Source organism: Nocardioides sp. YIM 152588, assembly GCF_040191335.1.
Classification (GTDB): Bacteria; Actinomycetota; Actinomycetes; order Propionibacteriales; family Nocardioidaceae; genus Nocardioides.
Genome location: NZ_JBEGDJ010000035.1, coordinates 1 through 44,081 on the forward strand (window position 1 = coordinate 1; position 44,081 = coordinate 44,081).

General features: G+C 73.2%; 43 protein-coding genes and 2 tRNA genes. 28 read left to right on the forward strand and 17 right to left on the reverse strand.

The window, feature by feature from the left end; all coding sequences use genetic code 11:
* The 3 genes from ABLM29_RS15570 to ABLM29_RS15580 all read left to right on the forward strand — a co-directional run.
* Nucleotides 1-1,711, forward strand: a 1,711-nt coding sequence (locus ABLM29_RS15570) for a branched-chain amino acid ABC transporter ATP-binding protein/permease (RefSeq protein ID WP_349715087.1), incomplete at its 5' end; no start/stop codon positions are given.
* A gap of 9 nt (nt 1,712-1,720) precedes the next feature.
* On the forward strand, nt 1,721-2,347 hold the full coding sequence (locus ABLM29_RS15575) for a neocarzinostatin apoprotein domain-containing protein (protein WP_349715088.1): 627 nt from the start codon (nt 1,721-1,723) through the stop codon (nt 2,345-2,347).
* Nucleotides 2,344-3,633, forward strand: a complete 1,290-nt coding sequence (locus ABLM29_RS15580) for a hypothetical protein (protein WP_349715089.1) — start codon at nt 2,344-2,346, stop codon at nt 3,631-3,633. The genes ABLM29_RS15575 and ABLM29_RS15580 overlap by 4 nt, the downstream gene beginning before the upstream one ends.
* A gap of 106 nt (nt 3,634-3,739) precedes the next feature.
* Here ABLM29_RS15580 and ABLM29_RS15585 read toward each other — a convergent pair whose 3' ends face one another.
* Together ABLM29_RS15585 and ABLM29_RS15590 are read right to left on the reverse strand one after the other, a co-directional pair.
* Nucleotides 3,740-4,582 carry an NAD-dependent epimerase/dehydratase family protein gene (locus ABLM29_RS15585; protein WP_349715090.1) on the reverse strand — a complete coding sequence of 281 codons (843 nt, stop codon included), beginning with the start codon at nt 4,580-4,582 and terminating at the stop codon, nt 3,740-3,742.
* Entirely contained in the window at nt 4,579-5,424 is an 846-nt protein-coding gene (locus tag ABLM29_RS15590) for a hypothetical protein (protein WP_349715091.1), read from the reverse strand. Before ABLM29_RS15590 ends, ABLM29_RS15585 begins: the two co-directional genes overlap by 4 nt.
* A 49-nt stretch (nt 5,425-5,473) precedes the next feature.
* On the opposite strand from ABLM29_RS15590, the gene ABLM29_RS15595 reads away from it, so the two are divergent.
* From ABLM29_RS15595 to ABLM29_RS15665, 15 genes are all read left to right on the forward strand, one after another.
* Nucleotides 5,474-5,794, forward strand: coding sequence for a hypothetical protein (locus tag ABLM29_RS15595; RefSeq protein WP_349715092.1), 321 nt, complete (start codon nt 5,474-5,476; stop codon nt 5,792-5,794).
* Nucleotides 5,791-6,504, forward strand: a complete 714-nt coding sequence (locus ABLM29_RS15600; protein WP_349715094.1) for an alpha/beta fold hydrolase — start codon at nt 5,791-5,793, stop codon at nt 6,502-6,504. The genes ABLM29_RS15595 and ABLM29_RS15600 overlap by 4 nt, the downstream gene beginning before the upstream one ends.
* Nucleotides 6,501-7,052 carry a MaoC family dehydratase gene (locus ABLM29_RS15605; protein WP_349715096.1) on the forward strand — a complete coding sequence of 184 codons (552 nt, stop codon included), beginning with the start codon at nt 6,501-6,503 and terminating at the stop codon, nt 7,050-7,052. Before ABLM29_RS15600 ends, ABLM29_RS15605 begins: the two co-directional genes overlap by 4 nt.
* Before the next feature lie 2 nt (nt 7,053-7,054).
* Nucleotides 7,055-8,086 carry an LLM class flavin-dependent oxidoreductase gene (locus tag ABLM29_RS15610; protein WP_349715098.1) on the forward strand — a complete coding sequence of 344 codons (1,032 nt, stop codon included), beginning with the start codon at nt 7,055-7,057 and terminating at the stop codon, nt 8,084-8,086.
* Nucleotides 8,083-9,288, forward strand: a complete 1,206-nt coding sequence (locus ABLM29_RS15615; protein ID WP_349715099.1) for a CaiB/BaiF CoA transferase family protein — start codon at nt 8,083-8,085, stop codon at nt 9,286-9,288. Before ABLM29_RS15610 ends, ABLM29_RS15615 begins: the two co-directional genes overlap by 4 nt.
* Complete coding sequence (locus tag ABLM29_RS15620) at nt 9,288-10,667, forward strand: MmgE/PrpD family protein (RefSeq protein ID WP_349715147.1); 1,380 nt, start codon at nt 9,288-9,290, stop codon at nt 10,665-10,667. The genes ABLM29_RS15615 and ABLM29_RS15620 overlap by 1 nt, the downstream gene beginning before the upstream one ends.
* 1 nt (nt 10,668) lies before the next feature.
* Nucleotides 10,669-11,664, forward strand: coding sequence for a RidA family protein (locus ABLM29_RS15625; RefSeq protein WP_349715100.1), 996 nt, complete (start codon nt 10,669-10,671; stop codon nt 11,662-11,664).
* The gene (locus ABLM29_RS15630) at nt 11,664-12,170 is read left to right on the forward strand and encodes an FAS1-like dehydratase domain-containing protein (protein WP_349715102.1); all 507 of its coding nucleotides are present in this window, start codon (nt 11,664-11,666) and stop codon (nt 12,168-12,170) included. Before ABLM29_RS15625 ends, ABLM29_RS15630 begins: the two co-directional genes overlap by 1 nt.
* Complete coding sequence (locus tag ABLM29_RS15635; RefSeq protein WP_349715103.1) at nt 12,167-12,649, forward strand: MaoC/PaaZ C-terminal domain-containing protein; 483 nt, start codon at nt 12,167-12,169, stop codon at nt 12,647-12,649. Before ABLM29_RS15630 ends, ABLM29_RS15635 begins: the two co-directional genes overlap by 4 nt.
* Nucleotides 12,646-13,791, forward strand: coding sequence for an acetyl-CoA acetyltransferase (locus ABLM29_RS15640; RefSeq protein ID WP_349715105.1), 1,146 nt, complete (start codon nt 12,646-12,648; stop codon nt 13,789-13,791). The genes ABLM29_RS15635 and ABLM29_RS15640 overlap by 4 nt, the downstream gene beginning before the upstream one ends.
* A complete protein-coding gene (locus tag ABLM29_RS15645; protein ID WP_349715108.1) occupies nt 13,788-14,219 on the forward strand; it encodes a Zn-ribbon domain-containing OB-fold protein in 432 nt (143 codons plus the stop codon). The genes ABLM29_RS15640 and ABLM29_RS15645 overlap by 4 nt, the downstream gene beginning before the upstream one ends.
* Before the next feature lies 1 nt (nt 14,220).
* Complete coding sequence (locus ABLM29_RS15650; protein ID WP_349715109.1) at nt 14,221-15,381, forward strand: acyl-CoA dehydrogenase family protein; 1,161 nt, start codon at nt 14,221-14,223, stop codon at nt 15,379-15,381.
* A complete protein-coding gene (locus ABLM29_RS15655; protein ID WP_349715111.1) occupies nt 15,371-16,258 on the forward strand; it encodes an HpcH/HpaI aldolase/citrate lyase family protein in 888 nt (295 codons plus the stop codon). The genes ABLM29_RS15650 and ABLM29_RS15655 overlap by 11 nt, the downstream gene beginning before the upstream one ends.
* A gap of 119 nt (nt 16,259-16,377) precedes the next feature.
* Complete coding sequence (locus tag ABLM29_RS15660) at nt 16,378-17,613, forward strand: Ig-like domain repeat protein (protein ID WP_349715113.1); 1,236 nt, start codon at nt 16,378-16,380, stop codon at nt 17,611-17,613.
* A 220-nt stretch (nt 17,614-17,833) separates the two neighbouring features.
* Entirely contained in the window at nt 17,834-18,631 is a 798-nt protein-coding gene (locus ABLM29_RS15665; protein WP_349715114.1) for an Ig-like domain repeat protein, read from the forward strand.
* Nucleotides 18,632-18,792: 161 nt separating this feature from the next.
* Here the strand turns inward: ABLM29_RS15665 and ABLM29_RS15670 are convergent, their stop codons facing one another.
* The 7 genes from ABLM29_RS15670 to ABLM29_RS15700 all read right to left on the reverse strand — a co-directional run bounded on the left by ABLM29_RS15670 (nt 18,793) and on the right by ABLM29_RS15700 (nt 26,349).
* Nucleotides 18,793-19,602 carry an SDR family oxidoreductase gene (locus ABLM29_RS15670; protein ID WP_349715116.1) on the reverse strand — a complete coding sequence of 270 codons (810 nt, stop codon included), beginning with the start codon at nt 19,600-19,602 and terminating at the stop codon, nt 18,793-18,795.
* Between the two features lie 11 nt (nt 19,603-19,613).
* Nucleotides 19,614-21,080 (reverse strand): dihydroorotase, encoded by a 1,467-nt coding sequence (locus tag ABLM29_RS15675; protein WP_349715117.1) that lies wholly within the window; start codon nt 21,078-21,080, stop codon nt 19,614-19,616.
* On the reverse strand, nt 21,077-22,555 hold the full coding sequence (locus tag ABLM29_RS15680) for an MmgE/PrpD family protein (protein WP_349715119.1): 1,479 nt from the start codon (nt 22,553-22,555) through the stop codon (nt 21,077-21,079). The genes ABLM29_RS15675 and ABLM29_RS15680 overlap by 4 nt, the downstream gene beginning before the upstream one ends.
* Nucleotides 22,556-22,715: 160 nt before the next feature.
* On the reverse strand, nt 22,716-23,567 hold the full coding sequence (locus tag ABLM29_RS15685) for a cyclase family protein (protein ID WP_349715121.1): 852 nt from the start codon (nt 23,565-23,567) through the stop codon (nt 22,716-22,718).
* Nucleotides 23,568-23,598: 31 nt separating this feature from the next.
* Nucleotides 23,599-24,792 (reverse strand): CaiB/BaiF CoA transferase family protein, encoded by a 1,194-nt coding sequence (locus tag ABLM29_RS15690; RefSeq protein WP_349715122.1) that lies wholly within the window; start codon nt 24,790-24,792, stop codon nt 23,599-23,601.
* Between the two features lie 110 nt (nt 24,793-24,902).
* Nucleotides 24,903-25,376: a nitroreductase family deazaflavin-dependent oxidoreductase gene (locus ABLM29_RS15695; protein WP_349715123.1), complete on the reverse strand. Its 474-nt coding sequence runs from the start codon at nt 25,374-25,376 to the stop codon at nt 24,903-24,905.
* Nucleotides 25,377-25,389: 13 nt separating this feature from the next.
* Nucleotides 25,390-26,349 carry a 3-methyladenine DNA glycosylase gene (locus tag ABLM29_RS15700; protein WP_349715124.1) on the reverse strand — a complete coding sequence of 320 codons (960 nt, stop codon included), beginning with the start codon at nt 26,347-26,349 and terminating at the stop codon, nt 25,390-25,392.
* Between the two features lie 32 nt (nt 26,350-26,381).
* On the opposite strand from ABLM29_RS15700, the gene ABLM29_RS15705 reads away from it, so the two are divergent.
* The 6 genes from ABLM29_RS15705 (at nt 26,382) to ABLM29_RS15730 (ending at nt 30,407) form a co-directional block, all read left to right on the forward strand.
* Nucleotides 26,382-27,194 carry a fumarylacetoacetate hydrolase family protein gene (locus tag ABLM29_RS15705; protein ID WP_349715125.1) on the forward strand — a complete coding sequence of 271 codons (813 nt, stop codon included), beginning with the start codon at nt 26,382-26,384 and terminating at the stop codon, nt 27,192-27,194.
* Nucleotides 27,191-28,684 (forward strand): glutamate--tRNA ligase, encoded by a 1,494-nt coding sequence (gene gltX, locus ABLM29_RS15710; RefSeq protein WP_349715126.1) that lies wholly within the window; start codon nt 27,191-27,193, stop codon nt 28,682-28,684. The genes ABLM29_RS15705 and gltX overlap by 4 nt, the downstream gene beginning before the upstream one ends.
* On the forward strand, nt 28,671-29,645 hold the full coding sequence (locus tag ABLM29_RS15715) for a CPBP family intramembrane glutamic endopeptidase (RefSeq protein WP_349715127.1): 975 nt from the start codon (nt 28,671-28,673) through the stop codon (nt 29,643-29,645). The genes gltX and ABLM29_RS15715 overlap by 14 nt, the downstream gene beginning before the upstream one ends.
* Before the next feature lie 76 nt (nt 29,646-29,721).
* A tRNA-Gln gene (locus ABLM29_RS15720) sits at nt 29,722-29,793 on the forward strand.
* 129 nt (nt 29,794-29,922) lie between these two features.
* Nucleotides 29,923-30,210, forward strand: coding sequence for a hypothetical protein (locus ABLM29_RS15725; RefSeq protein WP_349715129.1), 288 nt, complete (start codon nt 29,923-29,925; stop codon nt 30,208-30,210).
* A 124-nt stretch (nt 30,211-30,334) separates the two neighbouring features.
* Nucleotides 30,335-30,407, forward strand: a tRNA-Glu gene (locus ABLM29_RS15730).
* 119 nt (nt 30,408-30,526) lie between these two features.
* On the opposite strand, the gene ABLM29_RS15735 is transcribed toward ABLM29_RS15730, so the two are convergent.
* Both ABLM29_RS15735 and ABLM29_RS15740 read right to left on the reverse strand, forming a co-directional pair.
* Nucleotides 30,527-30,838: a hypothetical protein gene (locus ABLM29_RS15735; protein ID WP_349715130.1), complete on the reverse strand. Its 312-nt coding sequence runs from the start codon at nt 30,836-30,838 to the stop codon at nt 30,527-30,529.
* The gene (locus ABLM29_RS15740; RefSeq protein ID WP_349715131.1) at nt 30,835-31,146 is read right to left on the reverse strand and encodes an AbrB/MazE/SpoVT family DNA-binding domain-containing protein; all 312 of its coding nucleotides are present in this window, start codon (nt 31,144-31,146) and stop codon (nt 30,835-30,837) included. Before ABLM29_RS15740 ends, ABLM29_RS15735 begins: the two co-directional genes overlap by 4 nt.
* Nucleotides 31,147-31,357: 211 nt before the next feature.
* Between ABLM29_RS15740 and ABLM29_RS15745 the strand changes: the two genes are divergently transcribed.
* The gene (locus tag ABLM29_RS15745; RefSeq protein ID WP_349715132.1) at nt 31,358-32,872 is read left to right on the forward strand and encodes an RCC1 domain-containing protein; all 1,515 of its coding nucleotides are present in this window, start codon (nt 31,358-31,360) and stop codon (nt 32,870-32,872) included.
* 83 nt (nt 32,873-32,955) lie between these two features.
* The gene (locus ABLM29_RS15750) at nt 32,956-34,455 is read left to right on the forward strand and encodes a WS/DGAT/MGAT family O-acyltransferase (RefSeq protein WP_349715133.1); all 1,500 of its coding nucleotides are present in this window, start codon (nt 32,956-32,958) and stop codon (nt 34,453-34,455) included.
* 23 nt (nt 34,456-34,478) lie between these two features.
* Here ABLM29_RS15750 and ABLM29_RS15755 read toward each other — a convergent pair whose 3' ends face one another.
* The 6 genes from ABLM29_RS15755 to ABLM29_RS15780 form a co-directional block, all read right to left on the reverse strand.
* Complete coding sequence (locus tag ABLM29_RS15755; protein WP_349715135.1) at nt 34,479-35,768, reverse strand: sensor histidine kinase; 1,290 nt, start codon at nt 35,766-35,768, stop codon at nt 34,479-34,481.
* Between the two features lie 20 nt (nt 35,769-35,788).
* On the reverse strand, nt 35,789-36,472 hold the full coding sequence (locus tag ABLM29_RS15760) for a response regulator transcription factor (RefSeq protein ID WP_349715136.1): 684 nt from the start codon (nt 36,470-36,472) through the stop codon (nt 35,789-35,791).
* 153 nt (nt 36,473-36,625) lie between these two features.
* On the reverse strand, nt 36,626-38,212 hold the full coding sequence (locus ABLM29_RS15765) for a hypothetical protein (RefSeq protein WP_349715138.1): 1,587 nt from the start codon (nt 38,210-38,212) through the stop codon (nt 36,626-36,628).
* Nucleotides 38,213-38,344: 132 nt separating this feature from the next.
* Complete coding sequence (locus ABLM29_RS15770; RefSeq protein WP_349715139.1) at nt 38,345-39,856, reverse strand: sugar ABC transporter ATP-binding protein; 1,512 nt, start codon at nt 39,854-39,856, stop codon at nt 38,345-38,347.
* Entirely contained in the window at nt 39,846-40,916 is a 1,071-nt protein-coding gene (locus ABLM29_RS15775) for a sugar ABC transporter substrate-binding protein (RefSeq protein ID WP_349715140.1), read from the reverse strand. The genes ABLM29_RS15770 and ABLM29_RS15775 overlap by 11 nt, the downstream gene beginning before the upstream one ends.
* Nucleotides 40,917-40,958: 42 nt before the next feature.
* Entirely contained in the window at nt 40,959-41,942 is a 984-nt protein-coding gene (locus ABLM29_RS15780; RefSeq protein WP_349715141.1) for an ABC transporter permease, read from the reverse strand.
* A gap of 190 nt (nt 41,943-42,132) precedes the next feature.
* Here ABLM29_RS15780 and ABLM29_RS15785 point away from each other — a divergent pair, with 190 nt between their 5' ends.
* Entirely contained in the window at nt 42,133-42,915 is a 783-nt protein-coding gene (locus ABLM29_RS15785; protein WP_349715143.1) for an IclR family transcriptional regulator, read from the forward strand.
* Nucleotides 42,916-43,051: 136 nt separating this feature from the next.
* Nucleotides 43,052-44,081: thiamine pyrophosphate-binding protein (locus tag ABLM29_RS15790; protein ID WP_349715145.1), on the forward strand; the 1,030-nt coding region annotated here is incomplete at its 3' end.

Here is a 44,081-nt window from a genome sequence, read left to right on the forward strand (position 1 = left end):
CGGTGCCGCGGTCTCGGTCCATGCGGTCGCGGCGACCGGCAACTTCGTGGTCGGCGTGGCCGTCGGCGTCGCGGTCGCCGCCGTCAGCTCGGCGCTGGTCGGCATCCCGGCGATGCGGCTGCGCGGGCTCGCTCTCGCGGTCTGCACGCTGGCCCTGGCGCTGGCCACGACCAGCTGGCTGCTGCGCCTGGACGTGATGCTCGGGTTCGGTGTGCAGCCGGCGAAGCCGACCTGGTGGGGCTACCCGCTGGAGCTCGCCGTCGACTACTACCTGTTCGCCGTGCTGATGCTGATCGCCGCGATGTGGGTGGTCGGCAACCTGCGCCACAGCGGCCTCGGCCGCGCCTGGCAGGCGCTGCGCGACAACGAGGACGCGGCGCGGGCGTTCACGGTGCGCAGCCGGATGCGCACGATGCAGGTCTTCGCCCTCTCCGGCGCGATCGCCGGACTCGGCGGCGCCGTGATCGGCCACGGGCAGACGCAGCTGACGGTCAACTCGTTCCCGGCGGACGCCAGCATCGACGTGGTCGCGATCGCGGTCGTCGGCGGCCTGGTGCTCACCGGCGGTCCGGTGCTCGGCGCGCTGGTGATCGTCGGCATCCCGGCCCTGTGGTCGCTCAACCTGTTCGGCGAGGCGGCGCTGGCGATCGGCTGGCTGGCGGTCGTGGTGCTGCTCCCCGACGGCCTGGGCGGCGTGGTCACCCGGATCCGCGACTGGTGGGCCGACGGCGTCGCCCGCCGCGCCGGGATCGACCCGGTGCTGGCCCGGATCGGCACGGACGCACCGGCGGTGTCGCCGCTCGCGGGCGGCATCCGCCTCGAGGGCCTCGGTGACGCCCGGGCCGCGGCCGCGGCGGACGCCCCGAGCCGCCCGGCGGGGCCGATCCTCTCGGTGCGCGGCGTGGGCCGCCGGTTCGGCGGCGTGGTCGCCGTCGACGGGGTGGACCTGACCGCGGACGAGGGCGAGATCGTCGGCATCATCGGCCCCAACGGGGCGGGCAAGACGACGCTGTTCGAGATCATCGCCGGCTTCACCGCGCCCGACCGCGGCCAGGTCTGGTACGACGGCGGCGACGTCACCCGGGCCACCCCGGAGCGCCGGGCCTCGATCGGCCTGGTGCGCTCCTTCCAGGACGCGGCGCTGTTCCCGACGCTGACGGTCACCGAGACGCTGATGCTGGCCCAGGAGCGCGTCGCACCGTCGGGGCTGTGGAGCTCGATGATCGGCGCGCGGGCGGCCGAGCGGCGCAAGGCGGAGCTGGCCGAGGAGCTGATCGAGCGGATGGCGCTGGCGCCGTTCGCCCGGCGCACCATCGCCGAGCTGTCCACCGGCACCCGGCGCGTGGTCGAGCTGGCCAGCCTGCTGGCGCTGGAGCCGCGGGTGCTGCTGCTGGACGAGCCGTCGGCCGGCATCGCGCAGAGCGAGAGCGAGCCGCTGGGCGAGCTGCTGCTCGGCATCCGGCGCGAGCTCGGCACCGCGATGGTCGTGATCGAGCACGACCTGCCCCTGCTGTCCCACCTCTGCGACCGGATGGTCGCCATGAACCTCGGCCGCGTGGTCGCGGCCGGGACGCCTGACGAGGTCCGCGACCACCCCGAGGTCATCCGGTCCTACCTGGGCTCCGACGAGGCCGCCATCGGGCGGTCCGGAGTGGTGCCCGCCCTCAGCGCGGTGGCGCTGACCGACCCCGGGCTGCGGCCCACCTCCTGAGGAGACAACGTGAGAAACGCATCGACCCTGGCCAAGGCGGCCCTGAGCGCGGTCGCGCTGCTGGTCGTGACCGTGGTGGCGGCGCCGCCGAGCTTCGCGGCGCCCTCGCTCAACGTCAGCGCCAGCAGCGGCCTCTCCGACGGCCAGACGATCAACATCAGCGGTGGCGGCTTCACCGCGAACATGGGCCAGATCGCCGTCGGGCAGTGCATCGAGGGCTACTCCGGCCCGTCGGACTGCAACCTGCAGGGCGGCGCGACCTTCCGCAATGCCGACGGCAGCGGCTCCATCGGGTCGTTCTCGATCACGGTCAAGCAGAAGTTCGGCTCGACGGACTGCACCGTCCAGAAGTGCGTGATCGCCGCGGCGCCGCTGCCCACCGCCGAGGACGCGGCGACGATCGCGGCGAACCGGGTGATCATCCCGATCACCTTCGGCGCCCCGGCGCCGGCGGTGGCCCCGGCCGCGGACACCGACGACACCAGCGAGACCGACGACACGACCGCCGCGGACGACGAGCTGCCCAAGACCGGCGTCACCGACAACCTGCCGATGCTGATGGGCGGCGCGCTGGCGTTCCTGCTCGTCGGCGGCGTGCTCCGGTTCGGCGCCCGTCGCCCGGACGGCGCCCGATGAGCGCCGGCTGGCGGCGCCCCGCGGCGGCGGTCCTCGGGGCGGCGGCCGCCGTGCTCGCGGTGGCGCCGGTGCCCATGCTGACCGGCCCCGCCGCGGCGACCACGACGACGGTGAACGTCACGCTGGCCTGCACCACGCTCGGCAACGCCTTCGACTGGGAGGCGGAGGTCGGCGCGACCGCCGTCGGCGACGGCAGCCAGGTCTCGCTCACCCTCGCGTTCAGCGACCTGCCGGGCATCGCCCCGGTGGCGCTCAACAACCTGAAGATGGACGGCACCGTCGGCGTGGAGGTCGACGGCGCCGCGACCACGCTGACCGGCAGCGGGAACTCCACCGCCGCCGCCCGGGCGCCGATCCCGGTCCCGCCGGTGACCGGATCGGTCGCCTCGACCGCGACGACGGAGGTGCAGGTCGTCGTCGGGCACGTGGAGTTCACCGTCGCGGGCATCCTGACGGCCTGCGACCCGAAGACCACGGGCGCCCTCGGCGCGATCCCGGTGGACGCCGGGACGGTGCCGACCACGACGGCCCCCACGACGGCGCCGACCACCGCGCCCACGACGGCGCCCACGACCGCGACCACCTCCGCCACGCCGAGCACGACCGCGCCCACGACGACGGCCACGGCCGACCCGTCGAAGGACGCGGTCCCGGCGTCGGGCAAGGTCGCCTTCGCCTGCGTCCTGGAGCCGCTCGGCACCGAGTTCGACTACGAGCCGACGATCAAGGTCTACGGCGCCCGCGCCGCCTCCGACGACGACGAGGTGTCGCTGTGGGCGGAGATGACGGACATCCCGGGCCTCGCCCCGGTGGTCATCGAGAACAACGCGATGGAGGTGACGCTCAACGCCGTGGTCGGGGGCGAGAAGGTCACGCTCACCGGCTCCTCGACCGTCAACGCCGCCGTCAAGGCGAAGGTGCCGGTGCCGACGCTGCGCGACTCCATGACCTCGGACGAGGAGGAGATGGACGTCGAGATCACCGGCTTCAGCTTCGACTTCGCCCCGATCTCCGGCCTGGACATCCAGGCGCCCTGCGAGCCGAGCGGCAACGCCAAGATCGGCGCGCTGGTGGTCGGCATCGGCGACATCGCCGACGACACCGACGACGACACGGACGACGACACGGGCACGACCGGCGGCACCGACACCACCACCACGACCGGCGCCTCGCTGCCCGGCACCGGTGCCGGCGCCCCGCTGACCGCGATCGGGCTCTGGGCCGGGGCGCTGGCGCTGTTCGGCGCGGCGGTCTTCCTGATGCTGCCCGGGCGCCGGCAGGCCTGACGGGCCACACGAAGCGCGAGTCGGCAGAAACTCTCTGCCGACTCGGAGGTGGGGTGGCGCGAGTCGGCAGCAACTGACAGTCAGTTTCTGCCGGCTCGCGCCTTCGTCAGCCCTGGAAGGAGCGCTCCGCCCGGAAACCGGTGGCCGCGAGCGCGGCGACGGAGATCGGCGCCGCCGGGGCGACGATCTCCCCGCGGTAGGCGAGCGGCGGCAGTCCTTGGTCGGCGCTGATGGCGTCGAAGAGCTCGGCATTGCGCGGCCCGAGCTCCTCGTGGGTCAGGTTGAAGGTCCCGTGCAGCCGGTGCTCCAGCGCGTGCACGATGGCGGCGGCGGCGTCGTCGACGTGCAGCCGGTAGAGCAGCGCGTCGCCGGAGAACGGGACCGACCCGCCCAGGTACTGGTGGGCCATCGCCACCTTCTGCTCGATCGGCGGGTCGTCGGCCCCGAAGATGTCGCCGCACCGGAGCACGACCGCGCGGTCGCCCGCGGCGGCGTAGGTCTTCTCCATCAGCAGGAAGTTGGCGGGGCTCGGGTCCGCCGACGAGGTCACCGGAGCGTCCTCGGTGATCTCGGGCAGGTGGTCGGCCGCGTCGCCGTAGACCGAGAGCGAGGAGAGGGCGACCAGGCGGACGTCCGGCCCGGTCGCCGCGACGACGTTCTCGGCGGTGCGCACCAGCACGTCGTGGTACGTCGCCGCGCGGCCCTCCGGGGTCATCGACCCCTGCGCGGAGGGCCCGGCGGTGACCACGACGGCGTCGACTCCGTGGACCGCGGCCCGGACCGTGTCGTCGTCCGACCCGCGCACGACGACCGCGTCGCCGAACCGCTCGCGCAGGGTGGCGACCTTCTCCTGGCTGGTGGCGGTCACGCGCACGGTGTGACCCAGGCCGGTGAGCCGCTCGGCGACCGCCGTGCCGACCAATCCGGCGCCGATGACGAGGACCCTCATGCGAGGCCCTCCGCGCCCAGGGAGTCGCGCAGCGCGGCGATCTGGCCCAGCCCGGCGCGGGTGGCGACGAGCTCGTCGACCCGCTCGGCGCCGAGGAACTTCTTCGACAGCTCGTTCATCGGGTCCTTGGTGTAGCCGTAGGTGCGGACCAGGTGGTCGCGCTCGCGCAGCGCCGCGCGCTCCCCGACCGGCACGGGGGTCGCCTCGCGCACCCATCCGAGCCAGGTGTCGACCCGGTTGAGCACCGCGGTGCGGAGGGTCTCGACGATGTCCGCGGAGCGCTCGGCGGCCATGTAGGAGTTGGCGACGGGGGAGTTGAAGGCGCGCATGTAGGTGCCGTGGCTGACCGACCAGGTGAACCGGTCGTCGCCGCGCAGAGCCAGCCACTCCGCGTTGATCGGCTCGTAGTAGCGCTCCAGGTAGTCGACGTCGGTCATCGGGTCGCGCCGGGGGACCAGGTCGGAGAAGTGGAAGATCTGCGGCACCGTGCCGAAGACGAGGACGAGGTGCGGCACGTCGATGTGGGGGCCGAGCCAGACCTGGAGGTTCATGTCGAGGATCGAGGCCTTGCGGTTGCCGATCCAGGAGTGGACGAGCCACTCGACGCCTTCGTCGGGATCCCCGACGAACGGGCTCAGGGATCCCTCGTAGCTGCCGTCGTCGGTCTTCCAGTACTCCAGGCCCGCACCCGAGGCGTGGGGGGTGACGGCCAGCTCGGCGGTGATCCGGTCCTTGGCCTCGGTCAGGATCCCCCAGAGCGCCGCCCAGAGCTCGGAGTTGTCGACGTCGGGCGCCTCGGCCAGGAACTCGTGGATGGTCTTGATCTGCGTGCTGCTGCTCATACTCCGGAGCGTATAGATATATGATCTATTCTGGTAGGAGGTAAGTCAGATGATCGTCGTCGTCAGCCAGGCGTGGACCAAGCCCTCGGAGGAGCACGCCCGGGGCTACATCGCCCTCAACCGCGAGTTCGGCCGGTTCTTCCGCGCCCACCCCGGCTACCGTGGCCGCCGGCTGGTGCGCGGGGTGGAGAACCGGTGGCACTTCACCCATCTGCGCTACTTCGACACCGTCGAGGCCTACGAGGAGTGCACCCGCGCCGAGGGATACGTCGAGCACACCGTCGCGATGTACGAGCACCTCGAGCCCTACGACTCCTACCCGCGCGAGTACCTCGAGGTCGTCATCGACGAGCCGGACCCGCGCCAGTGACCACCTTCGTCCTCGTGCACGGCGCCTTCCGCGGCGGCTGGGCGTGGCGGTCGGTCCGCCCGCACCTGGTCGCGGCCGGGCACGACGTGCACGCCCCGAGCCTGATCGGCGCCGGCGAGCACGCCGCTCTGGTCGACGCGGTGACCGGCCTCGAGGTCTGGGTCGACCAGATCACCCGCCTCGTCGAGCTCGAGGACCTGTACGACGTCGCGCTGGTCGGGCACAGCCAGGGCGGCCTGGTCACCACGTCGGTCGCGGCCCGGATCCCCGAGCGCGTCGCGCACCTGGTCCATCTCGACGCCGCCGTTCCCGCCCCCGGCGAGCGTGCCGTCGACCTCAACCCGGGCGGCGCGCCCGACCCGTTGCCCGCCCGCGACGCGGTGATCGCCGCCCCGGCGGCGTCGCCCGACCTCGACCCCGCGTTCGCCGCGTGGCACGCCGCCCGCGTCACCCCGACGCCGGCGTCGGTGGCGCTCGACCCGGTGCCGGCGGTCCCGGCCGGGGTCGAGGAGCACTTCGCCTTCTTCGCCGACACCCCCGCGTACTACCCGTGCGCCGCGGTGCGCGCCCGGCTCGACGCGGAGGAACGCGGCTACCGCGTCCTCGACGCCGACCACGACGCCCCGCAGACCGCACCCGCGCAGGTCGCGCAGTTGTTGATCGAGTTCACGACGTCCCACGAGGCGTCCATGGAAAGGAGTCCACGATGACGGTGAAGAAGGGCTGGGAGGGCCGTTTCTTCGAGGACTTCGAGGTCGGTGACATCTACCAGCACCCGCTGGGTCGCACGGTCACCGAGGACGACAACATCACGTTCTCGCTGATGACGATGAACACCAACCAGATGCACTTCAACAGCGAGTACGCCGCCCGCTCGGAGTTCGGGAAGCCGCTGGTCGTCTCGACGCTGACCGTGGCGATCGCGGTCGGCCAGAGCGTCACCGACCTCACCCAGAACGCCTTCGCGAACCTGGGCTGGGACGAGATCCGGATGACCCACCCGGTCTTCGCCGGGGACACGCTCTACAGCGAGTCGCTGGTGCTGGAGAAGCGCGAGTCCGACAGCCGCCCGCACGCCGGCATCGTCACGGTGAAGACGCGCACGCTCAACCAGCACGGCGACGAGGTCTGCTCGTTCAAGCGGACCTTCTACGTCTACAAGGCTGGCGCCGAGCAGCTCGAGGGGATCTTCCCCGAGGGCAAGCGGCCCCTCGAGGCCGGAACGCCCCTCGCGGCCGCCGCAGAGTCGCGGGCCTGAGCATGCGGATCACCTTCGCCCCGTGGGGGGAGACCCTCGCCGAGATGGCCGACGCCGCGGCCCGCGCCGAGCGCGCCGGGGCGGAGGTGGTCTGGGCGCCGGAGCTGCACCGCAGCGCCACGGTGAGCGCCGCGGCGCTCGCGCAGGCGACCAGCAGCGCGCAGGTCGGCACCGCCATCGCGCTCGCCTTCACCCGCAGCCCGATGGTCACCGCGCTGGAGGCGCTCGACCTCGACGAGATGTCGGGAGGCCGGTTCCTGCTCGGCCTCGGCACCGGCGTCCAGCGGCTCAACGAGGACTGGCACCACGCCCGCTGGGGCAAGCCGGTCACGCACCTGGCCGAGACCGTGCGCAACGTCCGTGCCTTCTGGTCCGACGCGTGCGCCGGCGACGAGATCGACCTCGACGGCGACCACGAGCCCATGCGGATCCGCGGCTACGAGCGGCCCTACCCGATGGTCCGCGAGAGCATCCCGATCTACCTGGCCGCGATGGGTCCCGCGATGACCCGCCTGGCCGGCCGGATCGCCGACGGCTGGATCAGCCACGAGCTCTGCTCCCCGTCCTTCCTGAAGTCGCGGGTCCTGCCCGAGGTCGAGACCGGCCTGGAGGCCGCGGGCCGCGAGCGCGGGGAGATCGAGCTGGTCGTCTCAGCGTGCTGCTCCGTCGACCCCGACCCGGCCGCCGCCGTCGACCGCGTCCGCGGCCACGTCGGCTTCTACGCCAGCGTCCGCACCTACGCCGACTTCTTCGAGTTCCACGGACTCGGCGAGGCCCAGCAGCGGGTCGTCGGGGCCTTCCGCTCCGGGGCCGGCGCCGAGCACCTGGCGGGTGCCGTCACCCCGGAGATGGTCGACGCGATCACGCTCAACGGCGACCGCGACCGCGTCGCCGAGCAGCTGTCGGCGTACGCGGGGCTGGCGGACGCCGTCAAGCTCTCCGCCCCCACCCACGGGCTCACCCCGGCGCAGGTCCGCGCCGGCCAGGACGAGGTCATCGGCCTGATCCACACGCTGACAGGAGGAGCGCAGTGAAGCCGCTCGAGGACGTCCGCATCATCTCGCTGGAGCAGTACGGCGCCGGCCCGTTCGGCAGCGTGCACCTGGCCGACCTCGGCGCCGAGGTGATCAAGATCGAGGACCCGCGGGTCGGCGGCGACGTGGGCCGCTACGTGCCGCCGTACTTCGAGGAGGAGGACTCGCTCTTCTTCGAGACGTTCAACCGGAACAAGCGCTCGCTCTCCCTCGACCTCTCCACGCCCGCCGGGCGGGAGGTCTTCGAGGAGCTGGTCAAGGTCTCCGACGTCGTCTACTCCAACCTGCGCGGCGACGTGCCGGCCAAGATCGGCATCACCTACGACCAGCTCAAGCACCTCAACCCGGCGATCGTCTGCTGCTCGCTGACCGGCTTCGGGATGACCGGGCCGCGCCAGAAGGAGCCCGGCTACGACTACGTGCTGCAGGGCCTGGCCGGCTGGATGGACCTCACCGGCGAGCCCGACGGCCCGCCGACCAAGTCCGGCCTCTCGCTGGTCGACTTCTCCGGCGGCTACGTCGCCGCGCTGTCCCTGCTCGCCGGGCTGCACGCCGCCCGCCGCGACGGGGTCGGCATGGACTGCGACGTGAGCCTCTACGACACCGCGATGGGGATGCTCACCTACCCGGCGACCTGGCACCTCAACGCCGGCTACACCCCGACCCGCACCCGCCACTCCGCGCACCCGTCGCTGGTGCCGTTCCAGGCGTTCGAGGCCAAGGACGGCTGGTTCGTCGTCGGCTGCGCGAAGGAGAAGTTCTGGGCGCGGCTCGCCGCGGTGGTCGGCCACCCCGAGTGGGCCGAGGCCGGCTCGCCCTACGGCGACTTCTCCGGCCGCCAGCTGCGCCAGGCCGAGCTGGTCGCGCAGCTGGAGGAGATCTTCCGGCAGCGCACCGTCGCGGAGTGGCTCGGCGAGCTCTACCCGGCGTCGGTGCCGTGCGGGCCGATCAACGACGTGCCCGCCGCGCTGCGCGAGGAGCACACGATCGCCCGCAACCTGGTGGTGGAGACCGAGCACCCGCGCTACGGCACGGTGAAGCAGGTCGCCTCGCCGGTGCGCGTCGGCGCCGAGCCCCCGGCGTACCGGCGGGCACCGCAGCGCAACGAGGACTTCGGCTGGGTGATGGACGACGTGCTCGACCTCGACGCCGAGCGGGTCGCCCGGCTGACCGCGGACGGCGCCTTCGGGGCCGCCCCGTGATGGTCGCGCCCGAGCTCGCGCGGTGGGCCACGGGCGAGGTCCGGGTGCCGGCGGCGGTCCGCGAAGCCGCGCTGCGCCACCTCCTCGACGGCCTCGGCACAGCGGTCGGCGCCGCCCGCTCCGGCGCCGCGGCCCCCGCGGTGGCGGTGGCCCGGGGCCTGGGCGGCCCCGCCGAGGCCACCATCCTCGGTGGCCGCGAACGGGTCGGCGCGCCCGCCGCGGCGCTGGCCAACGGGACGCTCGTGCACGCGCTGGACTTCGACGACACCCACGCCGGCGGGCTCGTGCACGCCACGTCGGTGGTCCTGCCGGCCGCGCTGGCGGTGGGCGAGCAGGTCGGCGTGAGCGGCGGCGAGGTGGTCGACGCCGCCGTGGTCGGCTACGAGGTCGCGTGCCGCGTGGCCGCCGCCGCGCCGCACGGCTTCCACGCCCGGGGCGTGCACGCCACCATGGCCGCCGGGGTCTTCTCGTCGGCCGCGGTCGCGGCCCGGCTGCTGCGCCTCGACGCCGCGACCGCCACCCACGCGCTCGGCATCGCCGGTAGCCAGGCGGGCGGCCTGCTCGCGTTCCTGGCCACCGGCGCCAGCACCAAGCAGCTCCACCCGGGCTTCGCCTCGCAGGCGGGGATCACCGCCGCCCGGCTCGCCGCGGCCGGCGCCACCGGCCCGGAGACGGTGCTCGACGGCCCGCACGGGCTCTACGACGCGCTGACCACCGGGACGGTCGACCGCGCCGTCCTCCTGGACGGGCTCGGGGGCACGGACGCGGGCGACTGGGAGACCACCCGGATCGGGATCAAGCCCTGGCCGACCTGCCAGCTCGCCCACGCCAGCATGGCCGCGGCCGCCGCCGCGCTCGCGACGGCCGGGGCGAAGGCCGACGACGTGGTCGCCGTCCACGCCCTGGTCCACCCCGACTCGGCGTCGGTCGTCTGCCCGACCGACCGGGACCCCGCCCGGCCGGCGAGTCCCTACGCGGCGAAGTTCAGCCTGCCCTGGAGCGTCGCCGCGCTGCTGTGCGACGGCACCGTCGGCGTCGACACCTACCGCGACGACCAGCTCGCCCGCCCCGAGGTCGTCGACCTGGCGGCCGCGACCACGTGGGAGCCCACCGCCGGGGCGGGGCCGGCGGCCGACGCGGCCGGCGAGGTGACGCTCACCCTGGCCGACGGCCGCCGCGTCACCGGACGCGTCGAGCGCAGCCCCGGTGGCGGCACCGCGCCGCTGAGCGACGCCGACCTCCTGGCGAAGTTCGCCGGCAACGCCGGGCCGGCCTCGGTGCCCCTGGTCACCGCCCTGCGTGCGCTGCCCGACGCCCCCGACCTGACCGACCTGATCACCTGCGCGGCCGACGCGGCCGCCGTACCGATGGAGGCCTGAGATGACCACGAACGCCATGGTGCAGGAGGCTCGCGCCGCCTACGCGCGGGCCCTGGCCGGGCTGGAGGCCGCCGGCCTCGGACCCGAGCACGTCACCCGGGTCACCGAGAATGTGACCGTCGCCGGCCTGGGGGAGTACGCCGACGCCGCCGGCGTGCGCGCCGAGCTGCTCGGCCCGGCCACCACCGTCACGACGGTCGTGGTCGAGGGGCTGATCGGCAGCGACGCGCCGCTGGAGGTCGAGCTGCACACCGACGGCGGGGGTGACGGGGCGGTCCACCTGCCGACCGTGATCCCGGTCGACGAGCACGGCGACGTCGTCGCGCCGGGCGACTTCGTGGCGCAGTACCGGTACTGCCTGGAGCGGGCCGGCGCGCTGCTGGAGCGCGCGGGGCTGAGCCTGGGCCACGCGGTCACCACCTACGACTACTCCACGCCCGACACCCGCGCGGTCTACCGCAAGACCCACCACGTCCGGAAGGAGCTGCTGGGCCAGAACGAGGGCAACGTCTTCCCCGGCGCGGGCGGCATCCTGATGTCGCGGCTGCACCGGCCGGGCCAGCTCGTCGCGATCGACGTGACCGCGTCGCGGCACCCGCTGGAGCTGGTCAACCCGGGCTGGTCGCGCTACGACACGCTCACCTACGCGCCGGGCGTGAAGGCCGGCCGGACGCTCTACATGTCCGGCTTCGCGGCGCTGGACATGGAGACGCAGGCCGCCCTCCACGACGGCGACCTCGGCGCGCAGGCGGAGGCGACGTACGGCGCGATCCTGCACCTGCTCCGGCACGCCGGCCTCGGCCCCGAGCACCTGACCCGCACCGTCGAGTACTGCGTGGCCCCGGCCGCCGCGGACTTCAAGGAGGTCGTCGACGTGCGCGAGCGGCTCCTCGGTGGCGCCCCGACCGTCAACGCGTCGCTGTGCGACTGCCTGCTGCGCCCCGAGTTCCTGCTCGAGGTCTTCCCGACGGCGCTCTACCCGGAGGCGGGGGCCTGATGGGGAACTCGCTGCTGACCGAGGAGGTGCTGGCCCTGCGCGGGCGCAGCGTCACCTACACCGCGCCCGAGGAGATGGGCGCGGCCGCGGGCCGCTACTTCGGCCTCGCGACCGGGGACGACAACCCGCTCTACTCCGACCCGGAGTTCGCACGCGCCCAGGGGCTCCGGGGGGTCACCGCGCCCCTCACGCTGATCTGCGAGACCAACCAGTACGCCGGGCTGCCGATGGACCACGAGGGCTACCCGGGCCACACCTGGCGCCTCGACCTACCGGGCACCCGGCAGGTCCGTGGCGGCAACTCCTACACGTTCCACCGCCGGATCCGGCCCGAGGACCGGGTCGTGGCGACGTGGTCGATCGACGACGTCCAGGGCAAGGTCACCGGGTCGGGCAACGAGATGGTGATCATCACCTCCACCGCCCGGTACGCGACCGACGAGGGCGAGCCGCTGGCGCAGAACACCGAGACCATCATCTTCGTCGGGCTGGAGAAGCGCGCATGAGCCTGCTCGACCCCTACGTCGACCTGCACGCCTCGATCGCCGTCGGCGACCCCGTCCCTTCGCTCGAGCGGACCATCACGCTGGCCGACATGGTCGCCTACGCGGGCGCCACCTGGGACTGGCACCGGCTCCACTACGACACCGCCTACGTCGAGGAGAAGAAGCTGCCCGGCCCGATCGTCGACGGCCAGGTCTACGGCGCACTCCTGGTGGAGATGCTCCAGGACTGGCTGGGGCCGCAGTCGTTCGTGCACACCCTCGACTTCACCTTCCGCAACCTGGTCTTCGCCGGCGAGACGCTGCGCTGCTCCGGGGAGGTGACCGAGGTGGTCCGCGACCCCGACGGAGCCGACCGGATCGCGGTCGCGATGCGGGTGGTGGTGGTCGGTGCGGACGGGGCCGACGGCCGCGCGGCGGCGTCGCCGTGCTCGGCGAGCGTGCTGCTGGGCCGCGCCGACGGCCCGGGGGCGGACGCATGAGCGGGGTCGCGATCGTCGGCGCCGCGGAGTGCGACCTCGGCGTCACCGGGAGGTCGATCCTGGGCCTGCAGACCCAGGCGATCACCCGGGCCCTGGCCGACGCCGGCCTGACGCTGGCGGACGTCGACGGCATCGCCACCACGGGTGTCTCCCGGTTCTCCGCCACCCAGGTGGCCGACTACCTCGGCATCGAGCCCACCTGGACCGACTCCACGTTCGCCGGCGGCAGCGCCTTCGAGATGTTCGTGGCCCGCGCCGCCCAGGCGATCGAGGCCCGGCAGGCGTCGGTGGTGGTCATCTCCTTCGCCTCCAACCAGCGCTCGGCGGCCTCCCGCCGCCTCGGCGGCGTCTTCGAGCCGTGGGTGCCCGAGGCCCAGTTCGAGGAGCCCTACGACCCGCTCTACCCGCTCTCGTACTACGCGATGGCCGCGCAGACCTACCTGCACCGCTACGGCCGCACCCACGCCGAGCTGGCCGAGGTCGCGATCGCGGCCCGCGAGTGGGCGCTGCTCAACCCGGCCGCGTTCCGGTACGGCAAGGGCTCGCTCTCGGTCGACGACGTGGTCGGCGCGACGCCGATCTCGACGCCGCTGACCGCCGCCGACTGCTGCCTGGTCACCGACGGCGGCGGCGCGGTCGTGCTCACCTCCGCCGAGCGGGCGCGGGACCTGGCCAAGGCGCCCGTGTCGGTCCTCGGGTACGGCGAGCGGACCACCAACACCTCCTTCGCCTCCGTCGACGACCCCACCGTCACCGGTGCCGTCGGCTCGGCCGCCGACGCCTTCGAGCGGGCCGGGATCACCGTCGACGACATCGACGTCGCCCAGGTCTACGACTCGTTCACGATCACCGTCGCGCTGACGCTCGAGGCGCTCGGCTTCTGCAAGCCCGGCGAGGCGCTGGACCTGGTCGCCGGCGGCACCATCCGCCCCGGCGGGTCGCTGCCGCTCAACACCTCCGGCGGCGGGCTCTCCTACTGCCACCCCGGCCAGTTCGGGGTGCTGCTGCTCGTCGAGGCCGTCCGCCAGCTCCGCGGGGAGGCGGGGGACCGGCAGGTTCCCGGCGCCGAGGTCGCCGTCGCGCACGGCACCGGCGGCATCCTCTCCACCCACGCCACGGTCGTCCTGGGGAGGGCCCGATGAGCACCTTCACGCCCGGCCCGGTGCCGCCGGCCGACGAGGTCACCGCCGGCTGGTGGGAGGCGACGGGGGAGCACCGGCTCACCGTCCAGGCGTGCGGCTGCGGCCACGCCCAGCACCCGCCCCGCGCGCTCTGCACCGCCTGCGGCGCCACCGACCGGCTGGACCTCGCGCCGGCCGCGGGCGTCGCCGTCGTGGACACCTTCACCGTGGTCCACCGGGCGCCCCGACCCGACCTGCCCACGCCGTACGTCGTCGCGCGGGTGCGGCTGCCCGAGGGCCCGGTGCTGCTGACCCGGCTCGAGGGCGCCGACCCCGGCTCCTGGCGGATCGGCGACCCGGTCGCCGTCGCCTGGCAGGACCTCGACGACGGCCGCGCCCTGCCCTACTTCGTCCCGACCACGCCCGACCAGCACACCCGAGAGGCCTGAGATGGACTTCCAGCTCACCGACGAGCAGCGCGAGTTCAAGGCGCTGCTGCGCACCTTCGTCGACAAGGAGATCGTGCCGGTCGCCCGCGAGTGGGAGCAGACCGGCCGCTACCCGACGGAGATCGTGGCCGGGATGGCCGACATGGGCCTGTTCGGGATCACCGTGCCCGAGGAGTACGGCGGCCTCGACCTCGACCCGGTGGCCTTCGCGCTGGTCTTCGAGGAGATCGCCCGCGGCTGGATGGGCATCGCCGGCATCCTCGGCAGCCACTCGCTGGCCTGCCGGCTGATCGCGATGCACGGCACCGAGTCGCAGAAGGAGCGCTACCTGCCCGGGCTGGCCACCGGCGAGCGCCGCACCGGGATCGGCCTGACCGAGCCCGACGCCGGCACCGACCTGCAGGGCATCCGCACCACCGCCCGGCTCGACGGCGACCACTACGTGGTCAACGGCGCCAAGATGTGGATCACCAACGCCCGGTACGCCGACCCGCTGCCGGTGCTGGTCAAGACCGACCCGTCGGCCTCGCCCGCGCACCGCGGCATGAGCGTCCTGCTGATCGAGGCCGGGACCCCCGGCTACGAGGTCACCAAGGACATCCCGAAGCTCGGCTACAAGGGCACCGAGTCCTGCGAGATCCACCTGGATGAAGTCCGGGTCCATCGCGACCAGCTCGTCGGGGGCGTCGAGGGCAAGGGCATGCAGCAGGTCCTCTCCGCGCTGGAGTGGGGCCGGGTCAACATCGCGGCCCGCTCGGTCGGCATCGCCCAGCGCGCCCACGACGAGGCGCTCGCCTACGCCCAGCAGCGGCACGCCTTCGGCAAGCCGATCGCGGACTTCCAGGCGATCCAGCTGAAGCTGGGCGAGCTCGGCACCCAGGTCCAGGCGGCGCGGCTGATGGCCTACTGGGCCGCCGACGCGGTCCGCGCGGGGCGGGCGGACGGCGCCACCGGGATGGCCAAGATCTTCTGCTCCGAGGTCGCGCTCAACGCCGCGATCGACTCGATGAAGGTGCACGGCGGCTACGGCTACTCCACCGAGTTCGAGGTCGAGCGCCTCTACCGCGACGCCATCCTGATGAGCATCGGCGAGGGCACGAACGACGTCCTGCGCACCGTCGTGGCGAAGTCGCTGATCAAGGGGGAGACCCGTGTCGGCTGAGACGACCGGGTCGGCCGGGACCGGGCCGCGCCTGGCGCGATCGGCGCTCTACGTCCCCGGCGACGCCCCCGAGAAGCTGGTGAAGGCCCTGGGACGCGGGGCAGACGAGGTGATCGTCGACCTCGAGGACGCGGTCGCCCCGCACCGCAAGGACCTGGCGCGCAAGATCGTGGCCGAGTGGCTCGGCGAGGTGAAGCGCACCGACGTCGCGGTCACGGTCCGGGTCAACTCCGGCGAGCTCGGCCTGGTCGACGTCGCCGCGATCGCGGGCGCGCCGGCGCTGGCCGGCGTGGTGCTCGCCAAGGCGGAGTCGGCCGCCGACGTGCTGGCCGTGGACCGGGTGCTGGCCGCCTCGGGATCGACGGCCGGCGTCGTACCGCTGCTGGAGAGCGCGGGCTCGATCCTGCGGGCGGCCGAGATCGCCGCCGCGCCGCGGGTGCACCGGCTGCAGGTGGGGGAGGCCGACCTGCGCGCCGACCTCGGTGTCACCCTCGGCCCGGACGAGCGCGAGCTGCTGCACGTCCGCTCCCAGGTCGTGCTGGTCTCGGCGGCGGCCCGGATCGCCCCGCCGATCGCGCCGGTCTCCACCGACTTCCGCGACCTCGACGCCCTGCGCGCCTCCACCGAGGCGCTGGCCCGGCTCGGCTTCGTCGGCCGCGCCTGCATCCATCCCGCCCAGGTCGCCGTGATCAACGAGGTCTTCACGCCGAGCGAGGAGGCCCTGGCCGAGGCCGAGGACGTGCTCGCCGCGCTGGCGGCGGCCGGCTCCGGCGTCGCCGTCGACGCCCGCGGCCGGATGATCGACGAGGCCGTCGCCCGGCACGCCCGCGCGGTGCTGGCGCGGGCCCCGGGCCGAGCCGCGCCGGGCGGCTCGTGAGGTCGTCGGAATTTACTTCGGGCGGATCAGAATAGGCCGAACAGTAGATCCTAGATCCTATATTCTCCACGCAGAGGCCGAGGCCCACCGCAGACAGGGCGGCCGACCGAGGAGGAATCATGCAGTTCCGTTCGATCAGGGGTCGCGGCGCCGCCGCCCTCGCCAGCGGGGCGCTCGCCGCCTCGGCGCTGGCCATCCCGACCGTCCTGGCCGCGCCGGCCCAGGCGACCCTTGCCGAGGACGTCGAGTTCTCGTGCATGTTCGGCTCGTCGCCGTTCAGCTCGACCCTGGACGTCGACGTCACGGCGCTCTGGGACAAGGCGACCGGCCGCGCCGAGCTGTCGGTCGACGTCGGCTCGATGGCCAACCCCGCGCCCGCCTTCGTGTCGATCCCGAACGCGGCCCACGAGGCCACCATCGCGGTGACCGTCGACGGTGCCGCGTCGCCGATCAGCCTGACCGGCTCGTCGGTCGCGAACTTCCAGGGTCAGGTCCCGATCGACGTGCCGGTGATGACCGGCCTGGTGGGCGCGAAGGCCGAGTCGCTGAGCGTCGTGATCGGCGACCTCGACGTGACCGTCGGCTCGTCGGAGTTCTCCTGCTCGCCGGTGGAGACCCCCTCCGCGATGGTGGTGCCGATCGAGTTCCCCGAGGGTGCCGACCTCAACTACGTGTGCTCCTTCGGCTCCAACCGGTTCGCCTACATGACCGACGTGGACCTCGCCGCCCAGCGCAGCTCCGGCGGCGACGTCACCGTCTCGGCGGCGCTGGAGGACATGCCGAACACGGCGCCGGCGTTCATCGTGCTGGAGGACCAGGCGATCACGGCGACGCTGGAGGCGGGTGCCGAGGGTGCGTCCATGGACATGACCGGCGGGCACACCGCCGACTTCACCGGCGGGGTGCCCGTCGTGATCCCGGCGCTGTCGGCCACGTCCGCCACCGCCGCGGACGACCTGTCGGTCACGCTCGGCGACTTCGCCCTCTCGGTCGGCGGGACGACCAACATCGGGTGCACCATCGCCGAGGCGGCCCTCGTGGACGTCTCGGTCAAGGCCCCGCCGGCGGTGAAGACCACCAGCAAGACCACCGCCAAGTACGCCAAGAAGAAGGCGACCATCACGACCACGGTCAAGTCGTCCGCCGGCACGCCCAAGGGCAAGGTCAGCTACGTCGTCAAGAAGGGCAAGAAGAAGGTCGCGGCGGCCAAGGTCGCGCTCAAGGCGGGCAAGGCGAAGCTGGTCGTCAAGAAGGCGAAGCTCAAGAAGACGGGCAAGTACACCGTCGTCGCCACCTACCTGGGCAACGCTTCCTTCAAGAAGTCGACCTCGAAGGCCACCTTCGTGGTGAAGTGAGCCACGGCTTCCCGTCCCGCCCGTGGGGGAGCGGGGCGGGGAGCTGTGATGGGACCGAGGCCCCGGTGCGTGCAACGTGCCGGGGCCTCGGGGTTCCTCGGGCCGCCCAGCCGCCGCCGGATTTTTCAGGGTCGTAACGCTTGGGACTTTAGTCCCGATTCATATTCTATATCCTAGATGTGCTCGTATCCGCGGGGGGCCGCACATCGAGGAGACACACGTGAAGTTCGCACTGCCCACACCTGCCCGCACCCGTGCCGGACTGGCCGGTGCCGCCGCGGCCGGCGTCCTGGTCGCCCCGCTCGCGGTCCTCCCGCCCGGTCAGGCCGCCTCGGCCGACGTACCGTTCACCTGCGCCTTCGGCGCGAGCGAGTTCGGCTACGACGCCGCCACCGTGCTCACCGCCGCCCGCAACGCCCCCGGCGAGGTGGTCCTGTCCGCCCGGATGGACGACATGCCGAACACCGCGCCGGAGTTCCTCGACTTCCAGGACGTGACCTTCGTCGGCACCGTCGTCGCCAGCGTCGACGGCGAGGCCGCCACGCTGACCGGCAGCCGGAAGGGTGACTTCAAGGGCGGCGTCGACGTGCCGATGCCCCGGATGGCCGGCACGGCGACCGACGACGCCCGAACGGTCTCGGTCGAGATCGAGAGCCTCTCGATGGAGGTCGTCGACCTGGCGACGATCGGCTGCACCGCGGACGAGACGGTCACGCTCAGCGTGCCGGTGGCGGCGAAGACGACCAGCAAGACCAAGGCCACCTACAAGAAGAAGGCGACGATCGTCACCACGGTGAAGGCCGTCGTGGGGAAGCCCAAGGGCAAGGTCACCGTGGTCGTCAAGAAGGGCAAGAAGAAGGTCGCCTCCGAGAAGGTCGCGCTCAAGAAGGGCAAGGCCACGCTGGTCCTTCCGAAGAAGGCGGTCAAGAAGAAGGGCAAGTACGCGGTGAAGGCGACCTACCCGGGCGCCAAGTTCTTCAAGAAGTCGACCTCGAAGGCCACCTTCAAGGTCTCGTAGCCCGTCCGTCCCGCCCGACATGGAGGGGGCGGGGCCGGCGCAGGCATCGAGCGCGAGTCGGCACGAACTGACACGCATGGAGCGCGAGTCGGCAGAAACTTTCTGCCGACTCGCGCTCAGCTGTCTGGACCAGCGCGTCAGTTTGTGCCGACTCGCGCCCGTCAGAGGCCGTAGCGGGCCAGGACGTCGTGCTTCTCGGCGTAGCCGGGCGTCAGGAAGCGCCGGGTGATCCGGCCCGAGGTGAGCCACGCGATCGCGTCGCCGTTCTTCGTGCTGGCGAGCATCCGCTCGACCAGCACCGGCGCCACGTCGTCGACGTGGTCGCTGAGGATGTTCAGGATCCGGCGCTGGCCGCTGACCTGCTCGGGCGCGGTCGCCGCCTCGCGCAGCCAGCCCTCGGTGATGAGGATGCCGGGGCGCACCTGGCCGACGGTGACGCCGGTCCCGACGACCTCCTTGGCCAGCGCCCGCGTGAAGTGGTCCAGCCCGCGCTTGGTGGCGCCGTACACGCCCATGTTCGGGCGGACCTTGCCGTCGCTGCCGCCGCCGAGCATGTTGAAGATCCGGCCGTGGCCCTGCGCGGTCATGCCGCGCACCGCGACCTGGCTGCCGTAGATCGTGCCCAGCATGTTGGTGCAGACCATGGCCCGGACCGAGCCGACCGGGGTCTCGGCGATGGTCGCGGTGGTGTGCGCGACCCCGGCGTTGTTGACCCAGACGTCCACGCCGCCCAGCTCCGCGGCGGCCGCGGCCCACAGCCCGTCGACGGCCACGGCGTCGGTGACGTCGGTGGCCCGGCCGCGGACCTCGCCGCCCGGCAGGCCGGCCAGGGCCGCGACCGCCGCCTCGACCCGGGCGGCGTCGCGACCGGCCACCACGACGTGGTGTCCCAGCGTGTGGAACTCCCGGGCCAGGGCGAACCCGATGCCCTGGGTGCTGCCGGTGACGACGACGCGCTGCGGGGTGGTCATCGCTCGCGGGCTCACTGCGGTCGGGGCAGGTAGCGGCCGGTCGGCGCGCCGGTCGAGACGACGCCGTCGGCCATGATCCTCAGTCCCCGGAGGAAGGTGTCGGTCACCTTCGCCGTCAGCTTCGCGCCCTCGAACGGGGTGTACTCCTGGGTCGACTCCGACTCCTCGGCGCGGACGGTCCAGGCGTGGTCGACGTCGACCAGCGCGACGTCGGCGTCCAGGCCCACCCGGATCGCGCCCTTGCTGCCGCCGAGGCCGTAGCGCGCGGCCGGGTTGGTCGCGGTCAGCGCCGCGATCCGCCCGAACGAGAGGCCGCGCCTGCTGCCCTCGCTGACCATGCCGGCCAGCAGGTACTCGGCGCCGCCGAAGCCGGACTTGGCCAGGAAGACGTCCTCGCGGTCCTCGCCGAACTTCATCTCGTCCTTGCAGCACGCGTGGTCGCTGACCACCCAGTCGATCTTCCCGTCCAGCACGAAGGACCACAGCGCCTCCACGTCCTCGCGCGGGCGCAGCGGCGGGTTCACCTTGCCGCCGACGCCGTGCGCGGTGTCGCAGTCGGCGAGCAGGTGGCCGACGGTGACCTCGCGGCGGAAGTCGATGTGCGGGAAGGCGGCCGCCATCGTCAGTGCCGCCTCGACCGCCTTGCGGGAGGTGAGGTGGAGCAGGTTGATCGTCGGCAGCTGCGTCTCGTGCGCCAGGTAGGAGGCGATCGTGACGGCCAGGCCTTCCGAGTGCGGCGGCCGCGAGGCCGAGTACGCCGGCAGGCCGGTCAGCGTGCCGTCCTCCTCGACCATCTTCGTGTAGGCCGCCATGATCTCGGCGGTCTCGCAGTGCAGGGACAGCGAGATCCGGTCGGCCAGCTCCGGGTTCTCCTCGCGGGCGCGCTGGATCCCGCGCATGACGAACTCGAAGTGCGCGTAGTCGTACCGCTCGCCCTCGGGGGTCATCAGGAACGAGGACTGGTCGGCGCTGCGCCCGTGCAGGCCGTGGCTGCCGTAGAACATGAAGACCTTGAACGAGGTCACCCCGTGCTCGGTGACCAGCGACGGGATCTCCGCGATGTGCTGCTTGCTCATCGGCGCCAGGTGGAAGGCGTAGTCGACGAGCGCCCGGCCCTCGGTCAGCTCCAGCACCTCGGGGAAGAAGTCGGCGTAGGGGCCGCCCTTGTTGAGGTAGTACTGCCCGGTGCGCATGTAGGTCAGCGCGGTGGTGACGCCGCCCTGCGCGCACGCGCGGCTCTCGCTGGCCGCGTCCTCGGGCAGCGGGTTGTAGATGCCCCAGTGCTGGTGGCCGTCGACCACGCCGGGGAAGGCGACCTTGCCGCCGGCGTCGACGACCTCGGCGGCCGACGCCGGGTCGAGGCCGGGCTCCAGGGCCACGAACCGGCCGTCCTTGATGCCGATGTCGACCGGCTGCGGCTCGTCGTGGCCGTCCAGGACCACCGAGACGTTGGTGATGATCAGGTCGAGGTCGCTCACGGGTGCATCTCCTGCTCGTGGGTGGGCTGGTCGGTCGGCTGGGTGAAGCGGGCGAGGGGCGTCATCACCGAGGCGGCGGGCGTCGCCGCGCCGAGGTCGAGGACCGCGTCGCGCAGCGCGACCGCGATCGGGTCGGCGAGGCGGCCGGCGACGTTGTCGCGGAACTTGCGGCCCAGCTCCTCGGCGCTGAGCGGCCGGGCGGGCCCGCCGCGGTTGGTGAGCACCTCCTCGACCATCGTCCGGCCGTCGGTGGTGGCCACGGTGACGACCGCCGGGAACTGGTGCGGGTAGATCGCGTCGCAGCGCGGGTCGCCGACGACGCTCACCTTCGCCATCAGCGCCCGGCGCACCGGGTCGGTGGCCAGGGCGTCGGTGTAGTCGTCGAGCCCGACCGCGAGCCCGCCGCCACCGATCAGGCCGGCCGCGAAGGCGTACGGCCCGCTGAACTGGGCCTGGTACCCGGTCTCCGGCGCCTGCTTGACCGCCAGCGGCTCGCCGACGGTGCGGACGGTCGAGGAGGCGACGCCGACCGTGACGGCGGCGACCATGTCGGGCGTGAGCCCGCGGGCGGCCAGCGCGCGCCCGGCATCGACGGTGGTGTGGGTGAAGTGGTTGGCCGGGTAGGGCTTGAAGAAGATCCCCGGCACGGCCCAGTCCGCCCCCAGCCCGTCGGTGATCTCGGCGGGGAAGAACCGGCCGTGCAGCCACGCCTCGAAGAAGCCGAACCGGCCCTCCAGGACGCTCGGCGGCCCGGTGAACCCACGCCGCACCAGCTGGGCCGCGGTGACCGCGGACTGGGCGGCGATGCCGCAGTGCAGGCGCTTGACGGTGCCGCCGGTGCGGTTGGCCTCGATGATCCCCGAGGCCATCGACGCGGTCAGTCCGAGCGCGTGCAGGACGCCGGCGGCGTCCGCGCCGTAGAGGAGCGAGGTGGCGACCGCGCCGCCCATCGCGCCGGTGATCGAGGTGGCGTGCTGGCCGTGCTCGAAGAAGACCGAGTTGCCCAGCTCGGCGTCGTAGCCCGCCATGCCGAGCCGGACCGCGACCTCGAGACCGACCGCGACCGCGCGGACCAGCTGCTCGCCGTCGGCGCCCACGTGCTCGGCGGTCGCCAGCGCCGCCGGCACCACCGAGGCCGACGGGTGCAGCACGGACGGCAGGTGGGTGTCGTCGTAGTCGAGCGAGTGCGCCAGCACGCCGTTGGCGAGCGCCGCCTGCGCCGCGGTGACCCGCGTCGGCACGCCGACGATCGTCGCCTGGGCGTGGCCGCCCTGGTCGAGCACGTGGTCGACGATCATCGCGCTGGTCTCCAGGCGGTGGGCGGCGACGCAGAGCCCCAGCACGTCCAGGACCCGCTCGCGGACGCTGCCGGCCACCTCCGCCGGTACGCCGTCGCGGTAGGCGTCGACCGCGAAGTCGGCCAGCGCGGCGCCGAGGGTCGGGGCGGCGGTGCCCATCGGGGTCGTGACGGTCATCGAGTCACCTCGGTGGTTGAGGTGCGAGCGAAGCGAGCCCTGCCGGTGGTTGAGGTGCGAGCGAAGCGAGCCCTGCCGGTGGTTGAGGTGCGAGCGAAGCGAGCCCTGCCGGTGGTTGAGGTGCGAGCGAAGCGAGCCTCGAAACCACCACGCACGACGGTCATCGGCCGACCACCGCCAGCGGGCGCACGGGGGAGCCGGTGGCGCCGTAGAACTTCAGCGGCGACAGCAGCAGGAGGAACTCGTGGACGCCCGCGGCGGCCAGCGCCTCGAGGTCCATCGCCTCGACGATGTAGATGCCGCGCTCGACCAGCAGCACGCGGTGCGCGGGCAGCAGGCCGTGGCCCGCGCCGGGCGCCAGCCGCTCGTAGGCGATGGTGTCGGCGCCGGTGGCGTGGATGCCGTGGTCGGCCAGCCAGGTCGCGCCGGCCTCGCCGACGCCGGGGACGCCGGTGCTCAGGCCGCGGTAGGTGTCGCCGTCGCCGGCGTCGAAGTGCTGGCCCCAGCCGGAGCGGACCAGGGCCACGTCGCCCGGCCGGAGCTCGGTGCCCTGGCGCTCGGCGGTGGCGGTCAGGTCCGCGACGGTGATCTCCTGGCCGGCCTCCAGCCGGCCCACGCCCAGCGTCGCGGGCACGTCGAGGAGCACGCCGCGGCGCACCATCGGCTCGATCGTGTGCGCGCCGAGCTCGGCGTACCGGCCGCCCTCGAGCGCGGCGTCGGCGTCCAGGCCGCCGTACAGCCTGCCGTCCTGGGAGACGTGCGACAGCGCGTCGATGTGGGTGCCGACGTGGGTGCCCATGCTGATCATGTCGTTGGCGGCCGAGCCGCCGTCGGCGCGGACCATGTCGCCGTGGCGCCGCGGCAGCGCGTGCCAGTACGCCGGGTGGTTGGGCGACTGCGGCATCCCGACGGTCAGGGTGCGGCCGAGGTCGAAGACCGTCAGGCCCTGCGCGACGGCGTCGAGCAGCGCCGCGGTGGTGCTGGTGGCGGGGGAGAGGTCGAGGTCGGTCATCCGGCTTCCTGGTCGGCGGGGCGGGGTCGGTTCAGGCGATCGCGCCGTCGGCGCGGAGCTGGGCGATGTCGTCGGGGTCGATGCCGAGCGCGGCGAGGACGCCGTCGGTGTCGGCGCCGCGGTCGCGACCCGGGAACCGGATCGCGCCGGGCGTCTCGGACATCCGCCACATCACGTTGTGCTGCAGCACGGGGCCGAGGTCGTCGTCGGCCACCTCGACCAGCAGCTCGGCCTCACGCACGTGCGGGTCCTCGACGATGTCGCGGGCGTCGTAGATCGGGGCGATCGCCGCGCCGGCCTCGGTGAACGCGTCGACGACCTTCTCCCGCGTGCGGGCCTCGATCCAGCCGCCGACCATCGCGTCGAGCTCGTCGGCGTGCTCGGCCCGGCTGTGCCCGGCGGCGAACCACGGCTCGTCGATCACCTCGGGGTGGCCGACCAGGCGCATCACGCGCTCGGCGATCGCCTGGGCGCTGGTGGAGATCGCCACCCAGTGGCCGTCGGCGGTGCGGTAGGCGTTGCGCGGGGCGTTGTTGGTGGAGCGGTTGCCGTGGCGGGTGCCGACCGCGCCGGTCTGCTGGTAGACGCTGGGCCCGGGGCCGACCGCGGTCATGATCGGGCTGAGCAGGTCGAGGTCGATCACCTGCCCGCGGCCGGTCCGCTCGCGGGAGTAGAGGGCCATCGAGACCGCTGAGGAGGCCGCGATGCCCGCGATGGAGTCGGCCAGCCCGAAGGCCGGCAGCGTCGGCGGTCCGTCGGGCTGGCCGGTCAGGTGGGCGAAGCCGCTCATCGACTCCGCGAGGGTGCCGAACCCGGCGCGCGACGCGTAGGGGCCGGTCTGGCCGAAGCCGGTGACGCGGACCAGGATCAGCCGCGGGTTGAGCGCGTGCAGCACGTCGGGGCCGAGGCCCCACCGCTCGAGGGTGCCGGGGCGGAAGTTCTCGACGACCACGTCGGCCTGGGCGGCGAGCGCCTTGAAGATGTCGGCGCCGTCGGGGTGGGAGAGGCTGAGCCCGATCGTGTGCTTGTTGCGGGCGATCTCCTTCCACCAGATCGGCACGCCGTCCTTGCTGGGGCCGTGCCCGCGCATCCCGTCCCCGGCGGTCGGGTGCTCGACCTTGATCACCTCGGCGCCGAAGTCGCCGAGGACCTGGCAGGCGAGCGGCCCGGCGAGGATCGTCGACGCGTCGATCACGCGAATGCCGGTCAGCGGGCCCTGGGTCATCGTCGTCCTATCGGTCGGCCGGTCAGGCAGAACGACTGGATCATATATCATCTACGGGTCGTCGGAGGCGGATGTCACCCCGGCCGTCGGGCCCGGATCGGGTGGGGTGCTCAGCCCTCCGCGGCGGGCGACAGGGTCAGCTCCACCATCGGCAGCGAGGTCACGGGCTCGCCGGTGACCCGCTCGATCGCGGCCCTGAGCCGGCGCCACGCCGTCGGGTGGGCCGCCTGGTAGCCGGCGAGGACGGCGCGGGACTCCTCCTCGTCGAGCAGCCGGGCGTGCGCGGGGACCTCGACCTGCCGCCCGAGGCTCACCCGGCACGTCGGGTCCGCGGACAGGTTCCGGTACCACTGGGAGCCCTCCCCGAACCCGCTGGCCACGACGATGGTCGTCGCCGACGGGCGGGCGACGACCTCGAGGCAGACGTACCGCGGCAGCCCCGAGGTGCGGCCCCGGTGCTCCAGCATCAGCACGCGGTCTCCCATCAGCCGGCCCAGGCGGTGGCGGTAGAGCCAGATCGGCGCCCTCGCCACGCTCCGCGTGCTCAGCGCCCAGGCGCCCACCCGGCTGGTCAGGGAGTCCATGCCCGCCAGTCTCCTAGGCGGCGACGGGTACGGCCAACAGCCGCTCGCACTCCGCGATCAGCCGCGCCCGCAGCGGCGCGGCGCGCTCGGTGAACGCGCGCTGCGCGTCGACGTACTCGCGCTTGCCTTCCGGCGTCTCGATCCGGATCGGGTCGAAGCCCAGTGCCGCGATGTCGTACGGCGCCGCCCGCATGTCCATCACCCGGATCTCCCAGGCCAGCTCGAAGCAGTCGGCGACCAGGTCGGAGGAGACCAGCGGGGAGAGCCGGAAGGCGTGCTTGTAGAGATCCATCCCGGCGTGCAGGCAGCCGGGCTGCTCGAACGCGTCGCGGTCGTCGCGGCCGGGGGAGAGGGCGTTGAGCGGCCGTGCGGGGGCGGTGAAGAAGCGGTAGGCGTCGAAGTGGGAGCAGGCGATCCGGTGCCCCTCGACGACCTCGTCGGTGCCGGCCGAGCCCAGGCGCAGCGGCCACGCGTTGTGCCGCAGCTCGTCCTGGGTCTGCCGGTAGACCATCGCCCACTCGTGGAGGCCGAAGCAGCCCAGGTGCGCGGGGCGGGCCGCGGTGGCCCGCAACAGCCGGTGCAGGGTGGTGAGCAGGACCTGCTGCGAGGCGAGGTGCGCCTCTGAGACCGCGGCGGTGGTTTCGAGGCTCGGCGCCGGGGCGCCTCGCACCTCAACCACCGGGCCGTCGGTGGTTGAGGTGCGAGCGAAGCGAGCCTCGAAACCACTCGCGCTCAGCACCTCGTAGCCCTTCAGCCCGGCGTGCTCCTCGGCGCCGGCCAGCGCCACGCCGTACCCCGGGTGCCAGCGGCGCAGCTGCGCCGGGCGGTAGGAGTAGTAGGTGAAGAGGAAGTCGAAGACCGGGTGCTTGGTCCGCGCCTCGCGGCGGGCGAGGTGGGGCGCGGTGTAGCGGTCGATGCGCTCCGCGTGTGACGCGGCCCGCTCCCGCCACTGAGCCCGCTCCAGCACCTCCACAGCGCCCCAGGGTAGGCCGATAGGCTCGCCGGGTGCGCATCGCCAGATTCACCACAGGGGAAGAGCCCGGCTTCGGGATCGTGACCGGGGACCTCGACGAGTTCGGCCAGCTGGGCGACGACGCCCGGATCGTGGCGCTGGCGGGCGACCCGCTCTACGTCGGCATCAAGCTGCTCGAGCAGGAGTACCGCCTCGACCAGGTGCGGCTGCTGGCCCCGGTGCTGCCCCGCAGCAAGGTGGTGGGCATCGGCCGCAACTACGCCGCGCACGCCGCCGAGATGGGCAACGAGGTACCCGAGGAGCCGCTCTTCTTCCTCAAGCCCAACACCAGCGTGGTCGGCCCGGGTGACGCCATCTACTACCCGCGGCAGTCGCAGAACGTGCACTACGAGGGAGAGCTGGCGGTGGTGATCGGCCGGATCTGCCGCGACGTTCCGGCGGAGAACGCGACCGACGTCATCTACGGCTACACGATCGCCAACGACGTCACGGCGCGCGACCTGCAGCGCTCCGACGTGCAGTTCACCCGGGCCAAGGGGTTCGACTCCTTCTGCCCGCTCGGGCCCTGGATCGAGACCGACCTGGACCCGAACGACTTCTCCGAGGGGCGCAAGGTCCAGACCTACCTCAACGGCGACCTGGTGCAGGACGGCACCACCGCCGACATGGTTCACGACATCCCGTCCCTGATCGCCCACGTCTCCAGCGTCATGACGCTGCTGCCGGGCGACGTGATCCTCACCGGCACCCCCGAGGGTGTCGGACCCATGAACATCGACGACGAGGTCGAGGTCACCGTCGAAGGCCTCGGCTCCCTCACGAACAAGGTGGAAGCACGAGCATGAGCACCAGCACCAGCACTCCCGGCGACACCCGCCCGGTCCGGGTCCGGATGGCCCCCTCGCCGACCGGCAGCCCGCACGTCGGCCTCGTCCGCACCGCCCTGTTCAACTGGGCCTTCGCGCGCCACCACGGCGGCACCTTCGTCTTCCGGATCGAGGACACCGACAAGGAGCGCAGCACCGACGAGTCGCTCTCCTCGATCATCGACCTGATGCGCTGGCTCGGGCTGGACTGGGACGAGGGCCCGGAGGTCGGCGGCCCGCACGCGCCGTACCAGCAGAGCGAGCGCTCCGACCTGTACGCCGACGCGCTGGCCCGGCTCAAGGAGAGCAGCCACACCTACGAGTGCTACTGCACCAACGAGGAGGCCGCGGCCCGCCGCAAGGCCGCCGGATCCAAGGTGCAGGGGTACGACGGCTTCTGCCGCGAGCTGAGCGCCGAGCAGGTCGCGGCGTTCGAGGCCGAGGGCCGCAAGCCGGTCGTCCGGTTCCGGATGCCCGACGGGTCGATCACCTGGAACGACCTGGTCCGCGGCGAGGTCACCTTCGAGACCGAGTTCGTGCCGGACTACGCGCTCTGCCGCGCCAACGGCGACCCGCTCTACACGCTGGTCAACCCGGTCGACGACGCGCTGATGGAGATCACGCACGTGCTGCGCGGCGAGGACCTGCTCTCCTCCACCCCGCGCCAGATCGCCCTCTACGAGGCCCTCAAGGAGGTCGGGATCACCGACTCGACCCCCGAGTTCGGCCACCTGCCCTACGTGATGGGCGAGGGCAACAAGAAGCTCTCCAAGCGCGACCCCGAGGCGCACGCGCTGGCCTACCGCGAGCAGGGCTTCCTGCCCGAGGGCCTGCTCAACTACCTGGCCCTGCTGGGCTGGGCGATCGCCGCGGACCGCGACGTGTTCAGCCTGGAGGAGATGGTCGCCGCCTTCGAGATCGGCGACGTCAACCCGAACCCGGCGCGGTTCGACCTGAAGAAGGCCGACGCGATCAACACCGCGCAGATGCGGCTGCTCTCGGTGGAGGAGATCACCCACCGGGCGCTGCCGTTCCTCAAGCGCGACGGCGTCGTCTCCGACCCCGTCAGCGACGCCGACGCCCAGCTGCTGGAGCTGGCGATGCCGCTGGTGGCCGAGCGCGTCAACAAGCTGGCCGAGGTCAGCACGATGCTCGGGTTCCTCTTTGTCGACGAGGACGAGTTCGCCCTCGACGAGGCCGACGCCGCCAAGCTGCTCGACGAGAAGGGCCGCGAGGTCGTCGCCGCCGCGGTCGCCGCGCTCGAAGGGCTGGAGTCGTGGTCCACCGCCGCGATCCAGGAGGCGCTGCAGCAGGCGCTGGTCGAGGACCTCGGCCTCAAGCCGCGGGTCGCCTTCGGCCCGGTCCGCGTCGCCGCCACCGGCCGCCGCGTCTCGCCGCCGCTCTTCGAGTCCCTCGAGCTGCTGGGCCGCGAGCGCAGCCTCGGCCGGCTGCGCCGTGCCGTCGGCTGATCCCCGGCCGGGCGGCCTGCGCTACCACCAGCTGCTGGAGCGCGGGGCCCGCGGGATCTGGCGCACCCCCGTCGGGGTGGTCGTGCTGGTGGTGCTGGTCTTCGGTGGCCAGTTCCTCCTCGTCAACGTCGTCGCGGTCGCCCTCGTGCTGGGCGGCGTCGACGTGGACCGGATCACCGACCTGCTCATGGGCGACCCGGCCACGCCGCTGTTCCTGGCGGTGGTCAACGCCGGCTGGGCGATGGCGATCCCGTCGGTGTGGCTCGTCGTCTGGCTCATCCACCGGCGCCGGCCCGGGTGGGCGGCATCCGTGGCCGGGCGGATCCGGTGGGGATGGCTGGGCGCCTGCTTCGCGGCCGCCGTCGTGGCGCTCGTCGCCACCATCGTGGTCTCGGCGCTGCTGCCGGCGCAGGGCGACGCCTCGATCGAGACCACCGGCGCCCTGAACGACTGGACCGCGCAGACCCGGGACTTCGTGCTGGTCGTGGTGCTGCTCACCCCGCTGCAGGCGGCGGGGGAGGAGTACGCGTTCCGCGGCTACCTCACCCAGGCGGTGGGCCGTCTCGGCGACCGGTGGGGCGACCGGGTCGGGATCACGCTGGCCGTCGTCGTACCGGCCCTCCTGTTCGCGCTGGCCCACGGGCTCGGCCAGGACCTGCCGATCTTCTTCGACCGGTTCGCCTTCGGCGTCGTCGCCGGCGTGCTGACGATCCTCACCGGCGGCCTCGAGGCGGGCATCGCGATGCACGTGCTCAACAACTTCCTGGCGTTCGCGGTGGCGCTCGCGTTCGGGGACATGACCGAGGCGCTGACGCCGACCGACGGCTCGTGGTGGGGCATCCCGGTCACGCTCACCCAGGCGCTGACCTACCTGGCCGGGTGCCTCTTCCTGGCCCGGCTGATGGGGGTGCGGGACCGCGATGGCGGGGCCGTTTTGGAGGCCCAGCGCGCCCGCGTGTAGTGTTTCCCGTCGTTGGCCAGGCCACCGGAAACGGGGGTCGGGCCCGCTCGCCGGAGAGCAATCTCCAGTGGGTTGATGGTCTATGGTGTAATTGGCAGCACGACTGGTTCTGGTCCAGTTAGTCTAGGTTCGAGTCCTAGTAGACCAGCTGAAGAAGAAGCCGGGCAGACGCCCGGCTTCCTCTGTTTTTCGGCCGCTCCGGGCGGGCGCTTCGCGCCGGTCCGGGTTACCCCACATGGGTGGCGACGCCGGGCCGGCGCGCTGCCAGCCTGCGGTGATGGTCACCGCGCCCCTGGAGCATCCGCACCCCGGCTCCGGTACGACGCGCGCCACCGTCGAGGTCGGCGCGATGGCGCTGGCCGTGGTCGTCGGGGCGATCTGCGTCGAGCGCTGCGGGCTCTTCTTCGGCTCGTTCTTCGCGGTCACCGCCGCACTCGCCGCCGTGCTGCTGCGCCGCGGCACGGACGGGATGGTGGCGCTGGTCAACGCGCTGCCCCTGCTGGTGGTCGCCTGGGGCCTCCTCGGCGCCGGCCTCCTCGTGGCCGTCGACCTCGGGCTCCGGTGACGTCTGGGCGGATGGGGGACGCACGTCACAGCCGCGGAGTTCACCCCGATTTGGCCCTCCCGCGGCGGGTCCCCTAATGTTCTACATGTCGCCGCGAGGGAAACCGAGCGGAGGACGCAGATAAGCCCCCGTTGTGTAGCGGCCTAGCACGCCGCCCTCTCAAGGCGGTAGCGCCGGTTCGAATCCGGTCGGGGGTACATCACCTGGAACGGGCCTGATCAGCGGAAACGCTGATCGGGCCCGTTTCTGCTTTTCCGGGCTTGTCCGTGCAGCAGTCCGGTCTTCTCCGGCGAGTCGCCGGACGAGTCCGTTCGGGCTACGGCCTCGTGAACACGTCGTGGTCGCCGACGCGGCGCCACCGGCATCGCAGCTCGCCGTCGATGGTGACGAGCTCGAAGGTGGCGGGGCCGTCGGAGCTGGCGAAGGACCAGGTCATCTCGAGCACACCGTCGGCGCCCTGGACGGACTTCACGCGCAGCGCTGCGGGCCAGGGAGTGGCAGGGTCGGCGGCGTAGGCATTGCAGGCGGGTGCGAGCCTCTCGCGGACGACCTGCTTGAACGTGGCGAGTTGTTCGCGCTTGAGGCGCCGGATGTCGCTGTCGAATGCCGACGTCGTCTCGAACTTCACTCGGCAGCGACGTCGTCGACGTGGGCCAGGAAGTCGTCGACATCGTCATGGGCTTCGACCTCGCCGGCGGCGACGTGGGCGTCGACCTCGCGCTCGCGCTCCTGCCAGTGCTGGGTCCAGAACCAGGCCTGATCGGCGGGGACGGGGAGGGCGGCGCGGAGCTCGAGGACGCCGTCCTCGCGCTCGGTGATCTCGAGCTGCGCGCCTGGCTCATCGAGGTGCATCCGCTCCCGTAGCTCGGCGGGCAGGGCGACGACGCCTCGCCGCTGGAGGCTCACACAGCCGTGGAACCGCTGCTTCGTGCCCATGGCTCCATAGTGCCGCGCCTTGCGGTTTCGCCGTAATGCCGCAATGTTGCGAACCGACGAAGCGGCACGCACTGGCCGGCCGCTGAGGGCTTCGAGAACCGGGCCAGGGGCCAGGAAGTGTGTCGCGTCAGCGGACACACCATCTGGCGTATGGCCCCGTCTGGCCCAGGTTGAGACGCTGAGGGACCAGCCGCCGACCGAGGTCGATCCCGTGAACGTTCCCCCGCGCCGCATCTCCCGCCGCCACCTCACCGCCATCCTGGTCCCGCTGCTGGTCGCCCTGGTGACCGCGGGCGGCCCGCTCCCGCTGCCGGCCGCACCGGCCGGAGCCTCGCCCGGTACCGCCGCCGCCCCCCGCGCCGCCGCTCCGGGCGCCGTCGTCGCGAGGCGCGCGGTCGCACGGCCCGTGGTCACCTCGGTCAAGACCTCCCAGGGGCCCGTGTCCGGCGGGGTCAAGGTCACGATCCGGGGCAAGCGGTTCAAGCGGGTCACGGCGGTCCTGTTCGGCGGCAACAAGGCAAGCAAGGTCAAGGTGCTCGGCCGGACGAAGCTGACCGCGATCAGCCCCCGCCACGCGCCGGGCAAGGTCCAGGTCAAGGTCCGGGTCCGTGGCGGCACGACCAGCAGGAGCCGCCCCTCGGCGGCGTACAGGTACGTCTACGCCAAGCCGGCCCTGGCCGGCGCGGCCCACTCCATCGCCCTGCGCCGCGACGGGACCGTCCTCACCTGGGGCAGCGACCTCTACGACCAGCTCGGCACCACCGCCGACAACGACGACGTGCTGAGTCCGGAGAAGCGCGGCTCGCTCCGCGGCGCCCGGGCGATCGCGGCGGGTTTCGGCCGCACCCTGGTCGTGCACTGGGACGGCCGGGTCCAGGCCCTGGGCTGGGACGTCGACGGCGCCCTCGGCAACGACGACCCCACCCCGGCGGGGAAGCCCCGCTGGGTCAGGGGGATGACCAGCGCCCGGGCCGTCGCCAGCGGGTACGCCTTCTCGATGGCCCTGCGTAAGGACGGCACCGTCTGGACCTGGGGGAACAACGACTTCGGCCAGCTGGGCGACGGCACCGAGGCGGAGCGGCACCGCGCTGGCATCGTGCCCGGCCTGACCGAGGTCGTCGCGATCTCGGCGGGCAACTCCTTCGCGATGGCCCTGCGCAAGGACGGCACCGTCTGGACCTGGGGCGACGGGATCAACGGTCAACTCGGCGACGGCACCGCCGGCGTGGGCACCGAGCGGCACGAGCCCGCCCGGGTGGACGGGCTGGCCGACGTGGTGGCGATCTCGGCCGGACAGAGCGTCGCGCTCGCGGTGCTGGAGGACGGCACGCTCTGGTCCTGGGGCGGCATCCCGCACGGGCAGATCTCCCCGGCCCTGACCCCGGTGCGGATCCCGGGCGTCGAGGACGTGGTGGCGGTCAGCGCGGGGGAGAGCTTCTGGACCGCGGTGCTGGAGGACGGCTCGGTGTGGGGCTGGGGCGACGACACCTTCGGCCAGCGTGGCGACGGCGAGGGGACCTACTCCGACCCGCCGACCGCCGCCCTGGTCATCCCCGCCGCCAGCCGGGTCCTCTCCACCGGGGCGATGCGGGCGCACGTGCTGGGGATGGACCGGGACGGCGTCACCTGGGCGTGGGGGGCCAACTACGACGGTCGGCTCGGCCTCGGACACGACGACGCGCACGGCTTCGTGCCCGAGGCGATCCCCGGGCTCGCCCTGCGCTGACCTGGGGCTCCCGGCTCGGGGGCCCGATGGCCGCCTTGTGGACCCGACCCGCCGGTAGCATCCGCGGCCCCCAGACTCGGTGCATGCGCCAGCTGAGTGCCTTCGACAGCCAGTTCCTGCAGATCGAGTCCGCCACCACGCTGGGCCACATCGGCACGCTGATCACGCTCGATCCCCGGGAGGTCCCCGACTGGGGGATCGGCCGGGTGCGTTCGCTGCTCGCGGAGCGGATCCACCTGGCCCCGGTGTTCCGGCAGCGCCTTGTGCAGGTGCCGTTCCGGCTGACCAGGCCGTACTGGGTGCACGACCCCGCCTTCGACCTGGCCAACCACGTCCGCGAGGTCGGGCTGCCGGCCGAGGGCACCGACGCGCAGCTGGGCGACCTGGTCGCGTTCCTGCACAGCCTCCCGCTCGACCGCTCGCGGCCGCTGTGGGAGGCCTGGGTGATCAGCGGGCTGGCCGGCGGCGGCGCGGCGATCTACACCAAGGTGCACCACTCGGCCGTCGACGGGCTCTCCGGCGCCGAGGTGCTCGCGGCGGTGCTCGACCTCACCCGGGAGCCGCGCGTCGTCGAGCCCGAGGCGCACGGACTCATCCCGCTGCCCGTGCCGAGCCCGCCCGCCCTCGTCGGCCGCGCGGCGAAGGCACTGCTGCGAGCACCCGCGGCGGTGACCGGTGCGACGACCAAGCTCGTCCGCCACCTCGACCAGGTGCCCGGCGCGGCACTGATCCCCACCGCCCGGGTCGTGAGCCGGTCCGCGGACCTGACGGTGCGGGCCTTCGGGGCGCCGGCGCGGGCGCGCACGCCGCGGCTGCTCCGCGCGCCGGACACCCCGCTCAACCGGCCGATCTCCTCCCGCCGCAGCTTCGCCTACGGCTCGCTGGCGCTGGGCGACGTCCGGCGGGTCCGGCGCTTCTCCGGCGGCACGACCAACGACGTGGTGATGGCCCTGTGCGCCAGCGCCCTGCGGCGCTGGCTGCTGGCCCACGACGGCCTCCCCGAGACCCCGCTCGTCGCCGCGGTCCCCGTCTCGACGCGCGCACGGGGGCGCAAGGGGGAGGGCAACGAGATCGCGGTGATGCTCGCCGCCCTGCCCACCCAGGTCGCCGACCCCGTGGAGCGCCTGCGCGGCACCCGCGAGGAGATGAGCCGCGCCAAGGACGACTTCGACGCCTCGCCCGTGGGGCTGCTCCACGACCTGGCCGTGCTCGTGCCGCCGGTGCTGAACGGGTCGGCGGTCAACGCGCTGATGCGGCTCGCGGCGATCCCCGGGGTGCCGTTCAACGTGATGGTGAGCAACGTCCCCGGCCCGCCCCGCGAGCTGTTCGTGGCGGGCGCCCCGGTGACGGGGATGTACCCCGCGTCGGTGATCACCGACCTCACCGGCGCGCTCAACATCACGCTGTTCTCCTACCGCGGCTCGCTGGACTTCGGGCTGATCGCCGACCCGACCGTGGTCCCGGACGTGTGGAGCCTGATCGAGTACCTGCACGAGGCCCTGGCGGAGCTGCTCGAGGCCATCGACGCGCACCAGGAGGCCGCCGCGGACCCCGGCCCGGGCACCTCGTCGTCCGCGCCCTGAGCAGCCTCCCGCCGACCGCTCCGTCACCCCGCGTCGGGGGTCGGACCCGGTACGACGGGGACGCTGACCCGGGCGCGCGCGCCACCGGACGGCGCGCGCTCCAGGTGCAGCGTGCCGTCGGCCCGCTCGACCGTGCGCCGCGTGATGTCGAGGCCGAGGCCGGTCGACGCGCCCGCGCTGACGCCCCGGCGTACCGTCGCGTCCGCGGGGAACCCCGGGCCCTCGTCGTCGACGACGACCTCGACCAGGTCCACCGCCGCGTCGGCGACGCCGACCCGGACCGGGGTGCCGGGCGGCGTGTGGTGCAGGGCGTTGGAGACGAGGGCATCGATCACGGCCTCGAGGTCCTCCGACGCGACGGCCACCCAGCGCGGTCCCGACGGTGCGACCGACGCGGAGAAGCCGCGGCCGCCGTCGCGCGCCACCTCGCCCCAGTCCGCCAGCCGGTCGGCGACGACCGAGCAGAGCTCGCTGGCCGCGTCGGCCGGGGCGGTGGCCCGGCGCATGTCCTCGATGACGTCGGTCAGCGTGCGCTCCAGCCGGTCGACCCGCTGCGCGAGCCGCCGCGCCTCGGGGGAGTCCGGGAGCGCCTCGACCTCCAGGTGCAGCGCGGTGACGGGGGTGCGCAGCCGGTGCGCCAGGTCCGCGCCGGACTCCCGCTCGCGGGCGAGCAGGCCGTCCACCTGGTCGGCCAGCCGGTTCAGGGTGGCCGCCAGCTCGCGGAGCTCGGGAGGCCCGTCGGGCGTCGCGCGGGCGGCGAGGTCTCCGCCGCCGAGCCGCCGGGCGGTCGCGGTCAGCCGGACGGTCGGGGAGGCGATGGAGCGCGCCGCCAGCACGCCGGTCGCGGCGCCGACCAGGACCGCGAAGCCGGTGCTGAGCGCGAGCACGATCAGGATCCGCCGGGGCGTGGAGGCGGTCGCGTCGTCGGCGGCCTCCACCCGGATCACCCGCGTCGCCGACCCACCCGTGGGTACGTCGCCGGTGGGAACGTCGACCGTGATGAGGTCGCCCCGGGTGGTGACCACCCGCTCGCCGCCGAGCGCCCGCTCGACCTGCCGGTCGGGAGCGGCGTCGGTGCCGACCGCCGTACCGTCGCGCCAGAAGACGGCGACGCTGACGCCCTGGTGCGCCTCCTCGAACCGGCCGACCGCGGCCCGGACCTCCGCCGGGGTGGCGTCGGCGTCGACCGCGCTGTCGAACGTGGTGGCGGTGATGACCAGGTCCTGGACCGCAGCGTCGTGGCGCACGGTGCGCAGGAGCAGCAGCAACGGCACCAGGAAGACGAGCACCACCGCGACCGTGGTCAGGGCCATGATCGCCCCGAGCCGCCGCCTCACGGCTCCGCGGGGCGGACGAGCTTCACGCCCACGCCCCGGATCACGTGGATGTACCGCGGCTCGGCGCTCGTCTCGCCGAGCCGGCGGCGCAGCGCCGACACGTGGACGTCGATGGTCGAGTCGGTCGGCGAGACGGGGTGGTCCCAGACCTGCTGGGCGATGGTGCGGCGGGAGACCACCTCGCCGGGGCGGGAGGCGAGCAGGCGCAGCAGCGCGAACTCCTTGGGGCGCAGCTCGATCCGGACCCCGTCCAGCTCGACCTCGTGGGCCGCCGGGTCGACGACGAGCCCGCCGACGTGGATGACCGGGTCGCGATCGGGGCGCTCCCGCCGCAGCAGGGCGTGGATGCGGGCGTCGAGGTGGCGCCCCGAGAACGGCTTGACCACGTAGTCGTCCGCGCCGCCCTCCAGCGCCCGGACGATGGTCGGCTCGTCGTCCCGGGCGGTGGCCACGATGAGCGGCAGGTCGCTGAAGCCGCGGATCATCCGGATCACGTCCAGCCCGTCCAGGTCGGGCAGACCGAGGTCGAGGACCGCCACGTCGGGCGGCTCGTCGACCAGCCTCGCCAGCGCCTCGGAGGCCCGGTGCGCGACGGAGACGAAGCGGCCGCGCTGCCGGAGCACCTGGGCCAGGGAGGCGGCGATCTCCTCGTCGTCCTCGATCAGCAGCACGTGTGTCACGTCGGACCCCTACCGGTGGCGCGGACCGCCCGGGTGGAGCGGCACGCAGCGACGGGCGGACTCGACTCCGATGCTAGTCGAGCCCGCCCGCGCCGGACCGAGGGTCGTCCCCGTCCCCTCCTCGGTCCTGCCCCCGTTCCCCCAGGTCAGGTGTCAGGCGTCGGGGAAGGCGGCCTTCCGGACCTGCTGCTGGCCGAAGTCCGCGGCCCAGCCGCCGTCGTTGTTCTGGGCGTCCCGGAGCAGCAGCCGGGAGTGGGCGTCGTACCGGTCCATCCAGCGCTGGCTGTGAGCGCGGGCCTCCGAGCGCCAGTAGTCGTACTGCATCTTGTACCAGGCGTCGGCCTCCTTCTCGCTCTCCTTGTTCGTCTTCCAGCCGCCCCACGGCGTCCAGTCCTGACGCACCGCGCGGTCCTTCTTGGTGATGTTGATGGTCCGCTCGCGGTAGTCGTTGCCGCGGATCTCACCGATGTTCGCCCGCAGCTCGTAGCTGATGTAGCGGGTGAGCGCGCCCCCGGAGGTCTGCTTGTGGTTGTGGAAGGAGTCGTGGAAGACGTACGACGTCGGGATGTTCCGGTCCTCCAGGTACTTCTGCAGGGTCACCCCGCCGTGCTTGGCCGGGTCGTACCCGTTCGCCATGCCCCGCAGCGCCGGCTCGAGGATGTTCCGGCCCAGGCCGTTGTGGCGGGACCAGCCGTTGCCCTGCACCTGCTGGGTGCTCCAGGCCGAGAGCATCCGCTCCCCGTTCCTGGGCTGGACGACCGGCTCGCCGGTGGGCGGGGTGACGTCCGGGGTCACGCCGGAGGCGTAGAGGCTCATCGTGGCGGCGATGGCGTCGGTGGTGAGCCGGTTGCGGGTGACCGTGACGGTGCCGTCGTGGTCCCACCCGGTCAGCAGGTCGATCGCGGCCAGGCCCTGGGCGTACGACGCCCGGTAGCCGTCGCGGACCTCGTCGATCTGGTCGTAGTAGTCCCAGTCGAAGTCGGTGACCGTCGAGGCGTCGGCCGCCTTCATCATCAGCGGGATCGTGCCGGTGACCGGGTTGGAGGCGAGGAAGTCCAGCTCGCCCATCGAGGTGTTCACGACCAGGGCCATGTCGGAGACGTTCTTCTCCGACGGTGTGAGGTCGTTCTCCACCCAGTCGGCGACCGACCGCGCGGCGGTGTCGATGCGGCTCGCGGCGATCCCCGCCTGGGTGTAGGAGTTGTAGAAGTTCGCCTTGTCCTGTCCGTGCAGCACCTCGTGCATCAGCTGCAGGATCCGGGTCACGTCGGCCTGCAGGGCGGAGATCGAGGTGCCGAGCTGGCGCAGCGCGTCGGTGAGGTCGGCGCCCGAGCCCAGCCCCAGGCCGGCGATCACCTCGTCGAAGGCCCAGCCGGTCCCCGAGGAGAACGCCTCGCTCAGCAGCCGGCCGCCGAACTCCTTCGCCAGGGTGGTCGGCCCGGCGTTCTCTGCGGCCGCGGTCGGGGCGGGGTCGGCGAGCATCCCGTCGGCGCGGAGCCGGTCCAGCGCCGCCTCCACCCGCCTCTCGTGCTTCTCCCGGTCCTCGGCGGAGTAGGCGGCGCTCGCGGCCGGCGGCTCGGTGGCGGCGACCGCCGCCCCCAGGTCGACGGCCGAGAGGGCGAGCGGCGTGCTGATCAGCAGGACCGCCGCGCGCAGCGTGGTGCGCCTGAGCGGGGACCGGCCGGGCGTCCGGGTGGGGCCGGTCGGGGTGTCGTGCTCGGTCGGGTGGATGGTGCTCATCGCGTCCTCTCGGTGGTGAGGCCCCGGGCTGGGATCGCCTCTGATTCCACTGTCGAGGAGCGCCGCTGAGCGCGACCTGCGGCGAACCTGAACTCTTCCTCAACCGCCCGGCGACGACCGGGCCCGCTGGGCCTACGCCGAGGCCGGCAGCGTGTTCAGCGCCGCGACCAGTCCGGCCTCGGACATCTCCGCCTCCTCCGCCTCCCGCACGACCCGCCCGCCGCGCATCAGCAGCACCCGGTCGCACAGCTCGGCGAGCTCCAGCATGTCGGTGGAGCAGATCAGCACGGCGCAGCCGCGACCGGCCAGGCGGCGCACGATCGCGTGCAGCTCGGCGCGCGCACCGACGTCGACGCCGCGGGTCGGGTCGTCGAGCAGGAAGAGGCTCGGCTCGAGCTGCAGCCACTTGGCGAGGACGACCTTCTGCTGGTTGCCGCCGGAGAGCGCCGACACCCGGGTGTCGACGTACCCGTTGATGTGGAGCTCCTCGACCCAGCGCTGCGCGGTGTCGCGGAGCCGCTGCGTGCGCAGGACGGCCGGACCCTGGCCGTTGGTCAGTGCCTGCGCGGCGGTGATGTTCTCCCAGACGGTCTGGTCGAGCATCAGGCCCAGGCGCTTGCGGTCGCTGGGGATCAGCGCCATGCCCTGCCCGATGGCGGCCGCGGTGCTCCGCGGCAGCCGCGTCGACCCCGAGGGGAGCCGGACGTCGCCGCGGGCCCGGCGCCGGCGCCCCCACAGGGTGTCGAGCACGACCGGGGGGCCGTCGCCCTCGAACCCGGCGAGCCCGACGATCTCGCCGACGCCCACGTCGAACGAGACGCCGGCGATCTCGTCGCCGACGGTCAGGTCCCGCACTCGGAGCGCCGTCCGGCGGTCGGCGCGTGCGGGGCCCGCGCGTCCCTCGGCCTGGGGCACCTCCTCCACCCCGAGCATGGCGTGCACCATGTCGCTGACGGTGAGCCGGGCCGCGGGCTCGTCGGTCAGGGCGTTGCGCCCGTCGCGCAGCACCGTGACGCGGTCCGCCACCGACGCCACCTCCTGGAGGAAGTGGGACACGTAGAGCACCGCGACGCCGACGTCGCGGATCCGGCGTACGACGTCCAGCAGCCGCCCGGTCGTCGCCACGTTCAGCGCCGAGGTCGGCTCGTCGAGGATCAGCACGCGGGGCTCGGGGATCAGCGCGCGGGTGATCTCGACCAGCTGCTGCTCGGCCAGGCTCAGGGTGCCGAGGCGGCGGTCGAGCGGGATGTCGACGCCGAGGGCCTCCAGGTGCGGCGCGGCGGCGCGCGCCATCGCCCGGCGGTCCACGAACCCGCCGCGGGTCGGCGGGTCGTGGACGAAGAGGTTCGTCAGCACGTCCAGGTCGGGGAACAGGTTCAGCTCCTGGGAGACCACCGCGATCCCGTGGCGGCGGGCCGCGCGCGGGTTGTCGATCCGGATGGGCTCCCCGGACAGGGTGAGCTCCCCCTCGTCGTGGCCGGTGACGCCGGCGATGATCTTCACCAGCGACGACTTGCCCGCGCCGTTCTCGCCGAGGAGCGCGTGCACCTCGCCGGCACGGAGCACGAGCTCCGCACCGGCGAGGGCACTCACCCCGCCGTACCGCTTGGAGACGCCGCGCGCGGCGAAGACCTCAGCGGGCATCCTCGTAGGGCTCCGTGTAGTCCCCGATGTTGGCGACGATGTCCTGGGCCTCGGGCGCGATCTGCTCGTGCCGGCCCTCCTGGGAGGCCTGGCGCTCGATGATCTTGTCGATGTTGGAGCTGTCGACGACCAGCCCCGGCACCCGGATCCAGCCCTCGGCGATCGCCTTGTCCTGGGTCGCGTACTCGCCGAGCATCTCCATCGCGACGTAGCCCTTGAGGTAGTGCTCGGGGGAGACCGTGCAGAAGTTGATGCCGTCCTTGACCGCCTGCAGCGTCTGGTCGTCGAGGTCGAAGCCGGCGGTCAGGTAGTCGCCGCCCTCCTGCTTCTTGATCCGCGCCAGCGAGTAGCTGTCGGCGTCCCCGACGCCGAGGAACGCCAGGGCCCCCTTGTTGGACCGCACCAGCGAGGACCACGCGTTGTAGCTCTTGCCCGGGTCGGAGAAGGTCTCGTAGGGGCCCTTGATCGTGACCTTCGGAGCCATGTCCGCGAACGTGTCCTTGATGCCCTGGGCGCGGGAGTCGAGCACCGGGACGCCGGGGTTGGGCACGCCGAGGACGACCACGCCCGAGGGGTCGGAGTCCATCCGCTTGATCGCCTCCTTCGCCAGGGTCGCGCCGAGGTCGTAGTTGTCGTTGCCGACGTAGGTGGTGATCTTGCTGCCGGGCAGGCCGATCGTGTCGAGCGCGATCACCGGCGTGCCGTCGTCGATGGCCTGGGCGGAGGTCCGCACGAACAGGTCGGGCGCGAGGTTCTCCAGGACGATGCCGTCGGGCGCCTTGACCAGGGTGTTCTGGAAGATCTGCACCTCCTGCGGGCCGTCGGTCGTCGCCGGTCCGGCGACGGTGAGGTCGATGCCGCCGACGTCGTCGGCGGCCGCCTGCGCCCCGTCCGCCATCTCGCGGGCGAAGTTGAGACTGATGTTGGCCACGACGATCCCGAGCTTCTTGTTGCCCCCGCTGTCGCTGCTCGACCCGGAGGCGCAGGCGGCCAGGGCGAGGCAGGCGGCGAGGCAGGCTGCGAGCAGCACGGCGGCGCGTCGGGATGGGATGCGTTTCATGGTGGCGACTCCTAGCGGTGAGTCGGGTGACCGGGATGGCGGTCACCCCGGTGGGGCGCCGCGGATGCGGCGGAGGAAGGCGTCGACGGCGACGGCGAGCAGGATCACCACGCCGGTGGCGAAGGTCGTCCAGTTGATCGGGACGCCGAAGAAGACGAGCGCGGCGGCCACGACGCTGAGGATCAGGGCGCCGAGCGCGGCGCCGGGGATCGAGCCGCTCCCGCCGCGCAGCGGCGTGCCGCCGATGATGCAGGCCGCGATCGCCAGCAGCTCGTAGCCGGCGCCGACGGTCGGGTCGCCGGAGGCGAAGAAGGCGGTGGTGAGCACGCCCGCGACGCCCGCGCACAGGCCCGTCACGACGAGGACCTTGATCCGGACCCGGTCGTGGCGGATCCCCGAGAAGGCGGCCGCCTCGGGGTTGGAGCCGATCGCGCGCACCTGCCCGCCGAACCGGGTCCGGGTGAACACGAAGGTGAGCGCGGTCGCGAGCAGGACCAGCACCCACAGGGCCGCGGGGATGCCGAGGATGTCCCCGCCGAGCACCTGCACGAACGAGCTGTCCACCGGTACGCCGCCGACCTGGCGTCCGTCGGAGATGGCCAGCGCCAGCCCGCGGTAGACCGACATCGTGCCCAGGGTGGCGATGAAGGACGGCACCCGCGTGTAGGTGACGAAGAGCCCGGTGCCGAGCCCGCACAGGCCGGAGACCACCAGGCCCGCGGCGGCCGCGGCCCAGGGGTTCCAGCCGTCGCGCATGAGCACGGCGGAGAAGACGATCGTGAGCGCGTAGGTGCCGCCGACCGACAGGTCGACCTCGCGCATGGACAGGGCGAAGACCATGCCGAGCGCCATGATGCCGACGTAGCAGGACTGCCGCGCGGTCTCCACGAGGTTGTCGACCAGCAGGAAGTCCGGGTTGAAGAACCCGACCACGGCGACCATCAGCACCAGGGAGATGACGACACCGAGCTCGTCACCGACCAGCCGCGCGACGACGCGCCGCAGAAGGCTCGGGCGGGCCGGCACGCGCCGGCCGTCGGACCCGGCTGACCTACGGGCTTCGGTCACAATCACGCCACTCCTCGCCCAACGGTGTGGACAGGTGCTGCCACCAGATGTTCACTGGGGTGCCTCAGAGTGATCGCCGTCACACCACGGGCACAATCGGGCCATTCCGCTCAGCGGATCCGGTTCGGCCACGACAAGGGGAAGTCGGATGCCTTCCGGTACCTCCGGACACGAATCGCAGCCCGGCGCCGCGCCGAAGTCGGTCGTCGCCCGCGCGCTCTCGCTCCTCGACGCGTTCGGGGCCGACGACGTCGAGCTCACGCTCTCCGACCTGTGCGAGCGAACCGGGCTGCCGAAGACCACGGTCCACCGGTTCGTCGGCGAGCTGGTCGAGTGGGGCGCGCTGGAGCGCAGCCGCTACGGCCTGCGGCTCGGCTTCCGCCTCTTCAGCCTCGGCGAGCAGGTGGCGCGCTACCAGCGGCTCCGCGACCTGTCGACGCCGTTCCTGGAGGACCTCTACGAGGCGACCCGGGAGAGCGCGCACCTCGCGGTCCTCGACGGCTCCGAGGTGCTCTACCTGGCGAAGGTGCGGGGACACGGCTCGACGCCCACCCTCAGCCGGATCGGCGGACGCCTGCCGAGCCACTGCACCGGCGTGGGCAAGGCGCTCCTCAGCGTGGGTCCGCAGGAGTCGCTCGAGGACCGCCTCTCCGCCGGTCTGCCCCGCCTCACCCCGCACACCGTCGTCACGCCCGGGTTGCTCGAGCGCGACCTCAACGCGTCGCGGGAGCGCGGCTACAGCATCGACCGCGAGGAGACCCGGATGGGCATCGTCTCGGTCGCCGCACCGATCCTCGACCGGCGCGCCGAGCCGGTGGCCGCGATCGCGGTGGCCGGGCGGACGCACAACATCCGCGTGGACAGGATCGCCACGTCGGTGCAGTCCGCCGCGGCCCGGCTCTCGGCGGCGATCGGCGGCCCCGGCGCCTGACGGCCGGGAGGCCCGCGGCGCGTGGGTTCCGATGAACGGGATGGTCGGCGCGACATCCGCGCCCGTCCCGGCCGATCATCGCGAGGTGGCCGGTCACCCGGCCGACGGTCCGACGGTTGCGGGAGGTGCAGGCCCGGTGCGTGCTCCACAGGCGGTCGTCGAGGTCCTGCGGTCCGAGGGCGTCGACCGGGTCTTCGGCAACCCCGGCACCACCGAGCTCCCGTTCCTCGACGCGCTGGTCGACGGCGGGATCGACTACGTGCTCGGGCTGCACGAGGGGAGCCTGGTCGCGACGGCCGACGGCTACGCCCGCGCCACCGGCCGCACCGCCGTCGTCAACCTGCACGTGGCCGCGGGCCTGGCCAACGGCCTGATCGGGATGCTCAACGCGCGACGTTCGCGGACCCCGCTGGTGGTCACCGCGGGTCAGCAGGACCGGCGCCACCTGCTGCAGGAGCCGATGCTCTCCGGCGACCTCGTCGCCCTGGCCGCGGGCGCCAGCAAGTGGGCGGTCGAGGTCGGCCGGGTGGAGGACCTGGTCCCGATCCTGCGCCGGGCGTTCGCGCTCGCCGCGACCCCGCCCGCCGGGCCGGTCTTCGTCTCCCTGCCGATGGACCTGTTCGGCGAGCCCGCCGAGCTGACCGTGGACCCCGTGCTCGCCCGCCCGCGCGGGCCGGGGTCGCCCGACGTCGCCGAGGCCCGCGCGCGGCTGCTCGCCGCGCGCTCGCCCGCGGTCGTCGCGGGCGACGGGGTGGGCCGCGCCCACGCCGTACCGGAGCTGGTGGCGGTGGCCGAGGCGCTCGGCGCCGTCGCCTACCACCAGCCGATGCACGACGCGGTCGACTTCCCGTTCAGCCACCCGTTGCACGCCGGCATGCTCCCGCCGACCAACGAGGGGAGCCGGACGGTGCTGGCCGAGCACGACGTCGTGCTCCTGGCCGGGGCCCGGTTCTGGCCCCACCACTACACGCCGGGGCCGCCGCTGCCCGACGGGACCGCGGTCATCCAGGTCGACGACGAGGCCGACCAGCTCGGGCGGCCGGTGCCGGCCGACCTCGCCCTCGGCGGGGACCTGCGGGCCAACCTCGCGGCGCTGGCCGCGGGCCTCGGCTCCGGGAGCGCCGAGTCGGCGGCCCGCGCCGCGGCCGTCGAGGCGCGGACCCTCG

What these genes read in the sequence shown, in the direction of transcription:
- ABLM29_RS15580 (WP_349715089.1), top strand. Translation starts at nt 2,344, where the DNA reads ATGAGCGCCGGCTGGCGGCGCCCCGCGGCGGCGGTCCTCGGGGCGGCG.
- ABLM29_RS15585 (WP_349715090.1), bottom strand. Translation starts at nt 4,582, where the DNA reads ATGAGGGTCCTCGTCATCGGCGCCGGATTGGTCGGCACGGCGGTCGCC.
- ABLM29_RS15590 (WP_349715091.1), bottom strand. Translation starts at nt 5,424, where the DNA reads ATGAGCAGCAGCACGCAGATCAAGACCATCCACGAGTTCCTGGCCGAG.
- ABLM29_RS15595 (WP_349715092.1), top strand. Translation starts at nt 5,474, where the DNA reads ATGATCGTCGTCGTCAGCCAGGCGTGGACCAAGCCCTCGGAGGAGCAC.
- ABLM29_RS15605 (WP_349715096.1), top strand. Translation starts at nt 6,501, where the DNA reads ATGACGGTGAAGAAGGGCTGGGAGGGCCGTTTCTTCGAGGACTTCGAG.
- ABLM29_RS15610 (WP_349715098.1), top strand. Translation starts at nt 7,055, where the DNA reads ATGCGGATCACCTTCGCCCCGTGGGGGGAGACCCTCGCCGAGATGGCC.
- ABLM29_RS15620 (WP_349715147.1), top strand. Translation starts at nt 9,288, where the DNA reads ATGGTCGCGCCCGAGCTCGCGCGGTGGGCCACGGGCGAGGTCCGGGTG.
- ABLM29_RS15625 (WP_349715100.1), top strand. Translation starts at nt 10,669, where the DNA reads ATGACCACGAACGCCATGGTGCAGGAGGCTCGCGCCGCCTACGCGCGG.
- ABLM29_RS15630 (WP_349715102.1), top strand. Translation starts at nt 11,664, where the DNA reads ATGGGGAACTCGCTGCTGACCGAGGAGGTGCTGGCCCTGCGCGGGCGC.
- ABLM29_RS15635 (WP_349715103.1), top strand. Translation starts at nt 12,167, where the DNA reads ATGAGCCTGCTCGACCCCTACGTCGACCTGCACGCCTCGATCGCCGTC.
- ABLM29_RS15640 (WP_349715105.1), top strand. Translation starts at nt 12,646, where the DNA reads ATGAGCGGGGTCGCGATCGTCGGCGCCGCGGAGTGCGACCTCGGCGTC.
- ABLM29_RS15645 (WP_349715108.1), top strand. Translation starts at nt 13,788, where the DNA reads ATGAGCACCTTCACGCCCGGCCCGGTGCCGCCGGCCGACGAGGTCACC.
- ABLM29_RS15650 (WP_349715109.1), top strand. Translation starts at nt 14,221, where the DNA reads ATGGACTTCCAGCTCACCGACGAGCAGCGCGAGTTCAAGGCGCTGCTG.
- ABLM29_RS15660 (WP_349715113.1), top strand. Translation starts at nt 16,378, where the DNA reads ATGCAGTTCCGTTCGATCAGGGGTCGCGGCGCCGCCGCCCTCGCCAGC.
- ABLM29_RS15670 (WP_349715116.1), bottom strand. Translation starts at nt 19,602, where the DNA reads ATGACCACCCCGCAGCGCGTCGTCGTCACCGGCAGCACCCAGGGCATC.
- ABLM29_RS15680 (WP_349715119.1), bottom strand. Translation starts at nt 22,555, where the DNA reads ATGACCGTCACGACCCCGATGGGCACCGCCGCCCCGACCCTCGGCGCC.
- ABLM29_RS15685 (WP_349715121.1), bottom strand. Translation starts at nt 23,567, where the DNA reads ATGACCGACCTCGACCTCTCCCCCGCCACCAGCACCACCGCGGCGCTG.
- ABLM29_RS15690 (WP_349715122.1), bottom strand. Translation starts at nt 24,792, where the DNA reads ATGACCCAGGGCCCGCTGACCGGCATTCGCGTGATCGACGCGTCGACG.
- ABLM29_RS15695 (WP_349715123.1), bottom strand. Translation starts at nt 25,376, where the DNA reads ATGGACTCCCTGACCAGCCGGGTGGGCGCCTGGGCGCTGAGCACGCGG.
- gltX (WP_349715126.1), top strand. Translation starts at nt 27,191, where the DNA reads ATGAGCACCAGCACCAGCACTCCCGGCGACACCCGCCCGGTCCGGGTC.
- ABLM29_RS15725 (WP_349715129.1), top strand. Translation starts at nt 29,923, where the DNA reads ATGGTCACCGCGCCCCTGGAGCATCCGCACCCCGGCTCCGGTACGACG.
- ABLM29_RS15740 (WP_349715131.1), bottom strand. Translation starts at nt 31,146, where the DNA reads ATGGGCACGAAGCAGCGGTTCCACGGCTGTGTGAGCCTCCAGCGGCGA.
- ABLM29_RS15750 (WP_349715133.1), top strand. Translation starts at nt 32,956, where the DNA reads ATGCGCCAGCTGAGTGCCTTCGACAGCCAGTTCCTGCAGATCGAGTCC.
- ABLM29_RS15755 (WP_349715135.1), bottom strand. Translation starts at nt 35,768, where the DNA reads ATGGCCCTGACCACGGTCGCGGTGGTGCTCGTCTTCCTGGTGCCGTTG.
- ABLM29_RS15765 (WP_349715138.1), bottom strand. Translation starts at nt 38,212, where the DNA reads ATGAGCACCATCCACCCGACCGAGCACGACACCCCGACCGGCCCCACC.
- ABLM29_RS15770 (WP_349715139.1), bottom strand. Translation starts at nt 39,856, where the DNA reads ATGCCCGCTGAGGTCTTCGCCGCGCGCGGCGTCTCCAAGCGGTACGGC.
- ABLM29_RS15775 (WP_349715140.1), bottom strand. Translation starts at nt 40,916, where the DNA reads ATGAAACGCATCCCATCCCGACGCGCCGCCGTGCTGCTCGCAGCCTGC.
- ABLM29_RS15785 (WP_349715143.1), top strand. Translation starts at nt 42,133, where the DNA reads ATGCCTTCCGGTACCTCCGGACACGAATCGCAGCCCGGCGCCGCGCCG.